The organism is Aphanothece hegewaldii CCALA 016 (assembly GCF_003007785.1).
GTDB lineage: Bacteria > Cyanobacteriota > Cyanobacteriia > Cyanobacteriales > Microcystaceae > Chroococcus > Chroococcus hegewaldii.
Window position 1 is genome coordinate 1 of sequence record NZ_PXOH01000025.1, and the last position, 57671, is coordinate 57671.

Below are 57671 nucleotides of genomic sequence, written 5' to 3' on the forward strand. Positions count from 1 at the left end.
AATTTTTACCTACTAGCAACAACTAGAGCCACTAAAAGCTTACCACAAATATACAATTAATTATGCATTGTTACTTATTAATAAATCCGTAAAGTGGCTAGACAAACAATTTACTAACCAAGACTATAGATACAAAACAGGTGGACCTCCTCCTGTTTGGTCTGAAGATGGTATTGCTACCGTATACTACCATCAGCCTATATGGTCAGAGGACGTACTCATGCGAGATGCTGAGAAAATTGAGAATGAAGGGGCAGTTACTCGTTATGTTCTTCCCGCAGGAGTTTACGGTATTTGATTGTTAGTATAGTCCGTAATTAATATATAATTGTGCTGGTTAAGATGTAACCGTATGCGTAATAACTCAAAAACGTTCTACTGTGTCATAATTTGAGCTAATAATTCTGGTGCAATCCGAAATCCAGCTTCATTGATCAAATTGTCAATAACAGGCTGTAATGATTCGAGTTCACCTAGCTATTTAGCCCGAAGCAGAATTCCCTTAAACAAAACTCAGGTTAATTATTTAACGATTTTCTGATATTCCTCTGATCTAGGCAGTTTTTCCGATTCTGAATGAATTTCTGGCTCTAATAATCTTTCTCCATGAGGCGCACTACGGACAACTTTTAACGCTTCTTTAATCATAACTGCCATTGGAATAGCAACAATCACCCCCAAAAGTCCACCAACTCTAGCCCCAGTCAACAGAGAAACCAACACCCAAAAAGGATTTAAACCCGTAACACTGCCTAGAATACGGGGGGCGATCCCATTTTCGACAATTTGCTGTACCACTAAAGCAACAGCTAACATTTGTAAACCGGCACCAATATCACGCAAAGCGACTAAGGAAGTAAAAGAAATAATGCCAACTGTACCCCCAAAGGGAATTAAAGCCATTACGCCAATGGTTAAACCAAATAGTAAACCAAAAGGAATTTTTAATAATACAAAACCCGTAACAAGACCGATCGCCATACAGGTCGCACTAACAGTTTGTCCTAAAAAATAGTTTTGAAAACTGAGACGTAAAGTTAATGAAAAAGGTTTTTGAGCTTTTTTCGGCAACCATTCAACTAAACTTGACCAAACCGTTTGACCATGTAGTAATAAATATAAAGTTAAAAAGATAACCAATAAAACATCAACAACTTTAACCAGTGTAAAAACTGTAAAATTTAAAGCTAAATTTAAGGTTTTTCCCGCTAAATTCTGTAATTCGTTTCCCAGTTGGCTATTAATTTGGGTAATTAAACCATCAAAATGAACAGGTAAACCCCATGTTTCCGCTTGTTGTTCCAGTTTCATTAACTGTCGTTGTCCAGAATCTAACCACTCTGGTAAACGAGCGACTAATTGTTGTGCTTGGGTAAAAACCAAAGGAAGTAAAATTACTGTAACTGCTAAAAGAATTAGCAAAGTTGTAAAAAAAACTAAAACTGCTGCTTGTCCTCGTTTTAGACCTTTTGATTCTAACCAATCTACAGGATAACTGAGTAAAAAAGAAAAAACAGAAGCAACTAATAAAATAACAAATAAAGATTCAAAATAACCGAAAATAGCTGATAAAGCCCAAATATTTAAGACCAGTAAAGGAGCAGCAAGGGCTAAAATCAGGAGACGGGAAGTAAAGTTAAGCGTTTCCCATCGCGTTTGTAGCCAACTAGGTTTATGGGTGGGGGAGTTAGAAGCGGCCATAAGAATCGATTTACAATAATGTCTTAATTTATATCTAGCATATTCAGTTTTTTGACAACAATGTAACACCCCAAAGCTTTAAGATGCTCAATATTGATCTTATTGTCGTCGTGTCCACATTCCTTGTAATCCTCTAGTAGGAGAATTGGGCTGTATTTCTCAAGGATCATTAAGATTGTCATCCTACTATTGTGCGTTGTTTTGACCACTAGAATTCGAGATCTTCCTCATCTTCAAGATCGGTCACTTTTATAATACGATTTACAATAAGGGGTTTATCAGGTGATTCGTTTATTGTCACGGTTGTTGAGTCTTCGTTTACAGTTTCTTCATCTTCTGTAACTTTAGAATTCATGACAACAATTTCACCATTAAAAACTTTAGCTAAATTCTGAGCCACCGAATGCAGTTCAGTCGGTGAATAGTCAGTCTCTTTAGATTGTGGCAGATCAGGCGTTTTCGGTTCAATAACAGTAGAATTAGGTTTTGGGACTGAAGTAACAAACGGTTGTTCTATTTTTGGCTTGGGTTGAAGGGTTGAACTACCATTTTGACTGACTGTAACTGGGGTAACGGGTTCGGGTGTTTTTTTGGGTGTAGATGGGGTTGAAGTTTCTGCAATCTTGGTTTGAGTCTTTGATGAAGCTAATCGTACTTTGACTTTAATCGGTTGACGACAAACTTTAGTAAAAGCTTCTTCTATCATAGTGATTCTTTGTCGAGCTAATGTTACTAAAGCTTCCGAGACCATGCTCATTTCAGCAACAGAACCCTCTAAACTCAGTAATGCTCCATATTCTTTGAGTAAACTATGATTTATTGGTTGCACAACTTTAATAACTTGTTGCCAAATTTGGTCTAAATTTAGTTCTTGATGAGTTGATGTTGGTTCGGGTTCGGGTTCAGATTTAACGGGTTTTACGACTGGAACTGGAGTAGCTACGGGTTCAGGTTTTGGGGATGGAGTAACGATCGGTTTTGTTGTTACAGTAGAAGGAGTCGCCACTAGAATAGATGTCGTCGTAACGGTTTGTCTTGGAATTAGACCTAAAAGAGTTACTTCTAGCCAGAGACGGGGCTGAGTGGTGTTTTTGAGTTGGGTTTCACTATCTTTAAGGTGTTGTTGTCCTCTAAGAATTTCTTGAAGATCCCATGAAGATGCTTCTGTACAAAGATTTTGCCAAGTTGGGGCGGTAACGGCTACAAGATCTGGACGATGAGGGGCGGTTTGAGCAATCAGTAAATTAAGATAAAAATTAGCCAAGTTTTGTAAGACCACTAAGGGTTCACGTCCTCGGTTCATTAAATGACGACATTGATCAATAATGCTTTCTGGATCTTTGGAGTGAATGGCTTGTAAGAGGGTTAATAAATCTCGTTCGGGAACTGCGCCGACTAATTCCCAGACTTTTTCGGGTGTAATCGTTCCAGAAAGTAAGCTAAGTTGGTCGAGTAAGCTTTCTGCATCTCTGAGTCCACCGTTAGCTATTTGAGCGACTAATGTAACGGCTTCTGGATCGATCGCAATGTCTTCTAGATGAGCAATTTTACTCAGATGATCAACCATATCTTGTAAAGGAATTCGTCGATAATCAAAGCGTTGACAGCGTGAAATAATTGTTGGTAAAACTCGTTGTGGGTCGGTGGTAGCGAGAACAAAAATAACGCGATCGGGCGGTTCTTCGAGGGTCTTCAGCAGAGCATTAAACGCCGCCGTACTGAGCATATGACACTCGTCTATCACATAGACTTTATAGCGACACTGAACGGGGGCAAATTGCGATCGCTCGATGATCTCTCTTATATTATCGACCCCTGTATTACTAGCTGCATCAATTTCGATGACATCTAAGGCGGAACCATTGGCGATCGCACGACACACCTCACATTGTCCACAAGGGATCGGTGTTGGCACATCTGACGCTAAACAGTTCAAAGATTTGGCTAAAATACGGGCTGAGGAAGTTTTCCCAGTTCCTCTGGGGCCTGTAAATAAGTAAGCAGGAGCTATCCGACGACTGAGAAGCGCATTATTTAAGGTTTTGGCGATCGCATCTTGTCCCACTAAGTCCCCGAAGGTTTGCGGACGATATTTATGATGTAGGGGTTCGTATACCATCTTTGTCAAGTGCCGAGAATGATGATCAAAATAGAATGTGATTCGTTCTGGCGGTTTTCTATCATAACGAGAATTTTCCCAAACGAGATGATGATATTATTTTAGTGCGCTTTCGTCTAAAATAGAACAATTGTATCGTTTTGATGAACTTTATTATAGCTTCACAAATCAAGTCACTAAATTTACTGAAAATCAGCGATCGCGCTTAATCGATTTCGTGTTCCAATTTCAGTGAATGACGACTTGCTTTAAAAGAGATTTGCCATAAAGTCCGTATTTAATCAACTAAATTACACTTTTTTGGTCATTATTTTGTCAATTAGGAAAATAACGATACAGTCTAGTCAAGTAAAAATAATTTCAGTAAAATTAAGGTTGTTCTTGTTAGATTAATCGGATTCATTACTAAACTTTGCGTAAAAATAGGGATAAATGAAAGATTAGCTAGATTTTTTGCGAAAAATGTTTATTAATTCCGTAAATTGGGAACTGTAGAGTTAGCAGTACAAAAAAATTTTACTCTAGAGACGTTTCTATCAGTTATACAAGATAGAAATCAGCGATCGCATAGGGTAGGATCTGCTGACAAAAACCCGATTAATCGAGGCCAAGTGGGAAAGGTAAGGCAATGCAAGGACAAAAAAATAATTCAGGGGTAGAAGTAAATATGCCAAATCCAATGAGTAGACTTTTTTGCCGTTTAGATGGCCTTACTCCAGACGTTCGAGAACAACAGCGAGTCAACAAACTTAAGAATTTTGGCTTATTAGAAACTGATACGGTTCCAGTATTTGACGAAGCAACCCAAATGGCTGCTCGTTTTCTGGGAACACCAATCTGTATCTTAGGAATGATGGTTTATGACAATCTTTGGCTCAAATCTGCCGTAGGATTATCCCAACTTGGTTTAATGAATCAAATTGCCTCATCTCGTAAAATTATCAGAATAGAGGCTTTTTGTACTTATGTTGTTGATAGTGAGCAAGTGCTTCTTATTGATGATACTTATAGTAATGTCGTTTTTGCAGGAAGTCTTTTAACCCAACATTATAATATCCGTTCTTATTTAGGTACTCCTTTAGTAACAAGTGAGGGACAATGTATTGGTACATTAGCCGTTATGGATTTAATACCTCGTCAATTTACTATAAAAGATTTAGAATTTTTAACTCTTACAGCTAGGTGGTGTTTACGAGAATTTGAACGAGATTATTTAGCGCAAACCCATTCTTCATTAAAAAATGAATTACTTAATTTAAAAGCAGCAAAAGAAGAAAATACTTATTCATCTTTACCAACTGAACAATCTACAGCCAAACCCGAACTTAATTACTCAATTGGTGAAATAAAACTACGACTATTAAGAGGATTAATACAAGAATTAAGAACTCCTTTAACATCCGTAATAGGAATGTCTAGCATTCTTCATAGTGAAGTTTTTGGTCAACTGAGTAGTAAACAAAAAGACTATCTAAAAATTATTCATGAGAGTGGCAATCAAATGACTTCTTTAGTCGATGAAATTATTAAATTAGGAACAATAGAGGAAAACAATTCACAATTAGATTTAACCCCTGTTAATGTTGAAATGATCTGTCAACAGATTCTTAATGATCTATCGGAAATAGCTCAACAGAAACGACAAGATTTAAGACTTTCTGTCGAACCAGGTAAAGGAACATGGCTATTAGATAAAGATAAAATTAAACAAGCTTTGTATTATTTAATAATCAGTGTTTTAGAATCTTCCGAATCGGGTGGCGAAGTTAGAGTGCATATTTCAAGACGGAATAATACACTTAATATTGCGATTTGGGTATCTCATCCTTGGTTAGGAGATGGTTTACCTCAAATTACTTTTCATCCCTCACTTGTTACCAATGGGCTATCATTAGAACTAGAGACATTAACCTCAGTCGTAACAGTAGATAAATTTGATAGTTACTCAGAAAACCAAGTAATTAGTACAAGCTCAATTGAAGCAAATCTTAATCGATTTAAAGAAATCAATCCACACCACACACAAGAAAATCCACAAGCTCTTTTAGGATTATTATTAGGATGTTATTTAGCCGAAAATCATGGCGGTAAAATTATGGTTCAAGGTTCCCCAGAGTCTGGATATCGCTACGTTTTGATGTTGCCCAAGATTGCTGTAGATGAAGTTTAGAGTTAGTTTAATGAAAAGTTTGCTATACTAATTATCACACACAGATAGAAATAATAAAACTCGTATTATAAGTGCTAGACAAGCAACACCAAAGGAGAAAAAAATTATGAACGAGGAAATTAAAAACGAATTAGAAGACGAACTTAGAGAAGAATATGATCTTAGTCAATTAACAGGGCAAGTTAGAGGGAAATATGTTGAGCGTTATCGTCAAGGTACTAATTTAGTTTTATTAGATCCCGATGTTGCTAAAGAGTTTCCAACACATGAATCTGTTAATCAAGCTTTACGGTTATTGATTAGATTAGCTAAATCTCAAGTTGTAAAATAAAAATCTTCATATAAAATTTGTTCGATTAAAAAAGGACAGACTATAGGATAATTGCTCTCTTCAGAAATTTGTACACCATATTTCCCTCGTTTACCTTCTTTAATTGCCAAATCACGACCATTTTGATAAGCTTTTTCTATGGCTATTGTTAGATAGTTTTTGAGTGAAGGTGTCTCTTTTAAATCGATTAAAACTCTCTTACGATGTTCATCAACTGAGTTATACCAACTATTTTTCATTGTGTCGGGTGCTTCTGCTTGTACTTTTAATTTAAGTAAATGAGCTAACAAAATCATTAAATTACTTTCTAAGGATTTTTTTTCGGATTTACCCAAATCAATTAATTCCTCGATTAAATGTTCAAAATCTAAATCTACAAATTCTCTTTGTTTAAGTTGTTCAATAGTCTTGTCTATCCACAGTTGATAATCTTGCTCGTACAAAGTTTGTTTCATAAATTTATCTAGAATCATCTATAAATGTTATTTGACTGATTATTGATTTTGTTAAAATTAGACAATAATTATATTTTAGATTAGTTCAACAATGCTTGTCAGCAATCTGCTAAAATCCCAATCTGTTGATCATTTATCAGTTAATGTTTATTCCAGTGAATTTGAACTCGCTCTAGGTGCTGCTCAAATCGTGAGAGAATACTTAATGAATATTCTAGACCAACAAACCGAAGCGAGAATACTTTTAGCGACAGGAAATACTCAGATACAATTTTTAGATGCGTTGATTGCTTTAGGTGGTGTAGACTGGTCACGTCTGGTATTATTTCATTTAGATGAATATCTGGGGATTAAAGCTGAGAATACCGCTAGTTTTTGTTATTATTTGCGAGAACGTGTCGAAAAAAAGGTTAAACCGAAACAATTTCATTACATAAAAGGTGATGCAACAGAACCGCTAACAGAATGCGATCGCTATGCTAATCTATTAAAAACACAACCCATAGATTTATGTTTCCTCGGTATCGGTCAGAATGGACATATCGCATTTAATGAACCCAGTGTCGCTAATTTTAATGATCCTCATTGGGTAAAATTAGTTAAATTAGAAGAGTCAACCCAACAGATACAAGTCAAACAGGGTTATTTTCCCAATCTTGATGCAGTTCCTCAATATGCTTATACTGTAACGATTCCCACAATTTTATCGTCTAAAAAAATAATTTGTTTAGCATCAGGAATAAACAAAGCAGGAATTGTTAAAACTGCGTTAGAAGAAGAGATTACCGTTTCTTATCCTGTCTCCATTTTACGCCGTCATCAGAATGCTCATTTATTTCTTGATGCTCATTCTGCTAGTTTATTACAAAATCGATGAAAATTGAGCATTAACGTGATAACTAATTAAATCTCCTTCCACAAAAAAGCTTAAACCATAATGACCAGGAGATAAATTTAATGATAATTGAGAACCGTACTCAATGGAATCAACGACAAAAGCTTGACCATTTTCAAACTTGACTAATTCAGTAATAACTTTAGGATCTGTGTTTATTTCTAAATGTAAACTTTTCTTAAGATTAAATTTCAGGCGATCGACACTATCATACACTTCTCTTTGATTGGTACCACCCAAAAACCCATTGACGCTAAATTGTTTCCCTGTAAGTGCGTTTCCTAAATTAATTGCTTTCTTCCAATTGTTACTTAAATCATATTGTTGATAGATATGGTTGTCTAAACCCGTGAGAAAGTCTTTCATATTGAACCCGTGACTAAATTATTTATAGGGTTCCCAAATGCGATCAAAAAACGATCGCTGATTATCGTATTTCGTCAATCAGTGCAGATTCGGTTAATTCTTGTAAATCTTGGTCTTCTGCGTAGATTTCTGCATATAGTTCGGCAGATTTCTCTAATTCTTGCCGTTCTTGGTCTAAATAATCATAAATTTGTTGCCAAAGCGATAAATACTTTTCTAAATTGAGTAAAAGGGCTATTTGATGACCATTTTGATTGATGACATACTGAAACTCATCTGTAGAATCAAATTGAGCAAGAACATTATTTAATAGATTATGATGCTCACTTAAATAAATTAAAACGCCTGTTTTTATACCATGCTTATTAACGACGAACTGCACTCCTGGTAACGGTTGAAGATTATTATTTTGATAAGCTTGATAAAATTTACCTCTAACTCCTCCACTAAAATCATATTCTTCTAACATTTCGGAATCTTGCTCAAAATCTCTCTCCGCTTTCGTCATATCTTGTTTTCGGCTAATTAAAATTTTTAGTATAATAAATTAAAAGTATATTTTAAAATAATTCTTTTTACAAATGTTTACTCAAAATATTGATATAGCCGAAGCTCAGATGAGCATCAAAGAATTACTATCGCTTCTAAAAGAAGATACAGAAATAGTATTAACTAATGGAAATATCCCCTTAGCGCGTTTACTGTCCATCAATCCATCTAATTCTAACTCTCCCCGAATACCAGACTTACATCCTAATGCGATTATCATGAGTGAAGATTTTGATGAACCGCTACCCGATGAATTTTGGTTAGGGGAAGAATGAAACTATTATTAGATACTTTCTATCATAAAGATCCGTTTGATCGTTTACTAATTGCTCAAACTAGATCAGAAGGAGCAGTATTAATAAGTCGTGATCCTGTATTTGAAAACTATCCTGTTACAGTTGAATGGTAAATATTGTTTTTCAGTCATTGAGCAAACCATCAATCCTGTAGCGACTTCTGACCGATACAATAAAAAAGAGTAAACCCTATAACGAACTTCTATTACAACTGTGACAGACGCAAAGAGTTACAAAGATACCGTAAACTTGCCCCAAACTAATTTTGATATGCGGGCGAATGCAACGAAGCGAGAACCAGAAATCCAAGAATTTTGGCAAGAAAACCAGATTTATGAGAAATTGTCACAGAATAACCTAGGTGATCTCTTCATTCTACACGATGGCCCACCCTATGCGAATGGTGCGTTACATATGGGTCATGCGCTCAACAAAATCCTCAAAGATATTATTAATAAATATAAGTTACTGCAAGGATACAAGGTTCGCTATGTACCAGGATGGGACTGTCACGGACTCCCGATCGAACTAAAAGTCCTGCAAAACATGAAAAAAGAAGAACGAGCGGGGTTAACCCCTCTTCAATTACGTCATAGGGCGCGTGATTTTGCCCTTGTGACGCAGAAAGAGCAGTGCGAAGGTTTTAAAAGGTATGGAGTGTGGGGAGACTGGGATCATCCCTATTTAACGATGAGTCCTCAATACGAGGCGGCACAAATTGGCGTTTTTGGAAAAATGGCACTGAAGGGTTATATTTATCGCGGACTAAAACCCGTTCACTGGAGTCCAAGTTCGCAAACGGCACTTGCTGAAGCAGAGTTAGAATATCCAGAGGGTCATACATCCAGAAGTGTTTATGCAGCGTTCCCCATCACTAAAGCGTCTACAGAAATTTTAACGCCGTTTCTCCCTGATTTGGGTGTAGCAATTTGGACTACGACTCCTTGGACATTACCAGGTAATTTAGCCGTTGCTTTAAATCCAGATCTGACTTACGCTGTAGTAGAAGTAGAGACGAGTCATGACACGTCTTTACAGAACAAATATCTTATCGTTGCAGAAGATTTAGTCGAAAAACTATCGGAAACCTTCAACACTTCTTTAACTGTAAAAGCAACCATTAAAGGAAAAGACTTAGAACATACGACCTATCGTCATCCACTTTTTGACCGAGAAAGTGAAATTGTGATCGGTGGTGATTATGTTACAACAGATTCGGGTACAGGTTTGGTTCATACCGCACCAGGACACGGACAAGAAGATTATATCGTAGGTCAGCGATACGGTTTACCTATTCTTTCTCCTGTCGATGATAAAGGGAATTTTACCGCAGAAGCTGGACAGTTCGAGGGTTTGAATGTTCTTAAAGATGCAAATGAAGTTATCATCAATGCACTTCAAGAAAAAGGATCTTTACTCAAAGAAGAACCCTATCAACACAAATATCCTTATGATTGGAGAACGAAAAAACCGACGATTTTCCGTGCGACTGAACAATGGTTCGCATCGGTTGAAGGGTTTAGAGATGAAGCATTAGCAGCAATTAAAACAGTAAAATGGATACCAGCACAAGGAGAAAATCGTATTACTCCTATGGTAAGCGATCGCTCTGATTGGTGCATCTCTCGTCAGCGTAGTTGGGGTGTTCCCATTCCAGTATTCTACGATGAAGCAACCAACGAACCTTTAATGACGGAAGAAACCATCAATCATGTACAAACTATTTTTGCAGAAAAAGGTTCTGATGCTTGGTGGGAACTCTCGGTAAATGAATTATTACCCGAAAGTTATCATAATAATGGACATACCTACCGCAAGGGTACGGATACAATGGATGTTTGGTTCGATTCTGGTTCTTCTTGGGCGGCGGTTGCGAATACCCGACCTGAGTTAAAATATCCAGTAGATATGTATTTGGAAGGATCTGATCAACATCGCGGATGGTTTCAGTCAAGTCTTTTAACCAGTGTTGCAGCGAATGGTATTGCACCTTATAAGACGGTTTTAACACATGGTTTTGTTTTGGATGAAAAAGGCCGTAAGATGAGTAAGTCTGAGGGTAATATTGTTGATCCTTTTAGTATCATCAACGGTGGGAAGGATCAGAAAAAAGAACCCGCTTACGGTGCAGATATTATCCGTTTATGGGTGTCTTCGGTAGATTATTCTTCTGATGTTCCCATTGGTCAAAATATCTTAAAACAATTAGTTGATGTTCGTAATAAAATTCGTAATACTGCTAAATTCTTACTCGGTAGTTTACACGATTTTGAGCCAGCAAAACACGCGGTTTCTTACAAAGAGTTACCAGAAATCGATCGATATATGTTGCATCGGATCTCAGAAGTTTTTACAGAGGTGACGGATGCTTATTCTAGTTTTCAGTTTTTCCGTTTTTTCCAAACTGTACAAAATTTCTGTGTAGTTGATTTGTCTAACTTTTATATCGATATTGCTAAAGATAGACTGTATATTTCTGATCTAAACTCCCCTCGTCGTCGCAGTTGTCAGACGGTTTATGCAATAGCACTCGAATGTTTAGCTAAAGCGATCGCTCCAGTATTATCTCATTTAGCTGAGGACATTTGGCAATATATCCCATACTCTACGGACTATTTATCTGTTTTTGAGTCAGGATGGGTAAAACTCGATCCCCAATGGAATAAACCAGAATTAGCCGTAAAATGGGCTAAATTCCGTCAAATTCGCACAGAAGTAAATAAAGTGATGGAACAAGCGCGAAATAATAAAATGATTGGTGCATCATTAGACGCAAAAACATTACTTTATGTGTCGGATCAAGAATTAAAACAACAGTTAGCGAGTTTTAATCCTACTGATAGTTTATCGGGTAATCGGGTTGATGAATTGCGTTATTTGTTTTTATCTTCCCAAGTCGAGTTAGTAGACTCCGTTGAAGCGATGGAAAAAGCAGACTATAAAGGGGAGTCGGATCTCGTTGCGGTGGGAGTTATCAAAGCAGATGGGGTAAAATGCGATCGATGTTGGAATTATTCGATTCATGTCGGGGAATTTCCTGATGATCCTACCATTTGTGAACGGTGTCACGAAGCATTACAAGGAAAGTTTTAATTAAAGGTTTAGGGTGTATTTTTTAATTGAATAGTGCATCCTATTCTTTACTTATCTTATACAAAATGAGAGGATTTTTATGAATACTACCAAAGAATTTATACAACCCTTGGATGGAAAAGAGAAAAAACTTAACCGTTATCAATTTTGGCAATCATCATCAACGTGACAAAATCAAGTTTTTAAACTATATATAAAACAAAGGTGTTGAGTATTTCCTTTTCTTTGCTCTCTGCGCCCGAACTCATGTTAATTAAACTTCCCAATCCTCAATTGTTAATCCTTCGACTCGACTAAATTCATCAACATTATGGGTGACTAAAATCAAGTTATGTGCCAAAGCGATCGCGGCAATTTGAAGGTCATAAACTCCAATTGGAGTACCATTAGCTGCTAAAAAAGCCCGAATATGACCACAGATGGCCGCCGCTTGACCGTCAAAGGGTAAACTAACAAACTCACTGAAAAACTCTCTCAAAGTAGCCAGATTTTCTTGTTGTCTTGAACTTCGATAAGCTCCATAGTAAAGCTCGTACTTGACCACATCACAAAGAGCTACATCGTCTGGTGATAAAGCATTTAAACGCTCTCTAACTGCTTGATTACGGCGATTAATATAGACAATACAAGTATTAGTATCCAACAGGTAAATCATGCTAAGGGTTCTCTTTGGGGGAACTCTCCTTGTGGTTCTCTGACCAATGGTTCACCAACCCAAGCCCCAAATGTCTTTTCAAAAAATCCAGGTGACCAGCTTCTTTTCTTTGTCTTGTCCACTGGCTGATAAATTACCACCACTTCTACCTCAGAGTCAGCTATTTTTTCTGGAAGCTTAATCTGTAACAATCCGTCATGATCAACGTGGGTTTTTAATTTAATACTTTCCATCTTATTCTCTCCAACAGATTTATATATACAAATTTTAAAACACAGGGTGGAAATCCCAGTCTAAATAGGGTGAAAACCGCTCTGTGTATGCTCTACAAGCCATTATGGAACAAGTATAATAGAAGAAGGTAAGAAAAGAGAGCAGCATGAAAATACAGCCATCAGTACTTGTTCACTTAGGTTACGGTAAGTACATTCGTTCGGATCAAGTTACAGCAGTGATCCCCGTAGATGAAGATAGAGGGCCAGGACGAAGAAGCTTTGTTTACGTTCAAGGTCAGTTACAACCTATTATAGCCTCTCGTGCTGAAGATACCCTAATCCGCGATTTGGTACAAGAACCCCAAGAAGTCACCCAAGCGCGTCAACAGCAAGAAATTCTACAAGATTTACTGTTAGAGTTAGGTCATGTCAATTCGACAGTACGACGCATCACCCGCGATGAGGGGGGTTTGGACTTAGAACGTTTAGAACAACGCATCCGTCAGGTTTTACCTGAATAACAGTTTCGACAGGGGTTAAAATCCCTGTTTTTTATATTAAATACTCCTAAATAATAATGCAAGATTAACAATTAATTGGGTAACGATTAGCACATTTGTACCGCCAGCAAAAGTATCGCCAGAGTACCGCCCGCCAGTACCGCCCGCCAGTACCGCCAGAGAATAAATTCTCTGTCTGATAGCCTAAGTCCATTAAAATGGACTAAAACTCCTTTGATACCAAATCTGCTATAAATCTTCTCCCCTATGCAACAATGATGTAGGGATTTAAAAACCAAATGAGCGTAAAATATAGGGTCCCCAGACCAAACCCCTACGCTTAATTAAAAGAGTCTTATTAAATCGGTTTTAGATGATTAGTCGGTTTTAACCGACTTCAGCTTTGAGACAGTGAATTCATTCACTGGCAATATTGATAATCTAACTTTCTTTAATCCATTATTTAAAATTGACCAACTTTTTTAATAAAATTATTTTGACTAGGTGGTAAAGCTTCTTGTGGTTTTGGAGATTCTTTTACTGTATTTGCCATAGATTCTAGTTTCTCTTTGGCTTTTTCTCTAGCTTTATCAATCATTTCGTTACTTTCTTCGTATTGTCCATAAGTATCTTTTGTTGTATCTTTTTGATTATCTTGGTCTATTTTCTCAGCAGCTTTTTCTACTTTTTGAGCCGCTTTTTCAGGATTAATTGTCTCAGCTAATACTTTTTCTGAGAAGCCAAAGTTATTTAAGAGAAGTGTAAAAAATAGAATGAAAGTTAAAACAATTCTGCTAATTCTTATACTTTTTAGCCACTTTTTCATAGATTATTCTTGATGTTTTAAATACTAACATCTCTTAGTCTAAAAACTTTAGTTGAATTTTTCCTCTATCTAACGAAAGGTTTTTGTATCTTACTTTTTATTCCAATCATAACTCAATTTTTTGACTTCTAAATAATTTTGGTCTAACTGCGATTCTAATAAAACAATAGCAGCGATGCGTCTTGTCATCTGAGAAACTTCTTTCACTTCTTCTGTTTTTAGAGAACGTCCTAAGAGTTTTTCTTCTCGATAACTAAGCCATTTTTTAATGACTTGATAACCACCGATGGTATATTTCCAAACTCGGATTGGAATATTTTTCCAATAAGCAATATCATTGAGATAAATATCACAAGTTGTTTTTCCTAAAAGATTGATTACGTCTTCTAATGTCATTCCTAAATCACTCGAACCTTGTTCAAATGCGTTGAGTTCTTCGGGTGTATATTCTCTTTCGATTATTTTACCTTTTCCTGGCATTGTTACGCCATTTTTGCCACCATGTCCCCATCCCGCAGTTATTTTTAGATCACCATGATCTGGGTTTAAGTTTCCTCCACCCATTCGAGAAATAACAGCAATAACTTTTAGTTCTGCTCTCAGTTTTGTTGTAACTCCTGATACAGAATTTTCGGTATCTAATAATGATGCAATTTGTTGACCTAATGTAGCAGATTCCAGTAATAATTCTTGGGTTTTAGGTAGAGGAATACGCGGAAAATCTTGACGAATTCCATCGGCATTTTCAGTGAGATATAGAGGTGAATATCCAATGGCTAAAGCGTTCATCCAAATTAATTCAGCTTCTTTTACATCTGTATCAAAATTGGTAATTTTTAGTTGATTTAGGTAATTTCGAGATTTTTCAGATAGATTGGCTTTTTGCGTAGTTTGGCTAAATTCTTCGGTATTAAAAAGTGATTCTTTTTGAGTGACATCACTATTTTTAATTACAGATTTTACTAAAATAGGAAAATGTCTGGAATGACCAGAAATACAATCATAATCACAAACTAAAGATGAAAAATAAAAAGGTATGCCTTCAAAAGATTTATCAGCAGTATCACGGGTTACAAAAAAAGAATTTTTTGTAATTCTTTGCTCTAGTAAATTTGGACTTGGTTCACTAAATAAAGGTCGTATGTTTTCAAGGTAACACCATCTAATATCAAAAGGCTTAAAAGGATATTTTACAATACATTTTTCATTATATTGGAACTCATTTAATATTTTTTGTCGAGCTTCAGAACCTATAATTCTATTTCCTGTCATCATTAAAGATGCGTATATAGCTCTAATTTCATTATCTGAAATTGATTTATCAAAGTAAGAATATAGCCGAGATGCTAAAACTTCTTTTTCTATGGAAATTAAGGCAAATCCGCGTCGCTCAACTGGGCCATTAAAAGGCAATATTTCCGATAAATCAGTTAACTTTGGCCACGCTAAATAATCTGCTTCTACATCGGAAGGACGAAAAGTATAACGATTTATAAAATCAGGAATAGCAATTTTATAATCATTACTAAACTCTTTAACATTCAAACTATCTAATAACTCTTGTCGCTTATTAATTCCCCAAAAATGCCGAAAATAAACATTAGGTTTCTCATTTCTTTTTTCCTTTCTCACCATCAACCCAATAGCTGTACCGACTCTAATTCCTTCTTTATTATATTGTGTTGAAAAAACACTTGGATCGGGTTTTCCTTCTGGGGTTAACTTACCCGTTTCCCGACTATCTCCATTCATAGAATCAAACCAAAGCTGATCAAATTCACTCAAAAATATTTGACGCATCACCACATAAGAAGGATCAGATAAATAAGAGAAATTAGAAATATAACAAACAACACCTTTCCCCGTATTCTCAGAAATACATCTCTCTGCTAATCTAAAAAATCTAACATACAAATCATCTAAATTAAACTTCTTAATTCCCCACTCAGAAATTAACCCTTTTTTATACGCTTCTACTAACCCATCTTCTTCTACTGGACTTGTTCCCGCAAACGCATTATAAGGAGGATTTCCTAAAATAACTAAAATAGGTTTTCCTTGTTTTACCTCGTCTGCTGCTTCTCGTTCTTTGTTCAATTCAGGGAAAGTTAATTCTAATTGTTGTATCGTTTTTTTCGCTTCTTCATTTGAAGGTTGCCAACCGGTTAAAGCATTCGTTAAATATACTCCTACTCGTTCTGTTTCTTCTACTAAAGGAACACCCAAAGCTTGTAAACATAATCCTAATTGTAGATGTGCTACAACAAAAGGAGCGGTTAGAATTTCAAATCCAAATACTCTTTTTATCGCTGCTTGTTTGACTTCCGACATCGCTAACGCACCTTCTCCCTTTTCCTCCAAAGTGTTAGCAATGTGTCGTAAAACTTCGACTAAATACGCACCAGTTCCACAACAAGGATCTAAAATATAAACATTAGGATTCGCTAACCCGTCTTCAATTTCCAATTCTTCTCGTAATACTGTATCGACACGAGAAACCATGTATTTAACGATTTCGGGTGGAGTGTACCAAACTCCTAAATCTTTGCGTAATTCTGGATCAAATGCTTGCAAAAAAGGTTCATAAAAATACTGTACCGCTTGTCCTTCATCAAAAGTATTAAAAAATTCATCTCGTCTCACTCTGTTTAATGCGGAACCTGTCCAGTTTAATACTTCTACTAACCCTAATGCTTTAAGTTTACTAGGGGCGGCAATTTGTTCAAACAAGGCCGATAGCATGGGAACATGGAGATAATACGCGGCCGTTTTCCAGTCGAATTGATCCTGACGATTTGGGTTCTCTTTATGCCATAGCACCCATGCTGAAAAAATGCCATAGAACAGGGTTTGCACGAGCGTAGAACGAAAGAAACGCGATCCTTGTTCATTTTGGAACTTAATTCCTAATGCGTCTTCTAGGGCTTTACGAATGTTACTCAGTGCCGATAAATGTGCCTGTTGTTCTAAGCGAGATTTTGCGTCTCTTGCATAGGAAGCGAGAAACCAAGCGACATCAGAAGGGGATGAGATAGACGCAGTTTGTAACATGACTCGTTTCAGGTATTCTGTGAAACGTTCTTCATGTTCTTGGGCAAATTGACGCGAGTTTGCTGTTTTTTTCCAGAATTCGGTCTCTGTTGCAGCTAAAGAATATTGTTCTAATTCGATGCGGTTTCCTTGGTGATCTTTTCCCAATAAGAGAAAATCCCGATAATTGGTGACTAAAATTTGTCCGTATTTTTGCCAGTATTTTTGTACTTGTTCGCTGTCCGCAATTTTTTTGACATCTTCCTTGGTTCCCTTAATTTCGATGACTCCTCTTTCAGGGAAAATTATTTTAAAAGGTTCATCGTCTGCATTTTTCCGAAATTGGTTTGCACTAAATAACCCCCCATCGGGTAAACCTGCACCTTGGTTTCTCAGGTTGATGATACAGCGAACTTTCGGTTTAAGCGTTTTTCCAATTTCGTTGAGTAAGGTTTCTAAGGTTCCATAATAAGAGGTTTCTTTTACCCCTGCTTGAGAAAGATAAATTTCATGCAGGTTACAAAGATATGTTTCAAAAAGAGTCATAGATATTGTATTTTGCTATTGGTGCGTACTTTCTCGATTTCTCTTATTATTCCCTCTATGCAAAAAAAAATTCAAAATCATTTCGGAATAGCAGATAATAAAGAGCGTAGAGCATGATTAACCGCTTCCGATGTTTTAAAAACTTCTGCTAGATCAGGATCGAGAGTAATTACCAAAGAATTCGGTTTAGTCTGATTAGCAAAACGGTTAGGTTTAGCTTTACTATAATCAAAATCATATTCTGAAAGTAGCTCATCACCTTCTGAATTATAAATTTGTGTTTTTTTCATAATCTCTATGCTCTTTTTTTGTAGCTATACGTGCGCTCTTGTATCTATGATAATTTAACTTTGTGCTTGGATAGCAGTAATTACTACAGTATTCACAATATCGGGGACTGTACAACCTCTGCTTAAATCGTTTACAGGTTTTTTTAATCCTTGTAAAATCGGTCCGATCGCAATTGCACCCGTTTCTCTTTGTACTGCTTTATAAGTATTATTTCCTGTGTTTAAATCGGGAAAAATAAAGACACTTGCTTGTCCTGCGACTTCAGATCCTGGCATTTTTTGAGCGGCAACTGCTACATCAACTGCTGCATCATATTGTATCGGTCCTTCTAATTTTAAATCGGGTCTACGTTCTTTAGCAATTTGTGTCGCTTTACGAACTTTCTCGACTTCTTCACCTTTCCCCGATGCACCCGACGAATAAGATAATAAAGCGATTTTTGGTTCAACACCAAAACGTTTCGCGGTTTCGGCTGAAGTAATAGCAATTTCGGCTAATTGTTCGGCTGTAGGATTAGGATTTACTGCACAATCTCCATATACTAATACTCGATCTTCTAAACACATTAAAAATACGGAAGAAACGATAGTAAATTCTGGTAAAGTTTTCACAATTTGTAAAGCCGGTCTAATCGTGTGTTGGGTGGTGTGTACTGCTCCTGAAACCATCCCATCAGCATCACCATGATACACCATTAAAGTACCAAAATAGGAAACATCTTGAGCATAATCTTTCGCCAGTTCTAAAGTTAAACCTTTTGATTTTCGCAGTTCATATAGGGTATTAGTATACTGCTCAAATTTATCATATTCCTCTGGATTAATGATATTTAAATTATCAACATTTAAAGGAATTCCTTCTTTATTTATTACCTGTGCAATTTCCTCTTTTTTTCCGATTAATGTCACTTTTACAATATCTTGATCTAATAAAATAGCTGTTGCTTGTAAAATGCGCGGTTCGTTTCCTTCGGGTAAAACAATATGTTTTTTTTGAGCTTTTGCTTGTTGCACTAAATTATAAGTAAACCGCTTCGGAGTCATTCCTTTAAATTGAATATCTCGAATTTGAGTTTCTAATTTTTCTAAATCGACTGCTTGAGCAAACATTTGTATACAAAGTGCAATTTTTTCTTCATCTTCAGTTGTAATTGTCGAATAAACATCATGTACTAAAGATGCAGTAGTATAAGTATCTTCGGAAACTGATAAAATCGGAATAACATCGGGTAAACCATCAATTAAAGACGCGATCGCACTTTCTGGTTTATAACCCGTTGATAACACAATTCCCGCTAAATTTGGATAATTAGTCGATTGATGCGCTTGTAACATTCCAATGATCATATCACCGCGATCGCCTGGTGTAATCACCAAAGTATTCTCTTGAATTCTTGTTATTGCGTGTTGCATTTGCATCGCTGCAACTAAGTAATGAGATGCTAAACTATTCAATCTTTGATGTCCATATAAAACCTCTGCGTCTAATTGTTCTACAATATCTTTAACGCGAGGATTACTCAGTTTATTATTCTGGGGAATAACTCCTATAATCGACTCTGAATTATGTAATTCTTTAATGAGATTAGCTTTTAAATCATCTACATTTTCTAACAATGCTTTGTTAAGAATAATTCCAATAACTTGACAATCCTCATCTTGGTAAGCGTCATAAGAAATTCTGACTAAATTAATTGCATCTTCGACACTTTTTCCTTCTGCATTGCCTAAAATCAAAATCGGACAACCTAAATTTTTAGCAATTTTGGTATTTAGCTCAAATTCAAACGCCGAACTTTCTCCTAAATAATCTGCATCTTCACAGAGAATAAAATCACATTTCGCTTCTAATTGTTTAAATTTAGTAATAATTTTTTCTAAAATCGCATCAAAATTTTGATAGGCTAATAATTCGTTAACTTGCTTAGAAGTTAATCCAAAAGATTCATCATAAGTCTGCTTCAAAGCAAAATGATTAATAACTAGATCAATATCATCGTCTCTTTTCCCATTTCCAGAAGGAATGATTGGACGGAAAAAACCCACTTTAGTTGTTTTCCTTAAAATTAATTCTAAAATTCCTAAAGCAACAAGAGCCTTACCACTGTTGTCTTCTGTTGTACTAATAAAAAGTGATTGAGCCATAAGTAATACCGTGATTCAGACAGAATTAATGATTGAATTCCAACAAGTTTAGCAAAATCTAACACAAGTCGATAAACATATAAAATTTAATGGATTTTTAAGATTTTTTATGTTAATCCTAAATTCATCTAAACTCTGTCTTAGTAGGGATTTGCTCTCCAAACCCAGTCATTGTAATGAGATTAATTCATTTCATCATTATTTAACCTGAAATTATTACCATAGCCTTACAATAAAATTTTAAGTTGGAATTCTCTTCTAATAGACCTATGAAACCTTTAACGAAACGAACCAAAATTGTTGTAACCATTGGCCCCGCGAGTCGTTCTCCTGAAGTGATGAAAAAAATGGTCTCTTCAGGAATGAATGTAGCACGACTAAACTTTTCACATGGCAGTTATGATGATCATGCTCAAACGATCGCTATGTTACGTCAAGTTTCCCAAGATCTCAATCATCCTATTACATTATTACAAGATCTTCAAGGTCCAAAAATTCGCGTAGGTCAACTCAGCACAGGAGAAATTACACTCATTGAAGGGGATTATTTAACCTTAGTTCCTATAGAAGATTATCACGATCAACCTCACACCGTTTCGATTGATTATCCTTTTTTAGCAGAAGAAGCAACGGTCGGAACACAAATTTTATTAGATGATGGATTATTAGAATTGTGTGTGGAAGACATCCAAGGAACCGCAGTAAAATGCCAAATTATTGACGGAGGAATCCTAAAAAGTCGTAAAGGAGTCAATCTACCCAGTTTAAATCTTCGTCTACCTTCAATGACCGAAAAAGACGTACAAGATCTTGAATTCGGTTTATCTCAAGGCATCGACTGGGTATCATTAAGTTTTGTTCGCAAAGCAGACGATATTCGGATACTCAAAGCATTACTAGAAGAAAAAGGACATACTGATGTCGGTGTGATTGCTAAAATCGAGAAACCGCAAGCGATCGCAAATATAGAAGAAATAGTGGCCGAATGTGACGGTTTAATGGTAGCACGGGGTGATTTAGGAGTAGAAATTAGTCCAGAAAGAGTACCTTTATTGCAAAAGCAAATTATTAAACTTTGCAACATGAAAGCAATTCCCGTCATTACCGCGACGCAAATGCTCGAAAGCATGATTAAAAATCCGCGTCCGACTCGTGCAGAAGCAAGTGATGTCGCTAATGCAATTATTGATGGAACCGATGCAGTCATGTTATCGGGTGAATCTGCTATTGGAGATTATCCGATTAAAGCAGTAGAAATGCTCGCTAAAATTGCGATGGATATCGAAAAAGAAATTAGTTTTGAAAATAATCGCCCCGAAGAATCCGACGAAACCCATGCAATTACAGAAGCACTTGACGCGATCGATTCTACGTTAAATTTACGCTGTATTGCTACTTTTACTACTAGCGGTTACACAGCTATTTTAGTCTCCAAAGAGCGTCCTAGATCGCCCGTCGTTGCGATTACACCCGTCGAAAGAGTTTACCATCGACTTAATTTGGTTTGGGGCATTATTCCTGTACTGCTAGATGTTAAAGTTCAGACTTTTGAAGAAATTGTAAATATAGTAGATAGTTGTCTCAAAGAACGAAATTTAGCACAATTTGGCGATAAAGTTTTGATCACGGGTGGTATTCCTTTTGGAAAAGTTAAAAGTACTAATTTCTTGAAAATTCATACAATTAATTAATTCTTATAGGGTGATAAAACTTATGTCAAAATTAATCTTAACGCGTCATGGTTATAGTCTTTGGAATGCAGCTAATAAGTTTACTGGATGGGTTGATGTGCCACTCAGTGAACGGGGACGCGCTGAAGCAATGATCGCCGCTTGTAAAATAGATGATGAACAAATTAAAGTTGACGTTTGTTTTACCAGTTTGTTAATTCGTGCCATTGAAACAGCGATTATTTGTCTGACTGAATGCGAAGGTGTTCGTAATGGTAAAATCCCAATTATTCAACATGATATTGATGATCCTGACTGGCACGGATGGAATAAATATGAGGGAAACCCCGCCGAAGAATTGCCGATTTTTCCTACTTCTGCATTAGATGAGCGTTATTATGGTGAATTACAAGGATTAAATAAAGCCGATACGATCGCAAAATTTGGCGCAGCACAAGTCAAAGAGTGGCGACGTTCTTATTATACTCGTCCTCCTGGGGGTGAAAGTTTAGAAGATACAGTAAAACGAGTTTTTATCTTTTATGAAAGTCGTATTTTTCCCTATATTGAACACGGCAATAATATTCTAATTGCAGCACACGGTAACTCTTTGCGATCGCTAATTATGAAATTAGATAATCTAACCCCTGAAGAAGTCCCCAGTGTCGAACTTATTACAGGTATTCCAGTTGTTTATAATTTAGATGAAAAAGGAAATGTCTTAAGTAAAAAGATTCTCACCTAAAAACTGGCATAGGGGTAGGGAGTCCAAACCCTAAAAAGAAAAATTTAGAATTATTAAATAATAAAAATTTTTGTTAACCCTATTCTCAGAACGAAATAAAGTTAATATAATCATAATAGAGGATATAGCCTGTTTAATTAAATGAACAAAAGCAATTTTTTAAATTGTTCAATTAGCAATCAATGACACAACAAGAGTTAATAAAAATAGCAACTATTACTATAGGAATAGGAATAGTTTTAGGGACGTTTATCGTATTGCTTATTCAAGTGCAACGACAAAAATTAGTCATTAATAGTCTTGTGAGTCTTGAGCAACTAATCGGCTTAAGTGGAATTGTTGAAATTCCTTTTGATCAAAACAGTAAAGGAAAAATTAGAGTTAATGCCAAAGGTTCTTTAGTAGATATTGTTGCTTTATCCAATGTTTCACATCATTTTAAAGTCGGGGAGGAAGTCCTTATTATTGAAGCACACGAAAATAAAGTGCGAGTCATTCCAATGAGTTATTTAACAGATGAATTGCTGAATAATTCTTAACATAAGGTAGGCTATCAGATGACATCTAAACTAACAAACTTAAATCAAAACCAATCTTTAGAACAGTCTATTACTATTCAAAATTATCTACAAAATGAGCCATTAATATTACATCCACAAATCGTTAAAGCGGGAAGTTTTCCTTTAGCATTAATGATATTTTTATCGATTTTAAGCGTGTGGTTTTTTAAATCATTTCTATGTATTTGTCATCCCAATGAAGTTGTTATACTTTCGGGGCGAAAACGCAAAACAAAAGGAGGGCAAGACGTAGGTTATCGAGTAATTACAGGAGGGCGAGCAGTAAGAATACCGATATTAGAAACCATTAAAAGAATGAATGTGACAACAATGCCCATTCGCATCGAAATTCGGAACTCTTACGCCAAAGGAGGAACACCTTTAAATATTCATGCGATCGCTAATGTTAAAATATCTAGTAATCCTGAAATTGTCGGCAATGCAATAGAAAGATTTTTAGATAGAGATCGTTCGGAAATTAGTCGAGTTGCCAGAGAAACCTTAGAAGGAAATTTAAGAGGTGTCGTCGCAACATTAACCCCCGAACAAGTTAACGAAGATCGACTGAAATTTGCTGAAAGCATCACCTCAGATGTCAGACGAGATTTAATGAAATTGGGTCTAGAAATTGATACCATGAAAATTCAAAACGTCTCCGATGATGTGGGATATTTAAACTCCTTAAGTCGTGAACAAATTGCCTTAGTCATTCGAGATGCAGAAATCGCCGAATCTGATGCAAGAAACCAAGCGGAACAAATTGAAGCTCAATGTGAAGAACAATCAGAAGTCGCCAAAACCCAAGATAGAATTATTGTTTTAGAACAGGAAAACGACTTAAGGAAAATTAAAGCACAACTCGAACAACAAGCAAAATCAGAAGAAGAAATTACCCTAGCAGCAGCCAAAGAAAAACGAGCTAAATTAGAACAACAATTACAAGCTGTTAGAGCAGAATTAGAACGATTAAGATTAGAAGCAGAACAAGTTTTACCCGCAGATGCTCAACGACAAGCTAAAGTTTTAAACGCTCAAGGTGAAGCCGCAATCTTAGCCGAAAATGCCAAAGCAGAAGCTATAGTAAATGAAATATTATCGCAAGTTTGGCAAAAAACAGGTAGTGAAGCGTCAGAAATTTTCTTGATTCAACAACTAGAAACAATCTTAGAAGAAGCGGTGAAAATACCCAAAAATTTGTATCTAAATGAGATTCATGTTGTCGATAATGGCGATGGGAAATCTATCTCTAGTCTGATCAAGGTTTATCCAGAAATAGTCAATCAGTTTCTCAATAGTGTTAAACAAACTTTGGGTGTTGATGTTGTGGGAATTCTCACAGAATCCAAAAATAGTCAGACTAATAACAATCATAAAAATAACTTTTAATCAAGGCAAAAATCATGGAACCTATAGCAATTTTATTAGGAATTTTTGGCTTAGGAACAGGTGCAGCAGCAATTATCATTAAAAATTATTATCATATTTGTCAACCGAGCGAAGTATTAATCTTTGCAGGAAGTCGGCAAAAAATATCAAATCAACGTACTGTAGGTTATCGTTTAGTCAAAGGTGGAAGTAGTATTAAAATTCCTTTATTAGAGGAAGTCTTCCGCATGGATTTGACGAACATGATTATTGAATTAAAAGTTGTTAATGCTTATTCAAAAGGTGGTATACCTTTAACTGTGGAAGGAGTCGCTAATATTAAAATTGCAGGGGAAGAACCAACAATACATAATGCAATTGAAAGATTATTAGGCAAAAAAAGAAAAGAAATAGAACAATTAGCTAAAGAAACATTAGAAGGTAATTTAAGAGGAGTTTTAGCAAGTTTAACACCAGAACAAGCTAACGAAGATAAAATCGCTTTTGCTAAACATTTATTAGAAGAAGCAGAAGACGATCTAGAAAAGTTAGGATTAATCTTAGACGGATTACAAATACAGAAAATATATGATGACGTTAAATATTTAGATTCTATTGGAAGAAAACAGCAATCAGAATTATTTAGAGATGCGAGAATTGCTGAGGCTAAAGCAAAATCAGCATCAGTAATTAAAGACTCGGCTAATAAAAGAACCACATCTTTAAGAAAAATCCAAAAAGATTTAGAAGTCACTAAAGTTGATGCCGAAAAACGGGTTCGAGATGCTAAAACCAAACGAGTCGCAATGGTAGCAGAAGTAGAATCTTTAGTTATGGTAGAATTAACAAAAGTTCAAGCTGATGTAGCAGTACAACGAGAACGAATTAAACAAGTTGAACAACAATTACAAGCTGATGTAATTGCACCCGCAGAAGCAAATTGTAAACAAGCTATTGCTCAAGCACAAGGGGAAGCAGCAAAAATTATCGAAGAAGGAAAAGCACGAGCAGAAGGAGCTATAAAATTAGCTGAATCTTGGAAAGCCGCAGGAAGTAACGCTAAAGAAATTTTTCTATTTCAAAAGTTAGAAATCCTTCTAAAATTAATGGCAGAAAGTGTGCCAGAAGTAGAAATACAAAACGTTACTGTTGTTGATGGTAATAATGGCAATAATATTTCTAAAATAGCCTCTTTTATGGAACAACTTAAACAAACCACAGGAGTCGATTTAGAAAAAATAGCTAATCAATTAGCAGCCAGTGAGAAAAATAATACTAAAGGATTGATTCAAGAACAGCCTAACTTTGATGTAAAAAAAATCAATTCAGGACATACCAAGCAAGTCTAGAATAAATATTTTGCTATAATAATAAATAAAAAATTATGACTCAATCCTCACCTCAAAAAATTGTACGCAGGGGTCGCATTTTTCCAGAAATCCAGTGGACACCTGAAAGAATGGCTCAATACAAAGCCGAAAAAGAAGCTCGGTTTCAGCGTTATAAAGCCATTTTTGAAAAAGCCAAACCTCAACTTATTGACAAGTATTATGGTTAGTATATGGCGATCAAGCCGATCAGTGGTGACTATTTTATTGATGCGGATAAAGATAAGGCACGTCAAAAAGCACGGAAAAAATATCCTGATTTGAGTACTTGTATGTTTTGCATCAATGAAACTGGAGCCTGTGGCACAATATGATACAAGGTTCCTGATTATGAACAACCTTCAACCCATTCTACTTCAGGAAGTTTACCCGATCGATACCGCGTTACACGTTTTCCATCTGTTTCAAAAATAAGACGATAATTTTTATCTACAGCATCTTTGGGTACAAAAGTCAAGTAATGTCCTTTTTCAACATATTTATGAGGCGTAACCTGAATTTGTCCTGGATAAAGTGACTTAATCTGAGCTTCAGTATCACCGATTTTTGCACCACTAAGAGTCGTAATTTGGGGATTTACAATATCTATTCGGGAAATTGTCCCATTATTAACCATAAACCAGATATCTTTCGGTTTTCCTTGTGGTTTATAGTAAGCACATTGAGGATCGGGTCGATCATTCAGTACAATAGGAACACCGCTAGATTGAGTCGCTTGTTGTGGAGTCATGCCGACACGAATCGAACCGATCGCATTTATGGTAACTTTTGATTGTGTCGTTAGTTTCTCTTGAGCCATAGCCGTCATTACAATAAGAGAAAAACTTAAAAAAGCCATCCCAAAAAATAATTGTTTTTGAACAAGTTTTTTTAACATTCTTTTTAGATTTTCCACTCAGTTTATTATTAAGAGATTCTAACTTAACTTTAACTTAAGCTCGATAAAATGAGCTAAACAAGACTTCTATCTATATCATTAGTAAGTAGTAAGGATGGCTTTTAAACTTACATCGCTATTCTGATGTAATATAGTCACTCTTGGAGCAGGTATCATTTCAGATTCAACAGATCACATCAAAAAGCAAAATTTTGTTATGGAAAATTTACAACTCTGGCAAAGATATCAAGACTGGCTTTATTATCACGCGGGACTGGGATTATATGTTGATATCAGTCGGATGCGGTTTGATGAAAGCTTAATAGAAACCCTGAAACCCAAATTTGATCAAGCATTTGAGAGTATTCAAGCATTAGAAAATGGTGCGATCGCAAACCCAGACGAAGATCGCATGGTAGGGCATTACTGGTTACGAAACCCAGACATTGCACCCACAGAAGACATCAAAAACGAAATCGTTAGCAGCCTACAAGATATTGACACTTTTGTGCAAAAAGTTCATACGGGAGCAATCAAACCTCCACAAGCCTTTAAATTTACCGATATCCTTTCCGTTGGGATTGGGGGGTCTGCACTTGGTCCCCAGTTCGTTGCCGAGGCTCTAGCGCTCGATACTGCCCCAATGAATATACATTTCATAGACAATACCGACCCTACGGGAATCGATCGCATTTTCACTCGTCTTAAAGATCGTCTCAAAAGTACCCTCGTCATCATCACCAGTAAATCTGGTGGCACACCCGAAACCCGTAACGGAATGCTAGAAGTTAAAGCAGCCTATGAAAACCAAGGTTTAGACTTTGCTCAACACGCCGTAGCAATTACTATGACGGGTAGTAAGATGTACGAATTTGCTAAATCTGGTGGTTGGTTAGCGATTTTCCCGATGTTTGACTGGGTGGGGGGGCGAACCTCCGAACTTTCCGCCGTGGGATTATTACCCGCAGCCTTACAGGGTATTGATATTCATCAAATGCTCGAAGGTGCGAAGATTATGGATGAAGCCACCCGTATTCGAGATATTAAAACAAATCCTGCTGTCTTACTTGCTATGAGTTGGTATCATTCTGGTAACGGCAAAGGCGAAAAAGATATGGTGATGCTTCCTTATAAAGATAGCCTTTTACTCTTTAGCCGCTATCTGCAACAATTAATCATGGAATCTTTAGGCAAAGAAAAAGATTTAGATGGTAATACGGTTTATCAGGGAATTGCCGTTTATGGGAACAAAGGTTCTACCGATCAACACGCTTATGTGCAACAACTCCGAGAAGGTGTACCCAATTTCTTTGTAACATTTGTTGAAGTATTAGAAGATCGTGAAGGAACATCAATAGAAGTCGAACCTGGTGTAACTTCTGGCGACTATTTATCGGGTTTATTACAAGGAACCCGTCAAGCTTTGTATGAAAATCATCGTGACTCGGTTACGATAACCATTCCTCAAGTGAATGCACTCACCGTTGGCGCATTAATCGCACTTTATGAGCGTACAGTTAGTTTATATGCTTGTTTGGTCAATATCAACGCCTATCATCAACCTGGTGTAGAAGCGGGTAAAAAAGCGGCTGCATCAATCCTAGAATTACAAAATAAAGTTGTAGAAGCTATCGAGAGTGCCAGTGAATCATTAGATATAACGACTCTAGCAGATCGTTCAGGTGCAACAGATCAAATTGAAGCCGTTTATAAAATTGTCCGTCATTTAGCAGCCAACAAACGAGGCATTAAGTTAGAAGGGGATTTCAGTAAACCCTCTAGTTTAAAAGTTTCCGCAGCGTAAAGATTAAATTTGGGTGGGCATTTGCTCACCTTTTTCTAAGTTTTTTAATATTAAGATTTAGCAACAAATATTTTTGAAAAAATAGCACCTAAATGGTATCTTATTCACGATCACGGTAGTATTATTACGCACTCATAATCTATGGAAAGCATCAAAAACTATTATTTAATTACGGATAATATTGCGACATCAGGGCAACCGACAACCGATCAATTTACTGAAATTGCTCAAGCTGGCTATAAAATAGTGATTAATTTAGCACTTCCATCATCAGATAATGCTTTACCCGATGAAGGTGCGATCGTTACTCAACTAGGAATGATTTATCTTCATATTCCTGTGATTTGGGATTCTCCAAAAATTGAGGATTTACAATTCTTTTGTGAAGTCATGGAATCTACGAAAAAACATAAAGTTTGGGTACACTGCGCTTTAAACATGAGAGTGTCGTGTTTTATGTATCTTTATCGCAAACTGATTCTAAAGTTACCTGAAATACAAGCTCAATATCCAATGACAGAACTTTGGCAACCTAACAAGATTTGGCAGCAATTTATTCAAGAAGCCGAAGCAAATTTAATCACTTTCTGTTAATTCATAATATCTTTAATCGCTTTTAATAAACAATCAGTTTCTTCATCAGTACCAATAGAAATACGAACATAATCAGTAATACGCGGATGACTGAAATATCGTACTAATACTTTACGCTCTTTTAGTTTATTATAAAACTCTTTGGCGGTCATCCATTGGGGAGAAGCTAAAACAAAATTAGACTCAGAATCAAAAACAATAAAACCCATTTCTCGTAAAGACGTAATCAAACGACTACGAGTTTGGCGAACTTTTTGCCAAATGTTTTGAAAATAAGCATTATGTTCAAAGGCTGCCGTTCCCAAAGTTTGAGCAATTCGATCTAAATTATAAGAATCCCGTACTTTGTCCATTTGTTCAATAATCGCAGTAGAAGCAATACCAAATCCTACCCGCATCCCTGCTAAACTATAACTTTTAGACATAGTACGACTAATAATTACATTGTCGTATTTTTCTAAGAAATCTAAATGATTATCATCAGAAAAATCCACATAAGCTTCATCGATTAAAACGATACCGCTTGCATTTTTACAGGTTTCTTCTAGGTATTCTCGGTTGAGGTGTTTGCCGAGTGGAGGGTTAGGAGAAGCAAGAAAGATTAATTTAGCGTTACTGCAAATAATCGGCGAATCTAATTCAAATTTATCATTTGTTGTAAATCGTGTAATGTTTGCTCCATGTACCTTAGTAATGGTTTCATACAATGAATAAGTTAAATCTAAAAATGCAACGGTTTCACTAGGATTAACAAAGGTTCGTACTGCAATATTTAGAATATCATCCGAACCGTTTCCCGCTAAAACTTGTTCAACAGATACACCAAATACTTTTGCTGCTGCTTGGCGTAATTTTTTTGATATTGGATCTGGATATAATCTTACTTTATCTAGTTCTGTTTGTAGGGTTTGAAATATTTCTTTAGGTGGTGGATAAGGGTTCTCATTTGTATTAAGTTTTATAAAATCATTCGTCTGGGGTTGTTCTCCTGGAGTATAACCGGGGGTTTTACTTACACAATCTCGTATCGGTAACATCGGGTTTATTTTTGCTACGAATGCAACAAGAATAGTATATCGTTCTTGCGGGACTACTGCACGAAATAAAAACTAAAATATTATTTTAAGGTTTTATTTTCGTTTTGAGAAACCATTTGAGTATCTAAAGCTTTTTTAGAAATTTTAGTCACATAAACTGTAACAACAACTGTCGCCACTAATCCAACAATATACAATCCCCATTCTAGCGATGTTTTTTCTCTTCCTCCTGTTCCTAGAGTTGCGATGTCACCTACTAATGAACCAATATAGACAAACATAATGGTTCCGGGTAACATCCCAATACAAGAGGCTAAAATATAGTCTTTGAGAGAAATTTGAGTTAACCCAAAAGCATAATTTAGAAATACAAAGGGAAATAGTGGAGAAAGACGCGTTAATCCGACAATTTTCCATCCTTCTTGGGCAACTGCTTCATCAATTGCTTTAAATCTTGGTTGTTTGTCGATTAATTTAGATACCCATCCTCTCGCTAAATATCGTCCCGCTAAAAAAGCTGAGATAGCCGCTAAATTAGAGGCGACAATCACTAATAAAGAGCCTTTCACTACACCATAAATCGCTCCTGCACCAAGGGTTAAAATCGCCCCTGAGAGTAAGAGAATACTGGCTACAATATAGACAAAAGTAAAGGCAAAGTATCCCCCTATACCTAGTCCATCAATCCATTCTAGAAGACCTTGTAATCCATTTTGGATAGACAAAGTAAGCCCTAAGTAATTTGTTGCGACTATTGTCATAAAAATAATGATAAATTTTAATATTTTAATTAATATTTTAGACTAATGCGCCACCACAACTCGAACCACTTCCCGCAGTACATCCATAACAATAAGATGCGGTTTTAATTTCTTTGATAATATCTAAGTTATTCAGTTCTAATAATTTTGATACGGTTAAAATTTCTCCATTAACTGTTGTTGCTGGTATATTTTCCATTTGATTAAAATCACAATCATAAACTTGGCCTAAATAGTCTATTGAAAGTTGATTTAAACACATTAAACCAGAAAGCGTATTAAAATTGTAATTAGTTTCTAAAAACTTTAGATAAGGATAATAAAGATGTTGGTTTTTTAAATAATTTTTGGTTCTGCCTATGGGTAAATTAATAATTGTAAATAAATGATTGAAAACAATTCCAAAGTGTTCTAATAAATATTTTTTATAATCTTGTTCTAGTTGGATTTGATTAGGTGCTAAAGAAAATTTTTCACTTTTAGGAACTTGCGGATTATAAACTAAATATAAAACTAAATTTGGCTCTTTTCCATATCCAAGCTTATTTAATTTTTGTATTGCTTGAATCGATTTTTGATAAACTCCTGAACCTCTTTGTTGATTTACATTATCCTCTAAATAGCAAGGCATTGACGCAACAACTCTTAAGTGATGTTTAGCAAAATAGTTAGGTAAATCTGTAAATTGCTTTTCAAAAAAAATCGTTAAATTTGATCTAACAATCACTTCTTTATTTAACTTTCTCGCTGCTTCTACTATGGGTTTAAAACCATAATTCATTTCAGGTGCGCCACCTGTAATATCAACGGTTTCAATTTGGGGAAATTGTTCGATTAATTTGATTAATTGCTGACAAATTTCGGAGGATAATTCTTCAGTACGTTTCGGACTTGCTTCAACATGACAATGATGACAAGCTAAATTACATTTACGTCCTAGATTAATTTGTAAAACAGTGATTTTCTGTTTAATTAATGGGGTTTTAATTTGCTCTTGAAAAGGGGTGATAGATTGAACCATGAATAATTATAATTGCTTAGGTTATTTTTTTTAAGGGTTTAAAGACCAAACCCATACAAATTAACAACATTCATCAGGAATACAACAAGCAGAATCATCATTCATTACAGTCATGCGATAGTCTTGTCCTTTTGTTTCTTTAGAATGACGAATTGCTTTTCCTTTACAACTAAATTGAGTGGCTTTTTCTAAAGGGATATCTTCATAAGAAGGAACTGGAATAATATCGTTTGCATAAGGACTATTTGGATTCGTTAAGATGTTATATGTTTTATCACAAACGGCCATTCTTTCACCTCTACATAAAGTATGACCATCATCATCTTGAACTTGTTTCCAGGGTCCCTTGTAGATAATAGCTTGTTTACGTTCTAAACAAAGTCCGTCTTTTCCTTTATAGGCACGAACCGTCATTGAACGAAATTCTATACCATCAATTGTTTGCCAAGGTGTTGTTTCTCGTTTAAGTATTTCAACGCCATAAAATCCCGCTTCTTCAAACATTTTTAAGAATGTATCTTCCCGAAATGCACCCGCAATACAGCCACTCCATAAGTCAGGATTATTTAATATTTCTGGTGTTGGATCTTCATCACAAACAATATCAGAAATAACCGCTCGTCCGCCTCTTTTTAGAACTCGATAAATTTCTTTAAAAAGTTGCTGTTTATCTTGAGGACGCACTAAGTTTAAGACACAATTAGAAATGACCACATCAATGCTATTATCGGCAATTAATGGAGAATCGGAACGTAAGCGATCGCATTCTAACTCAAAATCTTTCCACTGTTCTAGAGACGTAATTGGATTGTTTTGTAACCAAGCTTCGACTTGAGCTAAATCTAGCGTTAAATCTTGGATTTTCCCCTTGACAAAATGTGTATTGTGGTATCCAACTTTATCAGCAATTTCAGATTGATAGTGACGGGCAATTTTTAGCATATCATCATTAAAATCGACACCAATCACTTGACCTGATGCACCAACTTTTTGAGCAATGATATAACAATTTTTTCCTGCACCAGAACCAAGATCTAAAACGGTTTCGCTCTTCAAAATATAACGAGTTGGATCACCACAACCGTAATCTTTTTCGAGAATTTCTTGAGGAAGAATTGATAAATAGTTTCCCTCATAGCTCGTTGGACAACATAAACTGTCTTCTTTTTGTTTAGCACCTGCTTGATAGCGTTCTAAAACAGTTCCTTCAACATCATAAGTCAGGTCAACCATATGTCAATAAATCTATATTTTGGACTAAGAATAAAATCGACTGAGCCATTTACGTTCATCTCTTAAGATTAATGTAACTTACCTAGAACTTTAAGGACAAACGGGTAAAGTAAAATTAAAACAACTGCCCTCACCTAAGACACTATCGACCCAAAGATGTCCATGATGGGCGCGAATGACTTTTCGACATAAAGATAATCCTAAACCATAACCGTCTTTAGCTTTGTCACGTTCGAGACGTACTCGCGCCTCAAAAATCGAGTCTTGCTGTGCTTCGGGAATACCAGGGCCTGTATCACAAACGCTCAATTGTACTTTTTGGTTGGTACGATGGATCACAGAAACAGAAATTTTTCCCCCTTCTGGTGTGTATTTTGCCGCATTATCGAGTAAATTGATAATAGCTTGGCGAATCAATTCAGGATCGGCGTAAACTGGTGGTAAATCTTGAGGTAAGTCAACTTCTAGAATTTGGGCTTTGTCTTGAAAACGCTTACAGAATTGTTCTAGCACTTCTTCACACAAAGGCTGTAAATATAGACAGGTATGATTTACCGTAAACTCAGATTGATTATGTCGTGACGCTTCTAACAAATCGGTAATCAGTCGATTCATAATGCGAAACTGATTTTTAGCTTGTTGATACAATTGTTCTTTAAGCTGTCGAGTGCGATCGTTTTCGGGTTGAGCCTGTACTAATTCTAGTGTTTCGAGTGCGATCGAAGCGGCGGTTAGAGGGCTGCGTAAATCATGAGCTAACAACGCCAATACTTGATCTTTAAACTTTAATTGTGCCTGTAATTCCTCTTTTTCTTTTTTGAAACGGAACACCTCATCAGAAAGTCGAATGAGTTCTGCTGAATATTCAACCGATGCTACTCCATCAGATTTAGAATTACCATTACTCATTTCTTTTGTTTGTTGTTCTCCTATTGCCTTTAACCAACGTCCCCACCATTTTTTTAACTGTTCTAGCAAATTACTGCCAGCTAAAACATGACGAGGTCCTGGGGCAATTTTGACTAATGCGGGAGTGGCAACTAGGCGAAAATGCTCAACTAAATGAGGTTGTTCTTTAATTTCAATGATTTGCAGTTCAGACAAGAAGTCGCCCTGATTGCTTTTAAGATAGACTTGAATCTGATGGATGATCTCTTGAGAATTGGGGCGATCATCGACAAACAGCAAAAGCTGAAGCACCTGCGGCGCTGTGGGGGTGTTTCCATTAGAAATTTGAGAATCGTTAGGCTGTAGCACAGAAATAGCACTCAATGGGCTAAAAAAATAACAGTCGAAACAAGAAAATTTTGCATTTTACTACTTCTATCATTTTAGAAGCTTAAGATAGTATAAAATCTACTCAACATCATCGTAAAATTTTATTCACATAAAAGTAATAGTGGAATTGTTATGGCTTTTGGCTATGTTGCCCTTGTCCTCCATGCTCACCTGCCGTTTGTACGCCATCCAGAAAGTGACTATGTTTTAGAGGAAGAATGGTTATTTGAAGCAATTACAGAGACTTATATTCCTCTGCTCCATGTATTTGAAGGTTTAAAGCGAGATGGCATTGACTTCAAAATGACCATGAGTATGACACCGCCCTTGGTGTCGATGTTGCGAGATCCTTTATTACAAGATCGTTTTGAGGATCATCTATCTTTACTCGAAGAACTGGCAGAAAAAGAAGTTGACCACAATAAAGATAATGGTCACGTCCGTTATCTAGCGGAACATTACGTCGAATCCTTCGCTCAAATTCGGGCTACATGGGAACGCTACGATCGAGATTTAGTCGGGGCTTTTAAACAATTTCTCGATAGCAATAACCTCGAAATTATTACCTGTGGGGCGACACATGGATATTTTCCCCTAATGAAAATGTATCCCCAAGCGGTTTGGGCGCAAATTAAGGTCGCCTGTGAACACTATGAGGAAACCTTTGGTCGTCCCCCTAAAGGGATTTGGTTGCCTGAATGTGCCTATTTTGAAGGCGTAGAACGGATGCTTGCTGATGCAGGACTCCGTTACTTTTTAGTCGATGGTCACGGAATCTTATACGCTCGTCCGCGTCCCCGTTATGGTTCATATGCACCTATTTATACAGAATCGGGTGTCGCTGCTTTTGGGCGAGATCATGAATCATCGCAGCAGGTTTGGTCTTCTCAAGTGGGTTATCCTGGTGATCCAGTTTATCGGGAATTTTATAAGGATCTTGGATGGGAAGCCGAATACGAATACATTAAGCCCTATATTATGCCCAACGGTCAACGGAAAAATACAGGGATTAAATACCACCGTATTACCAGTAGACAAGCTGGTTTATCGGATAAAGCCCTCTATGATCCTTATTGGGCAAAAGAAAAAGCCGCCGAACACGCTGCCAATTTTATGTACAACCGTGAACAGCAAGTGGGCAATTTAGCAAATATCATGCAACGTGCGCCCTTGGTGGTTTCTCCCTATGATGCTGAATTATTCGGTCACTGGTGGTATGAGGGTCCTTGGTTTATCGATTTTCTCTTCCGTAAGTCTTGGTACGACCAAAATGTTTATGAGATGACTCATTTAGCGGACTATTTACGCTATAATCCCACTCAACAAGTTTGCCGTCCATCCCAGTCGAGTTGGGGTTATAAGGGATTTCATGAATATTGGCTCAATGAAACAAATACTTGGATTTATCCCCATTTACACAAAGCGGCCGAACGTATGATCGAATTGGGTACACGGGAACCCGCAGACGAGTTAGAATGGCGAGCTTTAAATCAAGCAGCTAGAGAATTACTTTTAGCACAATCTTCGGACTGGGCGTTTATTATGCGGACTGGTACGATGGTTCCTTATGCAGTACGTCGGACTCGTTCCCATTTGTTACGTCTGAATAAGCTTTATGAAGATATCCACTCAGGTAAAATCGATTCGGGTTGGTTAGAAAAAGTCGAAGAGATCGACAATATTTTTCCGAATATTAACTATCGCGTTTATCGTCCTTTGTAGTCGTCGAATAGAAAACATTTGTATTAATCGTCAAACAAGAATATCTTGTAGGGGTTTGGTCGACAAACCCTAATTTTTAATAAAATGCTTGACATTTTTTATTTTTTGTGTTACTGGGGGAAGGTGTAAGATTTTTCAACTCGATCGCGTTATCTTGGTTTACCCTTAAAATTAAAACAACCTACATTCTTGTGTTTTTGTTATGGATATTCTCAGTCTGCTCATTTCTCTTGTGGTGACTGCCATCAGTTTTATCATTATTTCTAAGCTTCCCATCGGTGTAGAAATTGATAATTTTAAGAAAGCTTTGATTTCTGCGCTAGTTTTTGGGTTACTGAATGCCTTCGTCAGACCTATTATAAGCTTCTTTGCGTTTCCGTTTACTCTGATTACCTTTGGGTTATTTGCTTTTGTCATTAATGCGATTATATTTGGGTTAGCAGCAGCTTTAGTCCAAGGGTTTAGATTACGGAATGGGATAATTAGTGCTTTACTGGGTGCGATCGCTTTAGCTTTTGTTAATTCTATCTTAAATCAAATTTTAGTAAGCGTTCTGGGTGCTCCTGTTCGCGTCAGATAATGAATTTACCGATAGTTTACCATCCTAATTATGTCGCGCCTTTACCGGATGGTCATCGGTTTCCGATGTCTAAATTTAGTCTTTTAAAAGAACTCTTGCTCAAAGACGGAATTATTCAAGAGGATAATTTATATATTCCAGAAATTCCACCACTAGAGTACATCGAGTTTATTCATACTCCTGAATACGTTAATGCTTATTGTACAGGGACACTTGATCCTAAAGCACAAAGACGTATTGGTTTACCTTGGACTCCTGAACTCGCTAACCGAACTTGTACGGCAGTTGGTGGGACAATTTTAACAGCAAAACTGGCCTTAGAATATGGTTTAGCTTGCAATACCGCAGGAGGAACCCATCATGCTTTTCCCCATTATGGCTCAGGATTTTGTATTTTTAATGATTTAGCGATCGCAGCAAGAGTTTTACAAAAATCTAATCTAGTTAAAAATATTTTAATCGTCGATCTCGATGTTCATCAAGGGGATGGCACCGCAAGTATTTTCCAAAATGACGAAAGTGTTTTTACTTTTTCGATGCACTGTGAGGCTAATTTCCCCGGAACTAAACAAAAAAGCGATTTAGATGTTCCTTTACCCGTTGGTTTAGACGATGACGGATACTTGCAAACTCTAGCGCAATATTTACCCGATTTACTCTCACAATTTAAACCCGATCTTATTTTATACGATGCAGGTGTTGATCCTCATGTACACGATCGCTTAGGAAAACTCGCTTTAACTGATATTGGACTGTATCGCCGCGAAATGCAAGTTTTAAGTACTTGTCTCGCTTCGGGTTATCCAGTTGCAGCAGTTATTGGGGGCGGTTATGCTGATGATTTAGAAGCTTTAGTTTATCGTCATTCCATCTTACATCGTGCAGCAAAAGAGGTTTATCGGACTATGGGGTAATTTTGAACGGACTAAGTTTAAAATTTAATTGAATACCGTAATACCGTCAGTGAATGAATTCACGCATCTTAAGCGCAAGTCCATTAAAATGGACTGAATAGAATTAGTCGGTTTTAACCGACTTTAGCTTTGAGACAGAGAATTTATTCTCTGGAGTTCTGAAAATTATAACGATTAGTGGAAAATAGTATTAAAGATATTGGTGAACAAGGATTACTCAAAATCCTACAGCAGTTTTGTCCACCCGAAATCATTGGGGATGATGCTGCTATTTTAGAAGTCAAAAACGGACATTCTCTCGTCGTGACTACTGATGTACTGGTTGATGGTGTACATTTTAGTGACCTTACAACCTCTCCTGAAGATGTAGGATGGCGTTGTGTTGCGGCAAATTTATCGGATATAGCGGCAATGGGGGCAAAACCGCTAGGAATTACAGTAGGATTAGGATTACCGCCTGATACGTCTCTTGATTGGGTAATACAACTCTATGAGGGAATGACATACTGTTTAAAGCAATATGATACCGTCATTGTCGGGGGTGATATTTGCCGGTCTTCTGTGATTAGTGTCAGTATTACCGCGCTAGGATCAGTATTACCGAATCGTATCATTAGCCGTTTTTTAGCAAAACCTGGCGATGCTATTGTTATTACGGGGTGTCATGGTTTATCCCGCGCTGGACTAGAATTATTACTACATCCTGCGAAAGGGAAAAATCTAGAACCAAATTCCAGAAATATCCTAATTCAAGCTCATCAACGCCCAAAACCGAGATTAGATATTTTAGACTCATTATGGAACCTCACAGACTATTCTATTGCGGGGATGGATAGCAGTGACGGGTTAGCGGATGCAGTCCTACAGATTTGTCGTTGTAGTCAAGTTGGGGCGAAAATTAATCAAAATGCCATACCTTTACCTTATGCTTTGCGTAATTTTGTGTCGGATGAACAAGCTTTAGATTACGCATTGTATGGTGGGGAAGACTTTGAATTAGTATTGTGTTTACCCTTAGAGATAGCCGAAGCATTTGTGGAAACAATAGGACAAAATGCCGCGATTATTGGTCATATTACAGCAGAAAAAGAAGTTAGGATCAACGATCGATTATTATACCTAACAGAAGGATATCAGCATTTTAGCCATTAAAAATCCGAAAAAGATCTTCATTGTCTCCCCTAAACCCCTATAATCGTTGGCAATGCAAACCAAAAAAGGGAACGCTTGGCGTATATGCGAATTTTATTTGTTTCTGCTGAGGCTGCACCAGTTGCCAAAGCAGGGGGTATGGGTGATGTTGTTGGGGCATTACCAAAAGTATTACGACAGCTAGGGCATGATGTAAGGATTTTTCTGCCCTATTATGGCTTTCTGCCCGATAAGATGGAAGTTCCAAAAGATCCCATTTGGAATAGTTTTGTGATGTTTCAAAACATTTCAGTCTATGAAGCAACCCTACCAGGTTCAGATATTCCCTTGTATTTATTCGGTCATCCGGCTTTCTTGCCCCGTCGGATTTATAGTGGAGAAGACGAAGACTGGCGGTTTACCCTTTTTGCAAATGGGGCGGCTGAGTTTGCTTGGAATTATTGGAAACCCGATGTTATTCACTGTCACGACTGGCATACGGGAATGATTCCAGTATGGATGCACCAATCACCCGATATTGCTACTGTTTTTACTATTCATAATCTAGCTTATCAGGGTCCTTGGCGTTGGTTTCTTGATAGAATTACTTGGTGTCCTTGGTATATGCAGGGTCATAATACAATGGCTGCGGCGGTTCAGTTTGCTAACCGTGTGACAACAGTATCGCCGACTTATGCTCAACAAATTCAAACCCCCGCTTATGGGGAAACTCTAGAAGGGTTATTATCATTTATTAGCGGTAATTTGGTCGGTATTCTTAATGGTATCGATACAGAAAGCTATAATCCGGCAAGCGATAAATTTCTAAACAAAACTTTTACGGCTGATACTCTAGATAATCGTGTAGCGAATAAAATAGCCTTACAAGAAGAATTAGGACTAGAAGTCAACCGCAAAGCGTTTTTAGTCGGTATGGTAACTCGTTTGGTTGAACAAAAAGGTATTGATTTAGTCATCCAAATTTTAGAACGGTTTTTGTCTTATACCGATGCTCAGTTAATTATACTCGGAACAGGCGATCGCTATTATGAAACGCAGCTTTGGCAAATGGCTTCACGTTTCCCCGGTCGGATGTCGGTTCAGTTACTCTATAATGATGCTCTATCACGGCGTATTTATAGCGGTACCGATGCGTTTTTAATGCCGTCTCGCTTTGAACCCTGCGGCATCAGTCAACTTCTCGCCATGCGTTATGGTTCCATTCCCATTGTACGCCGTACAGGTGGTCTAGTGGATACTGTTTCTTTCCATGACCCAGTAGAAGAAACAGGAACAGGGTTCGCTTTTGATCGCTATGAACCCTTAGACCTTTATACTTGTTTAGTCAGGGCGTGGGAAAGTTTCCGCTATAAAAATGATTGGCACAAATTACAACAACGGGGAATGCAACAAGATTTTAGCTGGTACAAATCAGCTTTAGAATACCTGAAAATCTATAAGCAAATCAAGGGACAGTCTGACGCATTAACCGAAGACGAACAAAGTAAATTAGCCCTAGTTACGGGTTAAACTGTAGGGGTTTGGTTGCCAAACCCTAAAAAAGATTTTTATATCATCTACACCTAACCTAATAGGTTAAACTGTAGGGGTTTGATTTCCAAACCCTAAAAAAGATTTTTTGTTAAAAGCGTCCACTATGTGGGATACCATTCAAACCCAACTCTATCATTTAGAACAATTCGCCAACTCTAGTGTTACCTCACAACTGACTCATTTAAGTGGAGTTAGTATTGGTGTAATTTTCCTCGCAGGTTTAGTGACGAGTCTCACCCCTTGTATGTTGTCCATGTTACCGATTACAGTGGCTTATATTGGTGGATATGAAAATCAAGGACGATTTCACGCTACGATTCAATCAATTTGGTTTTCTTTAGGACTTGCAACCACTCTAGCCGCTTTAGGAATTTTTGCCGCTTTTGTTGGCCGAGTTTATGGACAAGTGGGCTTGGGTTTACCGATTATTGTAAGCCTGATTGCGATTATAATGGGCTTAAACCTGCTGGAAATTGTAAATATACCTCTCCCCTCGATTGGTGCAACAGATTGGATTAAAAGCGATTTTCCCGCCAGTTTACGGTCTTATTTATTGGGTTTAACTTTTGGTTTAGTCGCTTCTCCTTGTAGTACCCCAGTTCTAGCTACACTCCTCGCTTGGGTCGCAAACACTCAAGATCTCTGGCTCGGTGCAGCGTTATTATTGTCTTATACTGCGGGTTATGTTCTGCCTTTAATTTTAGTTGGAACGTTTACAGCGTCTTTAAAAAAGATTTTATCATTCCGACGTTGGTCAGCTTGGATTAATCCTGTCAGTGGCTTTTTATTAATTGGTTTTGGTGTTTTTTCTTTATTATCGCGTTTGCCTCAAGGCGTATTTTTAAATTAGGTTTTTTGATAAATATGTTTAATTGTAGGGGTTTGGTCTCCAAAGCCAACATTAGATGATGTGTAGGGGTTTGGTCGCCAAAGCCAACTATTGTTATAATCAAAATAAAGTAATTTTATAATTAATTAACCAATGGCTGTTTCAGATTCTTTAGAAAAAAATATTTACTTAAATCCTAAACATTTTTTTCGACGTATAATCCAAATTGTAGCTGATCTTCGTTTAGCTATTATTTTATTATTAGTTATTGCCGTATTTAGTATAACTGGAACAGTTATAGAACAAGGAGAAACTTTACCATTCTATCAACAAAATTACCCCGAAGATCCAGCATTATTCGGATTTCTAAGCTGGAAAGTTATATTATTTATTGGCTTAAATCATGTTTATAGTACTTGGTGGTATTTATCATTATTAATTTTATTTGGGACAAGTTTAGTCGCTTGTACATTTACTCGACAATTTCCGGCATTAAAATCCGCGAGAAACTGGAAATTTTATAATAAAGAAAGACAATTCGAGAAATTAGCCTTAAGTGCAGAATTAACAACAGGTTCTTTACCCATTTTCAAACAAATACTATTTCAAAAAGGCTATAAAATATTTGAAGAAAATAATAGCTTATATGCTCGTAAAGGAATTATTGGAAAAATTGGTCCGATTATTGTTCATGCAGCAATGATTATTACCTTACTCGGTTCAATTATTGGTGTAATGACTGGTTTCTTTGCTCAAGAAATGGTAGCAAGTGGTGATACTTTTCAAGTAAGAAATATTATTGAATCAGGTCCTTTTTCTAATTCTTGGATACCTAAAGATTGGGGTATTAAAGTAAATCGCTTTTGGATTGATTATACTCCTAATGGGAATGTCGATCAGTTTTATTCAGATTTATCAGTTGTTGATACCGAAGGAAAAGAATTAGATCACAAAATTATTCATGTCAATGAACCTTTGCGTTATAAAGGAGTGACTTTTTATCAAACAAACTGGGGTATTTCATCAGTTAAAGTACAAATCAATAATAGTCCGATTTTCCGACTGCCAATGGCACAATTAAACACCAATGGTAATGGACAAATTTGGGGAACTTGGATACCAACTAAACCCGATTTGAGCGAGGGAATTTCGTTACTCGCACGAGATTTACAAGGAACAATGATGGTTTATGATAAAACAGGAAAATTGTATAGTGCAGTACGCCCAGGAATGGATTTAGACATTAATGGAGTAACATTAAAAGTAAAAGAATTACTCGGCAGTACAGGATTACAAATAAAAGCAGATCCAGGTATTCCTATTGTTTATACTGGGTTTGGTTTACTGATGTTAGGTGTAGTAATGAGTTATGTTTCTCATTCGCAAATTTGGGCATTACAAGAAGGCGATCGTTTTTATATTGGCGGAAAAACTAATCGAGCGCAAGTCATTTTTGAACGAGAAATGTTAGAGATGATTGATTCAATGGAAAAAACAACATAATCAAAATTTTATAGGGATTTGGTTGCCAAATCCTTTATTTTTTATAATGAATATAAACCGCCATATGTACATTTCCTCTCGGATTAAAATCACCTTTAATCTTGACATCTAGAGGATCACAAGCAGCCACAAAATCATCTAAAATAACATTAATTACTTCTTCGTGAGAAATATAACGATCGCGGTAACTATTAATATAGAGTTTAAGTGCTTTTAACTCCATAATCTTTTCATTGGGAATATAAGTAATATAAATCGTGGCGAAATCTGGATGACCCGAAAAAGGACATTTACAGGTAAATTCAGGTAAGGTAATATGAATCTCATAGCGTCGTCCGATGCGAGGATTTGGGAAGGTAATTAGTTCACCCTCTAAAATATTCCGTTCACCGTATTTCAGTTCAGTTTCTGATGATGTTTGACTCATTAGGATAAAAATAATTACAACTCTATTTCTAGCATATCAAACTCAAGTAGCAGTAGCATTCAAAGCTAAGATCACCGCTTGTTGACTAACCGTCGGATAAACAGTATCTAAAAATTGTTTGACAGCTAGAGCATCATCATAAGAAAGAGGAATCTTACCCAAAATATCGATCACTGTTTTATTATCTAATGGGGGAGTAATCACAACCAAAGAAGAATCTAGGGGTTGATCATATTTCCAAAAACTAGCAACATCTATATCAGTAGAAGTTTTACTCTTACGTTTCTTTTGAGTCGCTGTAATTTCAGGTTCTGGTGTTGCTGTATCACTGGGTAAACTTAAAGTAGGGTTTTGACTGCGTTTTTGACGTAAAGCGTCAAGAATTTGGGTTTTAGTACGCCCCCTGAGTTGGAATAAAACAAACGGATCTTCACTAAAACGATCGCCTAACTGATAATATACCGCACCAATATGCTTACAAGGATTGGCTTTATCGGGGCAACTACAGCGAGAACGAACATCCGTTAAACTAAAAGGAAATAAACTCAAACCATTACTAATAAAGGCTGATTCTATCTCATCGGGCATTTGTCCGCTCAATAATTGTGCTGAAAAAATAGCTTTTTGGGACAAAGTAGCCACCACATAATCCCAGTCTTCATCAGTAAACGGATCTAACCATAAAGATACTTGATATGGTTCGACTTCGCTACCTTGAACCCGCGCTAACACCTGCGCCCCGACAAATTCAATACTTAATACATTGCCTTCTCTAGCGTAGATTCTGGCACGTTCTAGGCGTTTTTTAAAGCGGTAGGAGTCTAATAATTCTAACCAACGTTGTACCCACCATTCTCGATTTTCTAATTGATATCCCGTCATAAATTTACTTGACTTTTTTCAGTTGTTGTGCTTTATAAAAAGTTTCCAAACTATGAGTATCCCCGACAAAACGCCAGTGCCAAGGTTCATAACTAACACCTTGAGGGTTATTGGGAGGGAATGACAATTCAAAACTATACTTAGATGCGTGATTTTGTAGCCAACGAAAAGCCGATGTTTTTTCAAAAGATTGACTTAGATTTGTTGCAGGAGTGCGACCATCCCCAATATCTATCGCATATCCGGTATGATGTTCGCTATACCCAGGCGGTGCGCTCACTTCGGCGCGTTTTTTCGCTTCTTGATTGCGTTTTTCTTTCACTTTAAAAAACAGATATTCTTGTTCACTCAACGAACGAAAACCCGAAAGCGACATCAAACTAACTCCATCTCTTCTGGCAGCAGCTTGCATTTGTCGATATTTTTCGGCGGCAGCTTTCCTTAAAAGAATTCTACCATCTGCACTAATGGGGGATAATTCCGAGGTTGGGGCTTCTTTATAGGGTAAATGTCCTAAAACATTTTCAACTGGTGTGGGTGTTGGAGTTGCATTTGGAGTTGGTGTCGTACTCGGTGACGGGGTAGAAACGACTATCGGTTTAGAGGTTGGACGCATCAAATTAGCCGCACTAAAACCACCGATAATACTTAATAAAACTAATCCAATACCAATCAGGGGTAAGGGCAATTTTTCTGATAACCCCACATTTTGCCTAGGAGTCGCCCTATCTCGCAACGCCTCTGGAATATCATCCATAATCTCCTCACCTGATTTGAGCCTTTTTTAAATGTATCCTAGGGTGGGAAGAAAAGCCCACCTAAAATTTTATTCTCTAGCGACACCATCTTGACGGGCAGCGTGTTGGACAGCAGCAGCAACAGCCGTCGCTACACGGGAATCAAACACAGATGGTACAATATGTTCTCGATCTAAATCGGATGCGGTAATTAACGAGGCGATCGCTTTAGCGGCTTCTAAGTACATATTCTCAGTAATCGTTTTCGCCCGACAGTCTAACGCCCCACGAAACACCCCCGGAAACGCTAATACATTATTGATCTGATTTGGGTAATCACTTCTTCCTGTGGCAATAACGGCGGCATCATTTTGAATCAATTCGGGTTGGATCTCAGGAATAGGGTTAGCCATCGCAAAAACGATCGGATCTTTTGCCATAGATTTAACCATTTCTGGCGTGACGACACCAGGGGCGCTCACACCAAGGAAAACATCAGCCCCTTTCATAGCCCCCGCTAAAGTTCCACTCGCATCGACAGCAAACGCCTGTTTTTCTGGGTTTAAGTCGTTACGTTTGAGGGAGAGAATGCCTTTAGAGTCACACAACCAAATTGATTTCGCCCCGGCTTTTTTGAGGAGGAGTGCGATCGCAATTCCTGCCGCCCCCGCGCCATTAATTACAATTCGGATACTTTCTAGAGACTTATTGACTAGCTTTAGGGCATTAATTAAAGCCGCTAAACTGACGATCGCTGTACCATGTTGATCATCGTGGAAAATGGGGATATCTAATTCTTGCCGTAAGCGTTTCTCGATTTCAAAACAGCGCGGCGCACTAATATCCTCTAAGTTTACCCCACCAAACACGGGCGAGATATATTTAACGGCTTTGATAATTTCTTCCGTATCTTGAGTCGCTAAACAGATGGGAAAAGCATCAACACCCGCAAATTCTTTAAATAACATGGCTTTCCCTTCCATGACGGGTAAAGCTGCTTCGGGGCCGAGATTTCCGAGTCCTAAAACCGCGCTACCATCAGTGACGACAGCAACCATGTTACTTTTGATGGTTAAAGAGAACACTTGTTCTGGTTCAGCCGCGATCGCTTGGCAAATTCGTCCCACACCAGGAGTATAAGCCATTGCTAGATCTGATTGTGAGGTGAGAGGTAGCCGACTTTCTATAGTAATTTTGCCTTTACGATGTAGATCAAATGTTCTATCTGAAACTTTGAGGATTTTCACGTCGGGTATGACTTGAACCGCTTCGACAATTTGATCGGCGTGTTCGGTACTCCAAGCATCGACAGTGATTTCCCGTCGAGAAATTTTCAGTGTTCGTTCAATCAAGGTGATTTGTCCTAGATTACCACCAACGCTGGCGATAGCTTGAGTTACAGCCGCTAAGGTTCCTGCTCGGTTGGGTAATTCTAGACGAAGGGTTAAGCTATAACTGGGATTAGGTGTTAAATTGACCATTTTTATTAATAAATAGTGTCACTCTACAGCAAGACAGAGGAGATTATAAATACAGATAATTACTGATTATCCTTGATTTGCGTCTTTCTCTGTATCATATGCAGCGATTTCAATTATTTTAGAGAAAATTTTAGATTTTGATTCTGAGCAATGTTTTTTAAGTTATAAAATACAGTTGGTTGGGTTCTGTTACCAAACCCCTACATTTTATCAGTATCTTATTTAAGTCAATGAATTGGAATAAAACTCAGATTAAGCAAATTTGTTTATCTTTTATATTAATTTTGTCGGAAGTTCCAACGGCGTTAGCTTTACCACCAGCAGAAGATCTTCCCGAAGAAGTGTTACGGACTGAAATTATTCTGGAAGGACGATCGCCAATTAACGGTCAGCCTCTCAGTCCTGCCGAATATGCTTTACTAGAAGAACAGTTAGCGACCAGTATTTATCCACCTCAAATCAATTCTCAAATCCGACATCTCATATTTTTAGTCCGTATTCGGAAGGTTATTAAAACGGTTGTTCCTTTTTTCCCGATTCCTTAAATATTATTTAATAAGTTGATAAAGAACAATTTCAGGTGAACTCATTAATAATTTTTCGGTTTTTTGCAGTGCGTCTAAAAAATGGGGTGTTTGAAAATGAGCATCTAAAGCCGCTTGATCTGCCCATTCTTCAACAAAGCTAAATTCCGTAGGTTTTTCTTGATTTTGCCAAAGTTCGTAGCGTAAACATCCGTTTTCTTGACGAGTGGCTTCAATTAAGGACATGAGTAAGGCTTTCGTTTCCTCAAGTTTATCTGGGAAAGTGATTACTTTAGCGAGTACTCGAATCGTCATAATTTATCCTAAGATTTTAGAAAAATAACCGCTATAATAATGAGCAAATTGTGTTAATTGTCAAGAATGTCTTTACAAAAATCTAAAATACAACTGCGAAAACAAATTTTACAAGAAAGACGATCGCTCAATCCTACAGTATGGAAAGAAAAAAGTTTTCAACTGTGTAAAAATCTTGAAACATTCTCGCTATTTCAATCCGCTAAAACGATATTAGCTTATTTTAGTATTCGTCAAGAACCAGATTTAAGCTTTTTGTTTAATTCTTCGCAAAAATGGGGTTTTCCGCGCTGTGTGGGACAATCATTAGTTTGGCATATTTGGCAAAGAGGGGAAATTTTAGAAACGGGTGTTTATGGCATTCTAGAACCACAAAGTAAGGCTGTAATGATTGATGCTGCTGAAGTTGATTTAATTTTAGTTCCGGCTGTGGCTTGCGACGCGAAAGGATATCGTTTAGGCTATGGTGGTGGCTATTACGATCGGATGCTGAGTTCTCCTGAGTGGTATTCTATTCCGACAGTGGGTATAATCTTTGATTTTGCTTATTTGCCTTCTTTGCCTAAAGATAATTGGGATCAACCTTTAAACGCAATTTGTACAGAAACAAAATTATTAATGATTTAATACAGAATTTGATTAATTAGTAGAGACGTGTCATGGTGCATCTCTACAACAAAAAATTTTATTAAGAATTATTGACACCACAGATCGCAATAATGGGCTTTAGTTAAGATTAAAAAAACGAGCAACCGCTAGAGATGTAAGGTAGACAGGATGAGACATTACTGTGATCAATGGGTTCAGGAATGGTGCGATAATAATGGCTGGACAGAGCTATTTATAGAAAGACGTAATCATTATTGGGCTTTTCCTCCTAATGCAGTAATGCCCGAACCGATCCCACCAAAAGTTTTACGAGTCATTAAAAACGAAAGAGGTTTATCATCCGATGAAAAAACTTGGATCGGTTTAGCGATGGCATTAACAGTAATCGGTTTAGTTGTAGGATGTTTAATGATGTGTCCGATGCCTTTAGTCCTAGCATTTGCTTTCGATGCCATTACAGCAGCACACTTAGAAGTTGAATATTAAACGCTACAATGCCAAAAGAAGTAAACGTACTTACTTCAAGACCCTACTTAATTGCATGATTCTAGATAATAGATTTCAGATTACGTCAGATTTAGCGATCTGTCGTCTTTTGAATAGAATAGCGATCGCCTAAGCAATACAGTGTCAGTATTTCTAATGTAGCAGTAAGATATATCTTAGAGCAACCGAGTTTAGGAGCAAATAAACATATTGCCAACAAGACCAAGGTATTTCAGTTTAAGTTAGACTCAGAAGTTTATCAAACGCGTGATTTGTTTGTTATTAATTGGTGATTGTGATGATGAATATCGACGGTAAATTTATTGAGGTCAAAGAATGATTCAATTCAATAATCCACCTCTTAATAATGTAGAGGATGAATGGCGATATAAACTTGATCAATTTGTTGAAGAAAATCAAGAATCGCTCGCTGCTGTATCATGGGGATTACATCAAGAATGGGGTAATACAAAAGAAACATTAGGAATTGATCTTAAACCCTCTCCTCATTTTGTTTGCTGTTCACGAGAAGCATTAGAAACCTTGAACAAAAAAGTCAATCGTAAAGTTCAAGAAATTTTAGGTATTTTGGATGGTTATGATCCTCGTGAAGAAGTTGCTATTATAGGAATTGGCAATGGACAAATTAAATTAGTTTATTTTAAACCAGAAACCTCGCCACCTGATTGTTATGCACAAAGTGAGCAAGATTTAGATACTTTAATTGGGCAACTAGAACAAAAAATGGCTAAATATTTATCATTATAAAACTTAATTTCTCCTCATTTAAAGCCTGAACTTATTATGTTTCAAGTTGGAGATATTTTAGCTGATCGTTATCAATTACAACAAAAGTTAGGACGAACTGCAATGGGTCGTCAAACTTGGTTAGCGATCGATCATACAGTTCAAGAAAAAGTAACAATTAAACTCTTAGCTTTTAACCCTCAATTGTCGTGGGAAGAGTTAAAATTATTTGAAAGAGAAGCCGAAGTTTTAGGCTCACTAGAACATCCTAGAATACCTCGCTATCGAGCTTATTTTGATATTGATAGACATCTTGGAGGTGGAGTTCCCTGGTTTGTTTTAGTACAAGATTATATTCCTGGATTTTCTTTACAAGATTTATTAGATCAAGGTCAACATTTTACCGAAATAGAAATCCGTTCTTTAGCCACAGAAATTTTAGAAATCTTAATTTATCTCCATGAATTAAGTCCACCCGTTTTACATCGAGATATTAAACCCAGTAATTTAATTTTAGGGGAAGATGAACATATTTATTTAGTAGATTTTGGGGCGGTTCAAGCACAAGCGGGCGTGACGGGTGTTACTTTTACAGTAGTAGGATCTAGTGGTTATTCTCCCTTAGAACAATTTTGGGGTAAAGCGGTTCCTGCTTCTGATCTTTATGCGTTAGGGGCAACTCTCATACATTTATTAACAGGGTGTTCGCCAGCAGATTTACCACATAAAGACGCTAAAATCAAGTTTTCTGATAAAGTTAGTCTCAAAAAAGATTTAATCATTTGGTTAGAAAAACTGACTGAAATTACTGTTGATCGCCGTTTTAAAAGTGCGAGAGATGCCCTAGAATGTTTACAGTCTGGGACAATCTCAAATCGATTAGTTTATAAAGGTTTAAATTTTCGGAAATTAAAACAACCTACTTATAGTAAAATTCATTTAGAGCAATCAGAAAAAAGTTTAAAGATTAAATTTCCTCCTAAATTAAAAATTCTTCCAAGTTCTAAATTAATGTTTTTTAGTTTTTTAACCAGTATTTTTATTTTTAATATTAATCCGATTTTACTGATTATTCTTGGTGGAATTTTAGCCTCTTTGGTCAAAAAATCTAAAATTGAATTTGATGAGCTAAAATTTAAAATAATTTACAGTATTTTTGATTTGATCATTTGGAAAAAAGAAGCCTATAATAATCAGATCGCGGGGATTTTTATATATAATAATAGTAATCGAGATTATTATCAAATTAAAATTAGAACGTCAGATGATTATTATTTATTAGGAGGTAGTCTAACTGAGTCTGAATGTACTTGGATCGTACAAGAAATAAAAGCTTGGTTGACTTCAGTTGAAGATTTAGATAATATGTAAAGTTTTTTAATTAAATAAACCATGAGTGAACATCATCAGATTTATATAAAGGCTAATTCCTTATTACTTTATCAATCTGTATTTAATCATCAAGTTGGCAAAGCATTTTTAAATCTTTTGCATCAACTTAGTTTAACTGAAACTGGATTGAATTATAAAATTAATTGTTTACAAGCATACGGAATTTGGTTTAAAACCTTAGCGAATTTTAATCAAAGTTGGCAAGATTATTTAATTGAGCAAATTCTTTTAGATGATAATCCATTTAGCCAACAAGTTCAAAGGAAAGCTTTATCAGACTTACCATCATCTTTATTAACTGCCACACGACATGATTTAAAAATATTACAAGAAATTTCTAACTGGAATCCTCAAAATACTTTTAATAGTTTACCCAGTTGGCAAATTGCTCATACTTTTTTAAACTTTTTCCATCAATCCCAAAATTGGACAGAAGAATTAGAAACATTAGCGAAACACTACAGACAATATGGTACAGGAATTTTTGCTCAATACAAAGCCTTGCAATGGAAAGAAGCATTATTAGGTATTAAAAATTTTGATCCTATACAAATAGATGAAATAGTGGGTTATGAATTGCCCAAAGAAACATTAATTAAAAATACTGAATGTCTTCTCGCGGGTTTACCTGCCCTTCATGTATTATTATATGGCAGTCGAGGAAACGGAAAATCATCTCTAGTCAAAGCTTTACTGAATCAATATAGCGAACAGGGATTAAGATTAATTGAAGTCCCCAAAGAATTTTTTCAAGACTTACCGCTTATTTTAGAAAAAGTTAGAGAGCAACCGCAGAAATTTATAATTTTTGTCGATGATTTATCCTTTGAAGAAGATGATGAAACATTCAAAGCGTTAAAAGTCGTATTAGAAGGAAGCGCGATCGCCAAAGCTAAAAATGTAGTTGTTTATGCTACATCAAATCGAAGACATTTGATTAAAGAATATTTTAGCGATCGTCCGCGACCTTCTGAAGCAGATGAGGTGCATTCTTGGGATACCCAACAAGAAAAACTATCATTTAGCGATCGTTTTGGTTTAACCTTGACTTTTGAAAGCGCGAACCAAGAAACTTATTTAAAAATCGTCCACCATTTAGCCAAAATCGCCAATCTGGGGCTACCGACCGACGAACTCGATTTCAAAGCTAAACAATGGGCAACACGTCATAATGGGCGTTCTGGACGCACTGCAAGACAATTTATTGACTACCTACAGGGAGAATTAAACTTTACTAACAAACAGACTTAGCAAATTCCAAAATCGAATTAGTCAACGCTTGATGATCCTCAGAACTGAGATAATAACAATGTCCTTTGATTTCGTTCAAAAAACAAACCAGAGACAAACAAGCCGTCTCTAAATCAGCGCGATAATAAGCAACTTCTAAAGCTTGTTGAGGAGTCGGATAAACCTTAGAATCACTTAACCATACGGTTTGTTCTGAAAGCCAACACCGGAAAGAATAGCCAGTTGGCTCAGATATCAAATCGATTAACCAACCATGATATCTTTGTTTTACATCCATGCCATGAGGGGGTAAATTTCTGTGATGTGTCTCATCTATAACCATAATTTAACCAAGTGCAGTCATCATGTAAGATTCGTGCAGAATTGATGCAGAAATTGTTATTTGAGACGATATCCTAATCCGTGAACGGTTTCAATAAAATCATCTGGCGCACCTAACGCTTTAAGTTTATGCCGAAGTCCGCGAATATGCGAGTTTACCGTTTCTTCAACAGGTGAGTTATCCAACGACCAAACTTGTTCAATGATACCAGAACGACTTAAAACACGCCGCCCATTCGTCACCAATAATTCTAATAAAGCGTATTCTTTGGGAGTAAGAATTAAAGTTTGTTCATCATAAGTCGCATCGTAAGTACTCGGATTAAGTTGTAACTTACCCCAACTTAAAGTTAGATTCGATGCAGTATTTCCTCGCCTCAATAAAGCTCGAACTCGCGCCATTAATTCCCCTAAATTAAAAGGTTTTGTTACATAATCATCAGCACCCGCATCGAGTCCCGCAATCTTATCAGATACTGTATCACGAGCCGTGAGCATCAATACGGGTACAGTAGCATTTTGATAAGATGGACTGTTTGTATTACTCTGTCGTAAACGTTTACAGAAGCGAATTCCATCAAGTTTGGGTAAAGTCACATCAAGAACAATCAAATCATATTTTATCAGTTCTACCCAGTTCCAAGCCGCCTCACCATCTTTGGCTAAATCAACGATATACTGGCAGTTCGTTAAAGCTTCTGTTAAGATTTCGGCTAACTGAATATCATCTTCGACGACCAAAATACGCATTGTTTATCAATCCGATTAAAAGTTAGAGTGTGAGTAGTTAGTAGTATTATGTGCTAATCATTCTCCCTACAGAGCGATCTATTCTATTTTGCTTGAAAATAATGGGTAAAATGTAGATACACTCTACAAGCTTAAAAACAAATGCTTAACAATTCCTCAATCATTAACACATCTTTTGAAATTATGGGTGGCACTCCAGTATTTACTAATACAAAAGTTCCTATACAGACACTTTTTGATTATTTAAAGGCAGGAGAGACAATTGATGATTTTTTGGACGGTTTCCCAACTGTAACTAGAGAGCAAGTAATAGCTTTGTTATCTGAAGTAGGCAAACAGCTTATCGATACAGTGTTTTACACTTTATATTAATGAATTGGCCGAATCAAAATAAATGGATTGTTGGCGGATTTAGTTTAACTCTATTGCTAATGGGGTTAGTAAGTCTTTTATCTTATAAAAATATCATTGCTTTAAGAGAAAATGCAAATAAAGTACAAAGTACTTATGAAATCATTAATAATCTTAGTGATTTTTATGCGAGTATGACGGTTGCTGAATCAGGAAGACGCGGTTATATTGCAACAGGAAATAAACCCGAATTAGAACGCCATCTTAAAGCAGTTCAACAAATGCAGACTGAACTTAGTTTATTACAAAAACAGTTTGCTCATGCTCCTTTGCCTCAACAAGAGCAAGTCACCCAACTACAATTATTAGTGAGACAACGATTAGTATTACTAAAACAATCGATTGATTTATATAAAAAAAATCCCTTAGATACTTTAACTCAATTATCTATTACCGAAAAAAGTGTTAGATTACGAGAACAGATTTTAGTTATTCTTGCTCAAATAAAATCTGAAGAAAAAAAACTGCTACAAAGTTGGTTGTATACATCGCGGTCTCATATTCAATCTAGAGTTATCTTAAGTATATTTGGTACAATTTTAAGTTTTGTTGTTATTGATGCCGTTTTTCTAATTCTTTATTATCAATGGAAAAAACATCAAGAAATTACAATTATTCAACAAAATATACAGCACGAAAAAGAATTAATTGAATTAAAAAGCAAACTTTTTTCGATGATTTCCCACGAATTTAGAACGCCTTTAAGTGTAATTTTGTCTTCGGCGCAACTTTTAGAGAATAATTTTTCAAAAGAAGCAGATATAAAATTATTAAAAAATCTTGATAGAATCCAATCGTCTGCTAAATTAATGAATCAATTTTTAACTGATCTTTTAATTTTAACGAGAGCAGAATCAGGAAATCTAGAACATAACTTAGAAATAATAGATATTGAATCATTTTGTCTAAATCTAGTTGAAGATATACAATTAATTGCTAGTGAAAAACATCAAATCAAGTTAATCAGTGAAAATTTTTGCCATAAAATTGCTCTTGATGAAAAGTTATTGTATTCGATTTTGAGTAATGTTTTAATAAATGCAATTAAGTATTCACCAAATGGAGGTGAGATTTATTTGATTTTAAAATGTGAAGCCACAAAAACGATTTTTCAAATTCAGGATCAAGGAATTGGAATTATCAGTGAAGATTTGCCCAAAATTTATCAACCTTTTTATCGCGGACAAAATGTCGAGAAAATTATGGGAACGGGTTTAGGTTTAGCCGTCGTCAAAAAATGCCTAGAATGTTATCATGGAACAATCGATGTTGAAAGTAAAGTTGGTCTGGGTACACGATTCACAATTACAATACCTGACCAAAAAAGCCGATCTTGAAGACCTTTAAATTTTGATCCGCCTAAAGATTCAGTGATTCTTCTCTACTAAGATAGATACAAAGTACCTTACAATGGCTTCATAGTAAGATCAGTTATTTATACATTATTTTTTAATTTATGTCTAAGGATAGATTGTTTAAATCACAATGTCTGTAACTGATGATTGAAGTATATAAGAGTGTTTTGTGTTTATAATTGTAACGAAAATAACTATTGAATAATTCGTACCCTCACGGATTTTTGATGTGTAACTAGCAACCTATGGAAGATACAATGATTAACGTCCTGCTGGTAGAAGATGACGAAGTTGATGTAATGAATGTTAAAAGGGCTTTTAAAAAAAATAACATTACAAATCCACTATTTGTGGCCTCTAACGGTCTAGAAGCTCTGAAAATGTTACGAAGCGATGGCAATGGCGAACCGCCGAAGGTTCCCCCAAATCGTCGTCTAATTTTGTTAGATTTGAATATGCCAAGAATGGGAGGTATTGAATTCTTACAATCACTCCGTTCTGACCCAGAATTAAAAAGTATTCCAGTAGTTGTTTTAACGACTTCTAATCAAGATCAAGATAGAGTAGAGGCGTATCAACTCAATGTTGCTGGCTATATCCTGAAACCTGTCACATTCTCTAACTTTGTTGAGACGATGGCAACATTAAACAACTATTGGACATTATGCCAATTGATTTAAACGTGTTTAGTCAAATAGTGGGCCAACTCTCAAATAGACTATGAATCAAACGCTAAGAATCCTAATTGTAGACGATGATGAAGTGGATCGTATGGCAGTTCGTCGAGCTTTAAAAGTCGATGGACTGAGTTTGAACATTTCTGAGGCTGGAGATTGTGCGACGGCACTAAATCAAGTTGATCAAGAATCTTTTGATTGCATTTTTGTTGATTATCGCTTACCCGATAGCGACGGTTTGACGTTGGTTAAACAGTTTCGCTCTCAAGGGCTGAAAACTCCTTTGATTGCGCTAACGGGTCAAGGCGATGATCAAGTCGCAGTAGAATTAATTAAGGCAGGGGCTTCAGATTATTTATCTAAGTCTCGAATTAATTCAGGAAGATTAGTACAAACGCTCCAAAGTGTGATACGTCTTCATCAAGCCGAACAAGAAGCAGCGATCGCCACTCACCAAAAAGAAGAATTAGCCAAGCAGCGAGAAGATTTTGTCTCTCGAATGACTCACGATTTACGCACTCCTCTAATTGCGGCAAATCGAATGTTACAACTGTTTCAAGAAGAAGCTTATGGTGATATTACGCCAGAAATGGATAAAGCGATCGCCGTAATTATTCGCAGTAATCAGAACTTACTAGAAATGGTGAATAACCTACTAGAAGTGTATTGTCATGAAGCGGGCTACAAAGAATTAAATTTTACAACCGTTGCTCTTCAAGAAATTATTGCAGAAGTCGTACAAGAATTAAGTCCTCTAGCCGAACATAAACAGTTACCATTAATCGTACAGATTGACGAGAACGTGAAATCAGTTGTAATGGGCGATCGTTTAGAATTACGACGCGTTTTAATTAACTTAATGAGTAATGCGATTAAATTTACAGATGAAGGCTATATTCGGATTGATTTAACAGAAAAAGAGGGTTGGGTAATACTAAGTGTTCAGGATACCGGATCAGGCATTCGAGCGGAAGATCAAGCCATTCTTTTTGAGCGTTTTCGGCAAGGCAATCACAAACGTTCCACCAGTGGCTTAGGATTATATTTATCCCGTCGCATTATTGAAATTCATCAAGGAACGATTACAGCACAATCCGAAGTAGGTAAAGGAAGTATTTTTACAGTTCGGTTAAAAAGTAGTACTTAGTCTATTAATATTAGAGGCGCGGGATTAATATTTTAACTACTATTAATCCCTATTTATTAATGTATTTTATGCCAAGTTTCTCTCGCTATCGCCCAATCTTCCTCAGTATGGATCACCAAAATACGGATTGTTGAATCGGATGTGGCAATATCTTGATCAACAGGACGAGAATTATTTTTATTTTGATCAATTTTCCAGCCTAAAAACCCGTATCCCTCACAGACTTTTTCTCGAACGATCGCTGCATTTTCCCCAACACCTGCGGTAAATAAAAGAACATCAACTCCTTCTAGAGAGGATAACATTTCGCCGATGCCTTCTTTGATGCGACGAATATACATATTAAAAGCTAATTTAGCTCTTTCGTTACCTTGTTCCATTGCTTGAAGGACAGGGCGTAAATCGCCAGAAATACCCGAAATTCCCTTTAAACCAGACTCTTGATTCAGTAGGGTATTTAACTGCTCAATATCATAAAGATGCTCTCTCATAATATAAATCAAAATTCCAGGATCAAAAGAACCGCTACGAGTTCCCATCATTAAACCTTCAAGGGGCGTAAAACCCATTGTTGTATTAATACTTTTGCCCTCTTTAATAGCCGTCAGAGAACAGCCATTACCCAGATGACATGAGATAATTTTCAGTGATGTAATGGGTTTTCCTAAAATTTGGGCGGCGCGATAAGCACAATATTGATGACTCGTTCCATGAAACCCATAACGCCGAATTCCTTTTTCTGACCATTCATAGGGAAGGGGATAAATCGAGGTTTCTAGGGGCATAGAGGTATGAAAAGCAGTATCAAATACCGCCACTTGTGGGACATCTTTTAAAGCCCTTTCTATGGCTGCTATGCCGTCTAGATGCGCTGAATTATGGGCAGGTGCAAGGGGAATTAAAGTCTCAATTTCTTGTTTAACATCGGGTGTAATGAGGGTTGCTTCGGAATACTTTTTGCCCCCATGTACAATACGATGACCGACACCTTGAATTTCTGATAAATTTTCAATCACTTTAGTATCCCCTTGTACCAAAGTGTCTAACAGTTTAACAACGCCAACAGAACGGTTATCAGATGGGATTTTAATTTCTTGTTTGACTCCATTGGCTTTTACCGTTAGCATTCCATAATCAGCCGAAGTTGTCCAATCAATATCAGCTTTCCATAAGGGTTCGAGTGGGTGTTCTGGTATTTGGTCATCAGGAATTTGATAAAGACAGCTTTTTTGACTGCTAGAACCAGCATTAAGAACAAGAATTTTCATCGTTAGTTGAGGGAGCATGATTATTTGTCATCATAACGATTTCAGGTTAAGACAGTCTAAACGAGTATTGTGTTAATTTATACCAATGAAGAAGTTGTCTCTCAAGATTTTGTCATTGATGCTAAAGCAGGGATTAAATTAAA

Annotated in this window: 59 protein-coding genes (1 of these 59 running past the window's edge); 34 read left to right on the forward strand and 25 right to left on the reverse strand. The window is 36.5% G+C overall.

Features of this window, described 5'->3' with window-relative positions; all coding sequences use genetic code 11:
* Window positions 1-67 precede the first annotated feature (67 nt).
* Window positions 68-298 (forward strand): hypothetical protein, encoded by a 231-nt coding sequence (locus C7H19_RS18340; RefSeq protein ID WP_106458376.1) that lies wholly within the window; start codon window positions 68-70, stop codon window positions 296-298.
* A gap of 224 nt (window positions 299-522) precedes the next feature.
* Here C7H19_RS18340 and C7H19_RS18350 read toward each other — a convergent pair whose 3' ends face one another.
* Both C7H19_RS18350 and C7H19_RS18360 read right to left on the reverse strand, forming a co-directional pair.
* A complete protein-coding gene (locus C7H19_RS18350; RefSeq protein WP_106458377.1) occupies window positions 523-1701 on the reverse strand; it encodes an AI-2E family transporter in 1179 nt (392 codons plus the stop codon).
* Window positions 1702-1909: 208 nt separating this feature from the next.
* Window positions 1910-3820, reverse strand: coding sequence for a DNA polymerase III subunit gamma/tau (locus tag C7H19_RS18360; RefSeq protein WP_106458379.1), 1911 nt, complete (start codon window positions 3818-3820; stop codon window positions 1910-1912).
* 628 nt (window positions 3821-4448) lie between these two features.
* Between C7H19_RS18360 and C7H19_RS18365 the strand changes: the two genes are divergently transcribed.
* On the forward strand, window positions 4449-5990 hold the full coding sequence (locus C7H19_RS18365) for a GAF domain-containing sensor histidine kinase (RefSeq protein ID WP_106458380.1): 1542 nt from the start codon (window positions 4449-4451) through the stop codon (window positions 5988-5990).
* Window positions 5991-6096: 106 nt separating this feature from the next.
* A complete protein-coding gene (locus C7H19_RS18370; protein WP_106458381.1) occupies window positions 6097-6321 on the forward strand; it encodes a hypothetical protein in 225 nt (74 codons plus the stop codon).
* Here C7H19_RS18370 and C7H19_RS18375 read toward each other — a convergent pair.
* Window positions 6306-6776: a DUF29 domain-containing protein gene (locus tag C7H19_RS18375; RefSeq protein WP_106458440.1), complete on the reverse strand. Its 471-nt coding sequence runs from the start codon at window positions 6774-6776 to the stop codon at window positions 6306-6308. The genes C7H19_RS18370 and C7H19_RS18375 overlap by 16 nt on opposite strands.
* Before the next feature lie 91 nt (window positions 6777-6867).
* Here C7H19_RS18375 and C7H19_RS18380 point away from each other — a divergent pair, with 91 nt between their 5' ends.
* Complete coding sequence (locus C7H19_RS18380; protein WP_106458382.1) at window positions 6868-7653, forward strand: glucosamine-6-phosphate deaminase; 786 nt, start codon at window positions 6868-6870, stop codon at window positions 7651-7653.
* Here the strand turns inward: C7H19_RS18380 and C7H19_RS18385 are convergent.
* Together C7H19_RS18385 and C7H19_RS18390 are read right to left on the reverse strand one after the other, a co-directional pair.
* Window positions 7639-8037 carry a hypothetical protein gene (locus C7H19_RS18385; protein ID WP_106458383.1) on the reverse strand — a complete coding sequence of 133 codons (399 nt, stop codon included), beginning with the start codon at window positions 8035-8037 and terminating at the stop codon, window positions 7639-7641. The two genes, C7H19_RS18380 and C7H19_RS18385, sit on opposite strands and share 15 nt — an antisense overlap.
* A gap of 61 nt (window positions 8038-8098) precedes the next feature.
* Window positions 8099-8545 (reverse strand): hypothetical protein, encoded by a 447-nt coding sequence (locus C7H19_RS18390; protein ID WP_106458384.1) that lies wholly within the window; start codon window positions 8543-8545, stop codon window positions 8099-8101.
* A 73-nt stretch (window positions 8546-8618) separates the two neighbouring features.
* On the opposite strand from C7H19_RS18390, the gene C7H19_RS18395 reads away from it, so the two are divergent.
* From C7H19_RS18395 to ileS, 3 genes are all read left to right on the forward strand, one after another.
* Window positions 8619-8861 (forward strand): type II toxin-antitoxin system Phd/YefM family antitoxin, encoded by a 243-nt coding sequence (locus tag C7H19_RS18395; RefSeq protein ID WP_106458385.1) that lies wholly within the window; start codon window positions 8619-8621, stop codon window positions 8859-8861.
* Window positions 8858-8995, forward strand: coding sequence for a PIN domain-containing protein (locus tag C7H19_RS25370; protein ID WP_146136548.1), 138 nt, complete (start codon window positions 8858-8860; stop codon window positions 8993-8995). Before C7H19_RS18395 ends, C7H19_RS25370 begins: the two co-directional genes overlap by 4 nt.
* Before the next feature lie 100 nt (window positions 8996-9095).
* Window positions 9096-11975: an isoleucine--tRNA ligase gene (gene ileS, locus C7H19_RS18400; RefSeq protein WP_106458386.1), complete on the forward strand. Its 2880-nt coding sequence runs from the start codon at window positions 9096-9098 to the stop codon at window positions 11973-11975.
* Window positions 11976-12228: 253 nt separating this feature from the next.
* On the opposite strand, the gene vapC is transcribed toward ileS, so the two are convergent.
* Together vapC and C7H19_RS18410 are read right to left on the reverse strand one after the other, a co-directional pair.
* On the reverse strand, window positions 12229-12630 hold the full coding sequence (vapC, locus tag C7H19_RS18405; protein ID WP_106458387.1) for a type II toxin-antitoxin system tRNA(fMet)-specific endonuclease VapC: 402 nt from the start codon (window positions 12628-12630) through the stop codon (window positions 12229-12231).
* The gene (locus C7H19_RS18410; RefSeq protein ID WP_106458388.1) at window positions 12627-12863 is read right to left on the reverse strand and encodes a hypothetical protein; all 237 of its coding nucleotides are present in this window, start codon (window positions 12861-12863) and stop codon (window positions 12627-12629) included. The genes vapC and C7H19_RS18410 overlap by 4 nt, the downstream gene beginning before the upstream one ends.
* A gap of 146 nt (window positions 12864-13009) precedes the next feature.
* On the opposite strand from C7H19_RS18410, the gene C7H19_RS18415 reads away from it, so the two are divergent.
* Entirely contained in the window at window positions 13010-13366 is a 357-nt protein-coding gene (locus tag C7H19_RS18415) for a hypothetical protein (RefSeq protein WP_106458389.1), read from the forward strand.
* Between the two features lie 442 nt (window positions 13367-13808).
* On the opposite strand, the gene C7H19_RS18420 is transcribed toward C7H19_RS18415, so the two are convergent.
* From C7H19_RS18420 to pta, 4 genes are all read right to left on the reverse strand, one after another.
* Entirely contained in the window at window positions 13809-14171 is a 363-nt protein-coding gene (locus C7H19_RS18420) for a hypothetical protein (protein ID WP_106458390.1), read from the reverse strand.
* Between the two features lie 90 nt (window positions 14172-14261).
* Window positions 14262-17747 (reverse strand): type ISP restriction/modification enzyme, encoded by a 3486-nt coding sequence (locus C7H19_RS18425; protein WP_106458391.1) that lies wholly within the window; start codon window positions 17745-17747, stop codon window positions 14262-14264.
* Window positions 17748-17824: 77 nt separating this feature from the next.
* Complete coding sequence (locus tag C7H19_RS18430; RefSeq protein WP_106458392.1) at window positions 17825-18037, reverse strand: hypothetical protein; 213 nt, start codon at window positions 18035-18037, stop codon at window positions 17825-17827.
* 54 nt (window positions 18038-18091) lie between these two features.
* On the reverse strand, window positions 18092-20182 hold the full coding sequence (pta, locus tag C7H19_RS18435; RefSeq protein WP_106458393.1) for a phosphate acetyltransferase: 2091 nt from the start codon (window positions 20180-20182) through the stop codon (window positions 18092-18094).
* Between the two features lie 269 nt (window positions 20183-20451).
* Here pta and pyk point away from each other — a divergent pair, with 269 nt between their 5' ends.
* From pyk to C7H19_RS26865, 6 genes are all read left to right on the forward strand, one after another.
* Window positions 20452-21873 (forward strand): pyruvate kinase, encoded by a 1422-nt coding sequence (gene pyk, locus C7H19_RS18440; protein ID WP_106458394.1) that lies wholly within the window; start codon window positions 20452-20454, stop codon window positions 21871-21873.
* A gap of 22 nt (window positions 21874-21895) precedes the next feature.
* Window positions 21896-22597 carry a 2,3-bisphosphoglycerate-dependent phosphoglycerate mutase gene (locus C7H19_RS18445; protein ID WP_106458395.1) on the forward strand — a complete coding sequence of 234 codons (702 nt, stop codon included), beginning with the start codon at window positions 21896-21898 and terminating at the stop codon, window positions 22595-22597.
* Window positions 22598-22779: 182 nt separating this feature from the next.
* The gene (locus C7H19_RS18450; RefSeq protein WP_106458396.1) at window positions 22780-23136 is read left to right on the forward strand and encodes a hypothetical protein; all 357 of its coding nucleotides are present in this window, start codon (window positions 22780-22782) and stop codon (window positions 23134-23136) included.
* Between the two features lie 18 nt (window positions 23137-23154).
* Window positions 23155-24543, forward strand: coding sequence for a flotillin family protein (locus C7H19_RS18455; RefSeq protein WP_106458397.1), 1389 nt, complete (start codon window positions 23155-23157; stop codon window positions 24541-24543).
* A gap of 14 nt (window positions 24544-24557) precedes the next feature.
* Window positions 24558-25871 (forward strand): flotillin family protein, encoded by a 1314-nt coding sequence (locus C7H19_RS18460; protein ID WP_106458398.1) that lies wholly within the window; start codon window positions 24558-24560, stop codon window positions 25869-25871.
* Window positions 25872-25906: 35 nt separating this feature from the next.
* Window positions 25907-26080: a hypothetical protein gene (locus tag C7H19_RS26865; protein ID WP_245927627.1), complete on the forward strand. Its 174-nt coding sequence runs from the start codon at window positions 25907-25909 to the stop codon at window positions 26078-26080.
* A gap of 158 nt (window positions 26081-26238) precedes the next feature.
* On the opposite strand, the gene C7H19_RS18470 is transcribed toward C7H19_RS26865, so the two are convergent.
* Entirely contained in the window at window positions 26239-26787 is a 549-nt protein-coding gene (locus C7H19_RS18470) for a hypothetical protein (protein WP_106458399.1), read from the reverse strand.
* 217 nt (window positions 26788-27004) lie between these two features.
* On the opposite strand from C7H19_RS18470, the gene C7H19_RS18475 reads away from it, so the two are divergent.
* Both C7H19_RS18475 and C7H19_RS18480 read left to right on the forward strand, forming a co-directional pair.
* Window positions 27005-28591 (forward strand): glucose-6-phosphate isomerase, encoded by a 1587-nt coding sequence (locus C7H19_RS18475; protein WP_106458400.1) that lies wholly within the window; start codon window positions 27005-27007, stop codon window positions 28589-28591.
* A gap of 141 nt (window positions 28592-28732) precedes the next feature.
* Window positions 28733-29185 (forward strand): protein tyrosine phosphatase family protein, encoded by a 453-nt coding sequence (locus C7H19_RS18480; RefSeq protein ID WP_106458401.1) that lies wholly within the window; start codon window positions 28733-28735, stop codon window positions 29183-29185.
* On the opposite strand, the gene hisC is transcribed toward C7H19_RS18480, so the two are convergent.
* The 5 genes from hisC to C7H19_RS18505 form a co-directional block, all read right to left on the reverse strand.
* Window positions 29182-30222, reverse strand: coding sequence for a histidinol-phosphate transaminase (gene hisC, locus C7H19_RS18485; protein WP_106458402.1), 1041 nt, complete (start codon window positions 30220-30222; stop codon window positions 29182-29184). The genes C7H19_RS18480 and hisC overlap by 4 nt on opposite strands.
* 80 nt (window positions 30223-30302) lie before the next feature.
* Window positions 30303-30983: a TVP38/TMEM64 family protein gene (locus C7H19_RS18490; RefSeq protein ID WP_106458403.1), complete on the reverse strand. Its 681-nt coding sequence runs from the start codon at window positions 30981-30983 to the stop codon at window positions 30303-30305.
* 37 nt (window positions 30984-31020) lie between these two features.
* A complete protein-coding gene (gene arsS, locus C7H19_RS18495) occupies window positions 31021-32004 on the reverse strand; it encodes an arsenosugar biosynthesis radical SAM (seleno)protein ArsS (protein ID WP_106458404.1) in 984 nt (327 codons plus the stop codon).
* 60 nt (window positions 32005-32064) lie between these two features.
* Window positions 32065-33237, reverse strand: a complete 1173-nt coding sequence (locus tag C7H19_RS18500; protein ID WP_106458405.1) for a methyltransferase domain-containing protein — start codon at window positions 33235-33237, stop codon at window positions 32065-32067.
* A 90-nt stretch (window positions 33238-33327) separates the two neighbouring features.
* A complete protein-coding gene (locus C7H19_RS18505) occupies window positions 33328-34494 on the reverse strand; it encodes a histidine kinase (RefSeq protein WP_106458441.1) in 1167 nt (388 codons plus the stop codon).
* Between the two features lie 153 nt (window positions 34495-34647).
* Here C7H19_RS18505 and C7H19_RS18510 point away from each other — a divergent pair, with 153 nt between their 5' ends.
* The 7 genes from C7H19_RS18510 to C7H19_RS18540 all read left to right on the forward strand — a co-directional run bounded on the left by C7H19_RS18510 (window position 34648) and on the right by C7H19_RS18540 (window position 42748).
* Window positions 34648-36237, forward strand: coding sequence for a glycoside hydrolase family 57 protein (locus C7H19_RS18510; RefSeq protein ID WP_106458406.1), 1590 nt, complete (start codon window positions 34648-34650; stop codon window positions 36235-36237).
* Between the two features lie 202 nt (window positions 36238-36439).
* Window positions 36440-36817, forward strand: coding sequence for a phage holin family protein (locus C7H19_RS18515; protein WP_106458407.1), 378 nt, complete (start codon window positions 36440-36442; stop codon window positions 36815-36817).
* Window positions 36817-37731 carry a histone deacetylase family protein gene (locus C7H19_RS18520; protein ID WP_106458408.1) on the forward strand — a complete coding sequence of 305 codons (915 nt, stop codon included), beginning with the start codon at window positions 36817-36819 and terminating at the stop codon, window positions 37729-37731. Before C7H19_RS18515 ends, C7H19_RS18520 begins: the two co-directional genes overlap by 1 nt.
* 177 nt (window positions 37732-37908) lie before the next feature.
* Complete coding sequence (gene thiL / locus C7H19_RS18525) at window positions 37909-38883, forward strand: thiamine-phosphate kinase (protein WP_106458409.1); 975 nt, start codon at window positions 37909-37911, stop codon at window positions 38881-38883.
* An 84-nt stretch (window positions 38884-38967) separates the two neighbouring features.
* Entirely contained in the window at window positions 38968-40392 is a 1425-nt protein-coding gene (glgA, locus tag C7H19_RS18530) for a glycogen synthase GlgA (protein ID WP_106458410.1), read from the forward strand.
* A gap of 127 nt (window positions 40393-40519) precedes the next feature.
* Complete coding sequence (locus C7H19_RS18535; protein WP_106458411.1) at window positions 40520-41266, forward strand: cytochrome c biogenesis protein CcdA; 747 nt, start codon at window positions 40520-40522, stop codon at window positions 41264-41266.
* Window positions 41267-41398: 132 nt separating this feature from the next.
* Window positions 41399-42748 carry a cytochrome c biogenesis protein gene (locus C7H19_RS18540; RefSeq protein WP_106458412.1) on the forward strand — a complete coding sequence of 450 codons (1350 nt, stop codon included), beginning with the start codon at window positions 41399-41401 and terminating at the stop codon, window positions 42746-42748.
* Window positions 42749-42782: 34 nt separating this feature from the next.
* Here C7H19_RS18540 and queF read toward each other — a convergent pair whose 3' ends face one another.
* From queF to C7H19_RS18560, 4 genes are all read right to left on the reverse strand, one after another.
* Window positions 42783-43175, reverse strand: a complete 393-nt coding sequence (gene queF / locus C7H19_RS18545; protein ID WP_106458413.1) for a preQ(1) synthase — start codon at window positions 43173-43175, stop codon at window positions 42783-42785.
* A gap of 42 nt (window positions 43176-43217) precedes the next feature.
* Window positions 43218-44057: an SWIM zinc finger family protein gene (locus C7H19_RS18550; protein ID WP_106458414.1), complete on the reverse strand. Its 840-nt coding sequence runs from the start codon at window positions 44055-44057 to the stop codon at window positions 43218-43220.
* Between the two features lie 4 nt (window positions 44058-44061).
* A complete protein-coding gene (locus tag C7H19_RS18555) occupies window positions 44062-44814 on the reverse strand; it encodes a M15 family metallopeptidase (protein WP_106458415.1) in 753 nt (250 codons plus the stop codon).
* A gap of 69 nt (window positions 44815-44883) precedes the next feature.
* The gene (locus C7H19_RS18560) at window positions 44884-46275 is read right to left on the reverse strand and encodes a malic enzyme-like NAD(P)-binding protein (protein WP_106458416.1); all 1392 of its coding nucleotides are present in this window, start codon (window positions 46273-46275) and stop codon (window positions 44884-44886) included.
* A gap of 230 nt (window positions 46276-46505) precedes the next feature.
* On the opposite strand from C7H19_RS18560, the gene C7H19_RS18565 reads away from it, so the two are divergent.
* Window positions 46506-46820 carry a hypothetical protein gene (locus C7H19_RS18565; protein WP_106458417.1) on the forward strand — a complete coding sequence of 105 codons (315 nt, stop codon included), beginning with the start codon at window positions 46506-46508 and terminating at the stop codon, window positions 46818-46820.
* Between the two features lie 3 nt (window positions 46821-46823).
* On the opposite strand, the gene C7H19_RS18570 is transcribed toward C7H19_RS18565, so the two are convergent.
* A complete protein-coding gene (locus tag C7H19_RS18570; protein ID WP_106458418.1) occupies window positions 46824-47114 on the reverse strand; it encodes a putative quinol monooxygenase in 291 nt (96 codons plus the stop codon).
* A gap of 66 nt (window positions 47115-47180) precedes the next feature.
* On the opposite strand from C7H19_RS18570, the gene C7H19_RS18575 reads away from it, so the two are divergent.
* From C7H19_RS18575 to C7H19_RS18595, 5 genes are all read left to right on the forward strand, one after another.
* On the forward strand, window positions 47181-47741 hold the full coding sequence (locus C7H19_RS18575) for a 5-formyltetrahydrofolate cyclo-ligase (RefSeq protein WP_106458419.1): 561 nt from the start codon (window positions 47181-47183) through the stop codon (window positions 47739-47741).
* 150 nt (window positions 47742-47891) lie between these two features.
* Window positions 47892-48209 carry a slr1957 family protein gene (locus C7H19_RS18580; RefSeq protein WP_106458420.1) on the forward strand — a complete coding sequence of 106 codons (318 nt, stop codon included), beginning with the start codon at window positions 47892-47894 and terminating at the stop codon, window positions 48207-48209.
* Between the two features lie 336 nt (window positions 48210-48545).
* Window positions 48546-48977: a beta-carboxysome assembly chaperone CcmS gene (gene ccmS, locus C7H19_RS18585; protein WP_106458421.1), complete on the forward strand. Its 432-nt coding sequence runs from the start codon at window positions 48546-48548 to the stop codon at window positions 48975-48977.
* A 36-nt stretch (window positions 48978-49013) separates the two neighbouring features.
* On the forward strand, window positions 49014-50327 hold the full coding sequence (locus C7H19_RS18590) for a serine/threonine protein kinase (RefSeq protein WP_106458422.1): 1314 nt from the start codon (window positions 49014-49016) through the stop codon (window positions 50325-50327).
* A gap of 21 nt (window positions 50328-50348) precedes the next feature.
* Complete coding sequence (locus C7H19_RS18595) at window positions 50349-51599, forward strand: ATP-binding protein (RefSeq protein WP_106458423.1); 1251 nt, start codon at window positions 50349-50351, stop codon at window positions 51597-51599.
* Here C7H19_RS18595 and C7H19_RS18600 read toward each other — a convergent pair.
* Window positions 51583-51921 carry a hypothetical protein gene (locus tag C7H19_RS18600; RefSeq protein ID WP_245927628.1) on the reverse strand — a complete coding sequence of 113 codons (339 nt, stop codon included), beginning with the start codon at window positions 51919-51921 and terminating at the stop codon, window positions 51583-51585. The genes C7H19_RS18595 and C7H19_RS18600 overlap by 17 nt on opposite strands.
* Before the next feature lie 56 nt (window positions 51922-51977).
* Entirely contained in the window at window positions 51978-52670 is a 693-nt protein-coding gene (locus C7H19_RS18605; protein ID WP_106458425.1) for a response regulator transcription factor, read from the reverse strand.
* A gap of 141 nt (window positions 52671-52811) precedes the next feature.
* Here C7H19_RS18605 and C7H19_RS18610 point away from each other — a divergent pair, with 141 nt between their 5' ends.
* The 4 genes from C7H19_RS18610 (at window position 52812) to C7H19_RS18625 (ending at window position 56260) form a co-directional block, all read left to right on the forward strand.
* Window positions 52812-53042, forward strand: a complete 231-nt coding sequence (locus tag C7H19_RS18610) for a DUF433 domain-containing protein (RefSeq protein WP_106458426.1) — start codon at window positions 52812-52814, stop codon at window positions 53040-53042.
* Window positions 53042-54418: a sensor histidine kinase gene (locus C7H19_RS18615; protein WP_106458427.1), complete on the forward strand. Its 1377-nt coding sequence runs from the start codon at window positions 53042-53044 to the stop codon at window positions 54416-54418. Before C7H19_RS18610 ends, C7H19_RS18615 begins: the two co-directional genes overlap by 1 nt.
* Window positions 54419-54693: 275 nt before the next feature.
* A complete protein-coding gene (locus tag C7H19_RS18620; RefSeq protein ID WP_342752308.1) occupies window positions 54694-55116 on the forward strand; it encodes a response regulator in 423 nt (140 codons plus the stop codon).
* Window positions 55117-55156: 40 nt separating this feature from the next.
* On the forward strand, window positions 55157-56260 hold the full coding sequence (locus C7H19_RS18625) for a hybrid sensor histidine kinase/response regulator (protein WP_106458429.1): 1104 nt from the start codon (window positions 55157-55159) through the stop codon (window positions 56258-56260).
* A 56-nt stretch (window positions 56261-56316) separates the two neighbouring features.
* Here the strand turns inward: C7H19_RS18625 and C7H19_RS18630 are convergent, their stop codons facing one another.
* Window positions 56317-57528 carry an acetate kinase gene (locus C7H19_RS18630; RefSeq protein ID WP_106458442.1) on the reverse strand — a complete coding sequence of 404 codons (1212 nt, stop codon included), beginning with the start codon at window positions 57526-57528 and terminating at the stop codon, window positions 56317-56319.
* A gap of 69 nt (window positions 57529-57597) precedes the next feature.
* On the opposite strand from C7H19_RS18630, the gene C7H19_RS25830 reads away from it, so the two are divergent.
* Window positions 57598-57671: the beginning of a hypothetical protein gene (locus C7H19_RS25830; protein ID WP_181280665.1), read on the forward strand. 76 nt of this gene lie beyond the right edge of the window; only the first 74 of its 150 coding nucleotides appear in the window; its start codon is at window positions 57598-57600; its stop codon lies off the right edge, out of view.

What these genes read in the sequence shown, in the direction of transcription:
- C7H19_RS18350 (WP_106458377.1), bottom strand. Translation starts at nt 1,701, where the DNA reads ATGGCCGCTTCTAACTCCCCCACCCATAAACCTAGTTGGCTACAAACG.
- C7H19_RS18360 (WP_106458379.1), bottom strand. Translation starts at nt 3,820, where the DNA reads ATGGTATACGAACCCCTACATCATAAATATCGTCCGCAAACCTTCGGG.
- C7H19_RS18365 (WP_106458380.1), top strand. Translation starts at nt 4,449, where the DNA reads ATGCAAGGACAAAAAAATAATTCAGGGGTAGAAGTAAATATGCCAAAT.
- C7H19_RS18370 (WP_106458381.1), top strand. Translation starts at nt 6,097, where the DNA reads ATGAACGAGGAAATTAAAAACGAATTAGAAGACGAACTTAGAGAAGAA.
- C7H19_RS18375 (WP_106458440.1), bottom strand. Translation starts at nt 6,776, where the DNA reads ATGAAACAAACTTTGTACGAGCAAGATTATCAACTGTGGATAGACAAG.
- C7H19_RS18380 (WP_106458382.1), top strand. Translation starts at nt 6,868, where the DNA reads ATGCTTGTCAGCAATCTGCTAAAATCCCAATCTGTTGATCATTTATCA.
- C7H19_RS18385 (WP_106458383.1), bottom strand. Translation starts at nt 8,037, where the DNA reads ATGAAAGACTTTCTCACGGGTTTAGACAACCATATCTATCAACAATAT.
- C7H19_RS18390 (WP_106458384.1), bottom strand. Translation starts at nt 8,545, where the DNA reads ATGACGAAAGCGGAGAGAGATTTTGAGCAAGATTCCGAAATGTTAGAA.
- C7H19_RS18395 (WP_106458385.1), top strand. Translation starts at nt 8,619, where the DNA reads ATGTTTACTCAAAATATTGATATAGCCGAAGCTCAGATGAGCATCAAA.
- C7H19_RS25370 (WP_146136548.1), top strand. Translation starts at nt 8,858, where the DNA reads ATGAAACTATTATTAGATACTTTCTATCATAAAGATCCGTTTGATCGT.
- vapC (WP_106458387.1), bottom strand. Translation starts at nt 12,630, where the DNA reads ATGATTTACCTGTTGGATACTAATACTTGTATTGTCTATATTAATCGC.
- C7H19_RS18410 (WP_106458388.1), bottom strand. Translation starts at nt 12,863, where the DNA reads ATGGAAAGTATTAAATTAAAAACCCACGTTGATCATGACGGATTGTTA.
- C7H19_RS18415 (WP_106458389.1), top strand. Translation starts at nt 13,010, where the DNA reads ATGAAAATACAGCCATCAGTACTTGTTCACTTAGGTTACGGTAAGTAC.
- C7H19_RS18420 (WP_106458390.1), bottom strand. Translation starts at nt 14,171, where the DNA reads ATGAAAAAGTGGCTAAAAAGTATAAGAATTAGCAGAATTGTTTTAACT.
- C7H19_RS18425 (WP_106458391.1), bottom strand. Translation starts at nt 17,747, where the DNA reads ATGACTCTTTTTGAAACATATCTTTGTAACCTGCATGAAATTTATCTT.
- C7H19_RS18430 (WP_106458392.1), bottom strand. Translation starts at nt 18,037, where the DNA reads ATGAAAAAAACACAAATTTATAATTCAGAAGGTGATGAGCTACTTTCA.
- pta (WP_106458393.1), bottom strand. Translation starts at nt 20,182, where the DNA reads ATGGCTCAATCACTTTTTATTAGTACAACAGAAGACAACAGTGGTAAG.
- pyk (WP_106458394.1), top strand. Translation starts at nt 20,452, where the DNA reads ATGAAACCTTTAACGAAACGAACCAAAATTGTTGTAACCATTGGCCCC.
- C7H19_RS18445 (WP_106458395.1), top strand. Translation starts at nt 21,896, where the DNA reads ATGTCAAAATTAATCTTAACGCGTCATGGTTATAGTCTTTGGAATGCA.
- C7H19_RS18450 (WP_106458396.1), top strand. Translation starts at nt 22,780, where the DNA reads ATGACACAACAAGAGTTAATAAAAATAGCAACTATTACTATAGGAATA.
- C7H19_RS18455 (WP_106458397.1), top strand. Translation starts at nt 23,155, where the DNA reads ATGACATCTAAACTAACAAACTTAAATCAAAACCAATCTTTAGAACAG.
- C7H19_RS18460 (WP_106458398.1), top strand. Translation starts at nt 24,558, where the DNA reads ATGGAACCTATAGCAATTTTATTAGGAATTTTTGGCTTAGGAACAGGT.
- C7H19_RS26865 (WP_245927627.1), top strand. Translation starts at nt 25,907, where the DNA reads ATGACTCAATCCTCACCTCAAAAAATTGTACGCAGGGGTCGCATTTTT.
- C7H19_RS18470 (WP_106458399.1), bottom strand. Translation starts at nt 26,787, where the DNA reads ATGTTAAAAAAACTTGTTCAAAAACAATTATTTTTTGGGATGGCTTTT.
- C7H19_RS18475 (WP_106458400.1), top strand. Translation starts at nt 27,005, where the DNA reads ATGGAAAATTTACAACTCTGGCAAAGATATCAAGACTGGCTTTATTAT.
- C7H19_RS18480 (WP_106458401.1), top strand. Translation starts at nt 28,733, where the DNA reads ATGGAAAGCATCAAAAACTATTATTTAATTACGGATAATATTGCGACA.
- hisC (WP_106458402.1), bottom strand. Translation starts at nt 30,222, where the DNA reads ATGTTACCGATACGAGATTGTGTAAGTAAAACCCCCGGTTATACTCCA.
- C7H19_RS18490 (WP_106458403.1), bottom strand. Translation starts at nt 30,983, where the DNA reads ATGACAATAGTCGCAACAAATTACTTAGGGCTTACTTTGTCTATCCAA.
- arsS (WP_106458404.1), bottom strand. Translation starts at nt 32,004, where the DNA reads ATGGTTCAATCTATCACCCCTTTTCAAGAGCAAATTAAAACCCCATTA.
- C7H19_RS18500 (WP_106458405.1), bottom strand. Translation starts at nt 33,237, where the DNA reads ATGGTTGACCTGACTTATGATGTTGAAGGAACTGTTTTAGAACGCTAT.
- C7H19_RS18510 (WP_106458406.1), top strand. Translation starts at nt 34,648, where the DNA reads ATGGCTTTTGGCTATGTTGCCCTTGTCCTCCATGCTCACCTGCCGTTT.
- C7H19_RS18515 (WP_106458407.1), top strand. Translation starts at nt 36,440, where the DNA reads ATGGATATTCTCAGTCTGCTCATTTCTCTTGTGGTGACTGCCATCAGT.
- C7H19_RS18520 (WP_106458408.1), top strand. Translation starts at nt 36,817, where the DNA reads ATGAATTTACCGATAGTTTACCATCCTAATTATGTCGCGCCTTTACCG.
- glgA (WP_106458410.1), top strand. Translation starts at nt 38,968, where the DNA reads ATGCGAATTTTATTTGTTTCTGCTGAGGCTGCACCAGTTGCCAAAGCA.
- C7H19_RS18535 (WP_106458411.1), top strand. Translation starts at nt 40,520, where the DNA reads ATGTGGGATACCATTCAAACCCAACTCTATCATTTAGAACAATTCGCC.
- C7H19_RS18540 (WP_106458412.1), top strand. Translation starts at nt 41,399, where the DNA reads ATGGCTGTTTCAGATTCTTTAGAAAAAAATATTTACTTAAATCCTAAA.
- queF (WP_106458413.1), bottom strand. Translation starts at nt 43,175, where the DNA reads ATGAGTCAAACATCATCAGAAACTGAACTGAAATACGGTGAACGGAAT.
- C7H19_RS18550 (WP_106458414.1), bottom strand. Translation starts at nt 44,057, where the DNA reads ATGACGGGATATCAATTAGAAAATCGAGAATGGTGGGTACAACGTTGG.
- C7H19_RS18555 (WP_106458415.1), bottom strand. Translation starts at nt 44,814, where the DNA reads ATGGATGATATTCCAGAGGCGTTGCGAGATAGGGCGACTCCTAGGCAA.
- C7H19_RS18560 (WP_106458416.1), bottom strand. Translation starts at nt 46,275, where the DNA reads ATGGTCAATTTAACACCTAATCCCAGTTATAGCTTAACCCTTCGTCTA.
- C7H19_RS18565 (WP_106458417.1), top strand. Translation starts at nt 46,506, where the DNA reads ATGAATTGGAATAAAACTCAGATTAAGCAAATTTGTTTATCTTTTATA.
- C7H19_RS18570 (WP_106458418.1), bottom strand. Translation starts at nt 47,114, where the DNA reads ATGACGATTCGAGTACTCGCTAAAGTAATCACTTTCCCAGATAAACTT.
- C7H19_RS18575 (WP_106458419.1), top strand. Translation starts at nt 47,181, where the DNA reads ATGTCTTTACAAAAATCTAAAATACAACTGCGAAAACAAATTTTACAA.
- C7H19_RS18580 (WP_106458420.1), top strand. Translation starts at nt 47,892, where the DNA reads ATGAGACATTACTGTGATCAATGGGTTCAGGAATGGTGCGATAATAAT.
- ccmS (WP_106458421.1), top strand. Translation starts at nt 48,546, where the DNA reads ATGATTCAATTCAATAATCCACCTCTTAATAATGTAGAGGATGAATGG.
- C7H19_RS18590 (WP_106458422.1), top strand. Translation starts at nt 49,014, where the DNA reads ATGTTTCAAGTTGGAGATATTTTAGCTGATCGTTATCAATTACAACAA.
- C7H19_RS18595 (WP_106458423.1), top strand. Translation starts at nt 50,349, where the DNA reads ATGAGTGAACATCATCAGATTTATATAAAGGCTAATTCCTTATTACTT.
- C7H19_RS18600 (WP_245927628.1), bottom strand. Translation starts at nt 51,921, where the DNA reads ATGGTTATAGATGAGACACATCACAGAAATTTACCCCCTCATGGCATG.
- C7H19_RS18605 (WP_106458425.1), bottom strand. Translation starts at nt 52,670, where the DNA reads ATGCGTATTTTGGTCGTCGAAGATGATATTCAGTTAGCCGAAATCTTA.
- C7H19_RS18610 (WP_106458426.1), top strand. Translation starts at nt 52,812, where the DNA reads ATGCTTAACAATTCCTCAATCATTAACACATCTTTTGAAATTATGGGT.
- C7H19_RS18615 (WP_106458427.1), top strand. Translation starts at nt 53,042, where the DNA reads ATGAATTGGCCGAATCAAAATAAATGGATTGTTGGCGGATTTAGTTTA.
- C7H19_RS18620 (WP_342752308.1), top strand. Translation starts at nt 54,694, where the DNA reads ATGATTAACGTCCTGCTGGTAGAAGATGACGAAGTTGATGTAATGAAT.
- C7H19_RS18625 (WP_106458429.1), top strand. Translation starts at nt 55,157, where the DNA reads ATGAATCAAACGCTAAGAATCCTAATTGTAGACGATGATGAAGTGGAT.
- C7H19_RS18630 (WP_106458442.1), bottom strand. Translation starts at nt 57,528, where the DNA reads ATGAAAATTCTTGTTCTTAATGCTGGTTCTAGCAGTCAAAAAAGCTGT.